Annotated in this window: 50 protein-coding genes and 1 tRNA gene (2 of these 51 only partly in view); 20 read left to right on the forward strand and 31 right to left on the reverse strand. The window is 72.3% G+C overall.

The features are described from left to right. Positions 1-906: the 5' portion of a hypothetical protein gene (locus tag ACQ143_RS03350; RefSeq protein WP_449569289.1), read on the reverse strand. Its footprint begins 654 nt before the window's first position; only the first 906 of its 1560 coding nucleotides appear in the window; its start codon is at positions 904-906; the stop codon falls past the left edge of the window. Beyond that, positions 882-2324 (reverse strand): ABC transporter ATP-binding protein, encoded by a 1443-nt coding sequence (locus ACQ143_RS03355; RefSeq protein WP_449569290.1) that lies wholly within the window; start codon positions 2322-2324, stop codon positions 882-884. Before ACQ143_RS03355 ends, ACQ143_RS03350 begins: the two co-directional genes overlap by 25 nt. A 197-nt stretch (positions 2325-2521) precedes the next feature. On the opposite strand from ACQ143_RS03355, the gene ACQ143_RS03360 reads away from it, so the two are divergent. The 3 genes from ACQ143_RS03360 to ACQ143_RS03370 are packed head-to-tail and all read left to right on the forward strand — an operon-like array spanning position 2522 to position 4460. Beyond that, complete coding sequence (locus ACQ143_RS03360; protein ID WP_449569291.1) at positions 2522-3214, forward strand: phosphocholine cytidylyltransferase family protein; 693 nt, start codon at positions 2522-2524, stop codon at positions 3212-3214. Between the two features lie 35 nt (positions 3215-3249). Beyond that, positions 3250-4215: a hypothetical protein gene (locus tag ACQ143_RS03365; protein WP_449569292.1), complete on the forward strand. Its 966-nt coding sequence runs from the start codon at positions 3250-3252 to the stop codon at positions 4213-4215. A gap of 38 nt (positions 4216-4253) precedes the next feature. Then, positions 4254-4460, forward strand: coding sequence for a hypothetical protein (locus tag ACQ143_RS03370; RefSeq protein WP_449569293.1), 207 nt, complete (start codon positions 4254-4256; stop codon positions 4458-4460). 26 nt (positions 4461-4486) lie between these two features. On the opposite strand, the gene ACQ143_RS03375 is transcribed toward ACQ143_RS03370, so the two are convergent. Then, a complete protein-coding gene (locus ACQ143_RS03375; RefSeq protein WP_449569294.1) occupies positions 4487-5764 on the reverse strand; it encodes a CDP-glycerol glycerophosphotransferase family protein in 1278 nt (425 codons plus the stop codon). Between the two features lie 53 nt (positions 5765-5817). On the opposite strand from ACQ143_RS03375, the gene ACQ143_RS03380 reads away from it, so the two are divergent. Next, complete coding sequence (locus tag ACQ143_RS03380; protein WP_449569295.1) at positions 5818-6909, forward strand: glycosyltransferase family 2 protein; 1092 nt, start codon at positions 5818-5820, stop codon at positions 6907-6909. A gap of 18 nt (positions 6910-6927) precedes the next feature. Here ACQ143_RS03380 and ACQ143_RS03385 read toward each other — a convergent pair whose 3' ends face one another. The 3 genes from ACQ143_RS03385 to ACQ143_RS03395 are packed head-to-tail and all read right to left on the reverse strand — an operon-like array spanning position 6928 to position 10984. Next, entirely contained in the window at positions 6928-8379 is a 1452-nt protein-coding gene (locus tag ACQ143_RS03385; RefSeq protein WP_449569296.1) for a CDP-glycerol glycerophosphotransferase family protein, read from the reverse strand. Continuing rightward, positions 8376-9638, reverse strand: a complete 1263-nt coding sequence (locus ACQ143_RS03390; protein ID WP_449569297.1) for a CDP-glycerol glycerophosphotransferase family protein — start codon at positions 9636-9638, stop codon at positions 8376-8378. Before ACQ143_RS03390 ends, ACQ143_RS03385 begins: the two co-directional genes overlap by 4 nt. Before the next feature lie 41 nt (positions 9639-9679). Continuing rightward, the gene (locus ACQ143_RS03395) at positions 9680-10984 is read right to left on the reverse strand and encodes a S1C family serine protease (RefSeq protein WP_449569298.1); all 1305 of its coding nucleotides are present in this window, start codon (positions 10982-10984) and stop codon (positions 9680-9682) included. A gap of 98 nt (positions 10985-11082) precedes the next feature. On the opposite strand from ACQ143_RS03395, the gene ACQ143_RS03400 reads away from it, so the two are divergent. Next, on the forward strand, positions 11083-12279 hold the full coding sequence (locus tag ACQ143_RS03400) for an aminotransferase class I/II-fold pyridoxal phosphate-dependent enzyme (protein ID WP_449569299.1): 1197 nt from the start codon (positions 11083-11085) through the stop codon (positions 12277-12279). A 4-nt stretch (positions 12280-12283) separates the two neighbouring features. Here ACQ143_RS03400 and ACQ143_RS03405 read toward each other — a convergent pair whose 3' ends face one another. Both ACQ143_RS03405 and ACQ143_RS03410 read right to left on the reverse strand, forming a co-directional pair. Continuing rightward, positions 12284-13087, reverse strand: coding sequence for a carbon-nitrogen hydrolase family protein (locus ACQ143_RS03405; protein WP_449569300.1), 804 nt, complete (start codon positions 13085-13087; stop codon positions 12284-12286). Beyond that, complete coding sequence (locus tag ACQ143_RS03410; RefSeq protein ID WP_449569301.1) at positions 13084-13584, reverse strand: DUF6328 family protein; 501 nt, start codon at positions 13582-13584, stop codon at positions 13084-13086. The genes ACQ143_RS03405 and ACQ143_RS03410 overlap by 4 nt, the downstream gene beginning before the upstream one ends. Positions 13585-13666: 82 nt before the next feature. Here ACQ143_RS03410 and ACQ143_RS03415 point away from each other — a divergent pair. Beyond that, positions 13667-13743, forward strand: a tRNA-Met gene (locus ACQ143_RS03415). Between the two features lie 196 nt (positions 13744-13939). Here the strand turns inward: ACQ143_RS03415 and ACQ143_RS03420 are convergent. After that, positions 13940-16846: a UPF0182 family membrane protein gene (locus ACQ143_RS03420; protein WP_449569302.1), complete on the reverse strand. Its 2907-nt coding sequence runs from the start codon at positions 16844-16846 to the stop codon at positions 13940-13942. A gap of 63 nt (positions 16847-16909) precedes the next feature. Further along, the gene (locus ACQ143_RS03425) at positions 16910-18031 is read right to left on the reverse strand and encodes a YlbL family protein (protein WP_449569303.1); all 1122 of its coding nucleotides are present in this window, start codon (positions 18029-18031) and stop codon (positions 16910-16912) included. A gap of 124 nt (positions 18032-18155) precedes the next feature. Between ACQ143_RS03425 and ACQ143_RS03430 the strand changes: the two genes are divergently transcribed. Beyond that, entirely contained in the window at positions 18156-19580 is a 1425-nt protein-coding gene (locus ACQ143_RS03430; RefSeq protein WP_449569304.1) for a zinc-dependent metalloprotease, read from the forward strand. A gap of 796 nt (positions 19581-20376) precedes the next feature. On the opposite strand, the gene ACQ143_RS03435 is transcribed toward ACQ143_RS03430, so the two are convergent. Both ACQ143_RS03435 and nudC read right to left on the reverse strand, forming a co-directional pair. Then, entirely contained in the window at positions 20377-22089 is a 1713-nt protein-coding gene (locus tag ACQ143_RS03435) for an ATP-dependent helicase (protein WP_449569305.1), read from the reverse strand. Beyond that, positions 22086-22991: an NAD(+) diphosphatase gene (nudC, locus tag ACQ143_RS03440; RefSeq protein ID WP_449569306.1), complete on the reverse strand. Its 906-nt coding sequence runs from the start codon at positions 22989-22991 to the stop codon at positions 22086-22088. Before nudC ends, ACQ143_RS03435 begins: the two co-directional genes overlap by 4 nt. 64 nt (positions 22992-23055) lie before the next feature. Between nudC and ACQ143_RS03445 the strand changes: the two genes are divergently transcribed. Beyond that, positions 23056-24294, forward strand: a complete 1239-nt coding sequence (locus ACQ143_RS03445) for a phosphotransferase (protein ID WP_449569307.1) — start codon at positions 23056-23058, stop codon at positions 24292-24294. 1 nt (position 24295) lies between these two features. Here the strand turns inward: ACQ143_RS03445 and ACQ143_RS03450 are convergent, their stop codons facing one another. Both ACQ143_RS03450 and ACQ143_RS03455 read right to left on the reverse strand, forming a co-directional pair. Next, entirely contained in the window at positions 24296-27556 is a 3261-nt protein-coding gene (locus ACQ143_RS03450; protein ID WP_449569308.1) for an ATP-dependent DNA helicase, read from the reverse strand. Continuing rightward, positions 27553-30675 (reverse strand): ATP-dependent helicase, encoded by a 3123-nt coding sequence (locus ACQ143_RS03455; RefSeq protein ID WP_449569309.1) that lies wholly within the window; start codon positions 30673-30675, stop codon positions 27553-27555. The genes ACQ143_RS03450 and ACQ143_RS03455 overlap by 4 nt, the downstream gene beginning before the upstream one ends. An 88-nt stretch (positions 30676-30763) precedes the next feature. On the opposite strand from ACQ143_RS03455, the gene ACQ143_RS03460 reads away from it, so the two are divergent. Next, the gene (locus ACQ143_RS03460) at positions 30764-30988 is read left to right on the forward strand and encodes a DUF3107 domain-containing protein (protein ID WP_449569310.1); all 225 of its coding nucleotides are present in this window, start codon (positions 30764-30766) and stop codon (positions 30986-30988) included. A gap of 1 nt (position 30989) precedes the next feature. Beyond that, positions 30990-31280, forward strand: coding sequence for a GlsB/YeaQ/YmgE family stress response membrane protein (locus ACQ143_RS03465; RefSeq protein ID WP_449569311.1), 291 nt, complete (start codon positions 30990-30992; stop codon positions 31278-31280). A gap of 36 nt (positions 31281-31316) precedes the next feature. Here ACQ143_RS03465 and ACQ143_RS03470 read toward each other — a convergent pair whose 3' ends face one another. Beyond that, positions 31317-32033, reverse strand: coding sequence for a ferritin-like fold-containing protein (locus ACQ143_RS03470; protein WP_449569312.1), 717 nt, complete (start codon positions 32031-32033; stop codon positions 31317-31319). A gap of 146 nt (positions 32034-32179) precedes the next feature. On the opposite strand from ACQ143_RS03470, the gene ACQ143_RS03475 reads away from it, so the two are divergent. Further along, a complete protein-coding gene (locus tag ACQ143_RS03475) occupies positions 32180-33697 on the forward strand; it encodes a DEAD/DEAH box helicase (protein WP_449569313.1) in 1518 nt (505 codons plus the stop codon). A 44-nt stretch (positions 33698-33741) separates the two neighbouring features. On the opposite strand, the gene ACQ143_RS03480 is transcribed toward ACQ143_RS03475, so the two are convergent. Further along, entirely contained in the window at positions 33742-34635 is an 894-nt protein-coding gene (locus ACQ143_RS03480) for a PHP domain-containing protein (protein WP_449569314.1), read from the reverse strand. A gap of 78 nt (positions 34636-34713) precedes the next feature. Here ACQ143_RS03480 and ACQ143_RS03485 point away from each other — a divergent pair, with 78 nt between their 5' ends. From ACQ143_RS03485 to ACQ143_RS03495, 3 genes are read left to right on the forward strand one after another with little or no spacing between them, the layout of a single operon-like run. Further along, positions 34714-35745 (forward strand): endonuclease/exonuclease/phosphatase family protein, encoded by a 1032-nt coding sequence (locus ACQ143_RS03485; protein WP_449569315.1) that lies wholly within the window; start codon positions 34714-34716, stop codon positions 35743-35745. 24 nt (positions 35746-35769) lie between these two features. After that, positions 35770-37179, forward strand: coding sequence for an aminopeptidase P family protein (locus ACQ143_RS03490; RefSeq protein WP_449569316.1), 1410 nt, complete (start codon positions 35770-35772; stop codon positions 37177-37179). Between the two features lie 4 nt (positions 37180-37183). Next, on the forward strand, positions 37184-38968 hold the full coding sequence (locus tag ACQ143_RS03495; RefSeq protein WP_449569317.1) for a gamma-glutamyltransferase family protein: 1785 nt from the start codon (positions 37184-37186) through the stop codon (positions 38966-38968). On the opposite strand, the gene ACQ143_RS03500 is transcribed toward ACQ143_RS03495, so the two are convergent. Beyond that, entirely contained in the window at positions 38950-39630 is a 681-nt protein-coding gene (locus ACQ143_RS03500; protein WP_449569318.1) for an alpha/beta hydrolase family protein, read from the reverse strand. The genes ACQ143_RS03495 and ACQ143_RS03500 overlap by 19 nt on opposite strands. Positions 39631-39635: 5 nt before the next feature. Further along, entirely contained in the window at positions 39636-40313 is a 678-nt protein-coding gene (locus ACQ143_RS03505) for a general stress protein (protein WP_449569319.1), read from the reverse strand. A gap of 61 nt (positions 40314-40374) precedes the next feature. Here ACQ143_RS03505 and ACQ143_RS03510 point away from each other — a divergent pair, with 61 nt between their 5' ends. From ACQ143_RS03510 to ACQ143_RS03520, 3 genes are read left to right on the forward strand one after another with little or no spacing between them, the layout of a single operon-like run. Then, positions 40375-41643: a magnesium transporter MgtE N-terminal domain-containing protein gene (locus ACQ143_RS03510; RefSeq protein WP_449569320.1), complete on the forward strand. Its 1269-nt coding sequence runs from the start codon at positions 40375-40377 to the stop codon at positions 41641-41643. 53 nt (positions 41644-41696) lie between these two features. After that, positions 41697-42191, forward strand: coding sequence for a DUF1003 domain-containing protein (locus tag ACQ143_RS03515; protein WP_449569577.1), 495 nt, complete (start codon positions 41697-41699; stop codon positions 42189-42191). A gap of 41 nt (positions 42192-42232) precedes the next feature. After that, a complete protein-coding gene (locus tag ACQ143_RS03520) occupies positions 42233-43333 on the forward strand; it encodes an Mrp/NBP35 family ATP-binding protein (protein WP_449569578.1) in 1101 nt (366 codons plus the stop codon). A gap of 6 nt (positions 43334-43339) precedes the next feature. Here ACQ143_RS03520 and ACQ143_RS03525 read toward each other — a convergent pair whose 3' ends face one another. Continuing rightward, complete coding sequence (locus ACQ143_RS03525; RefSeq protein ID WP_449569321.1) at positions 43340-43717, reverse strand: Sec-independent protein translocase TatB; 378 nt, start codon at positions 43715-43717, stop codon at positions 43340-43342. Positions 43718-43778: 61 nt separating this feature from the next. Here ACQ143_RS03525 and ACQ143_RS03530 point away from each other — a divergent pair, with 61 nt between their 5' ends. Then, positions 43779-44420, forward strand: a complete 642-nt coding sequence (locus ACQ143_RS03530) for an O-methyltransferase (protein WP_449569322.1) — start codon at positions 43779-43781, stop codon at positions 44418-44420. Positions 44421-44478: 58 nt separating this feature from the next. On the opposite strand, the gene ACQ143_RS03535 is transcribed toward ACQ143_RS03530, so the two are convergent. The 3 genes from ACQ143_RS03535 to dapE form a co-directional block, all read right to left on the reverse strand. After that, a complete protein-coding gene (locus ACQ143_RS03535) occupies positions 44479-44652 on the reverse strand; it encodes a DUF3117 domain-containing protein (protein ID WP_076690416.1) in 174 nt (57 codons plus the stop codon). A 106-nt stretch (positions 44653-44758) separates the two neighbouring features. Then, on the reverse strand, positions 44759-45976 hold the full coding sequence (locus ACQ143_RS03540; RefSeq protein WP_449569323.1) for a hypothetical protein: 1218 nt from the start codon (positions 45974-45976) through the stop codon (positions 44759-44761). Continuing rightward, on the reverse strand, positions 45958-47028 hold the full coding sequence (gene dapE, locus ACQ143_RS03545) for a succinyl-diaminopimelate desuccinylase (RefSeq protein WP_449569324.1): 1071 nt from the start codon (positions 47026-47028) through the stop codon (positions 45958-45960). Before dapE ends, ACQ143_RS03540 begins: the two co-directional genes overlap by 19 nt. Before the next feature lie 56 nt (positions 47029-47084). Here dapE and dapD point away from each other — a divergent pair, with 56 nt between their 5' ends. Beyond that, entirely contained in the window at positions 47085-48029 is a 945-nt protein-coding gene (gene dapD, locus ACQ143_RS03550) for a 2,3,4,5-tetrahydropyridine-2,6-dicarboxylate N-succinyltransferase (RefSeq protein ID WP_449569325.1), read from the forward strand. 24 nt (positions 48030-48053) lie between these two features. Here the strand turns inward: dapD and ACQ143_RS03555 are convergent, their stop codons facing one another. The 9 genes from ACQ143_RS03555 to ACQ143_RS03595 form a co-directional block, all read right to left on the reverse strand. Next, on the reverse strand, positions 48054-48437 hold the full coding sequence (locus ACQ143_RS03555; protein WP_449569326.1) for an SHOCT domain-containing protein: 384 nt from the start codon (positions 48435-48437) through the stop codon (positions 48054-48056). A gap of 17 nt (positions 48438-48454) precedes the next feature. Further along, on the reverse strand, positions 48455-49750 hold the full coding sequence (locus ACQ143_RS03560; RefSeq protein ID WP_449569327.1) for a citrate synthase: 1296 nt from the start codon (positions 49748-49750) through the stop codon (positions 48455-48457). 100 nt (positions 49751-49850) lie between these two features. Further along, complete coding sequence (gene dapC / locus ACQ143_RS03565; RefSeq protein ID WP_449569328.1) at positions 49851-50957, reverse strand: succinyldiaminopimelate transaminase; 1107 nt, start codon at positions 50955-50957, stop codon at positions 49851-49853. Next, on the reverse strand, positions 50958-51278 hold the full coding sequence (fdxA, locus tag ACQ143_RS03570; RefSeq protein WP_449569329.1) for a ferredoxin: 321 nt from the start codon (positions 51276-51278) through the stop codon (positions 50958-50960). Between the two features lie 10 nt (positions 51279-51288). Then, a complete protein-coding gene (locus ACQ143_RS03575) occupies positions 51289-51690 on the reverse strand; it encodes a DUF6113 family protein (protein WP_449569330.1) in 402 nt (133 codons plus the stop codon). Positions 51691-51733: 43 nt separating this feature from the next. After that, a complete protein-coding gene (locus ACQ143_RS03580; RefSeq protein ID WP_449569331.1) occupies positions 51734-52048 on the reverse strand; it encodes an AzlD domain-containing protein in 315 nt (104 codons plus the stop codon). After that, a complete protein-coding gene (locus ACQ143_RS03585; protein WP_449569332.1) occupies positions 52045-52782 on the reverse strand; it encodes an AzlC family ABC transporter permease in 738 nt (245 codons plus the stop codon). Before ACQ143_RS03585 ends, ACQ143_RS03580 begins: the two co-directional genes overlap by 4 nt. A gap of 124 nt (positions 52783-52906) precedes the next feature. Continuing rightward, the gene (gene typA / locus ACQ143_RS03590) at positions 52907-54817 is read right to left on the reverse strand and encodes a translational GTPase TypA (protein ID WP_449569333.1); all 1911 of its coding nucleotides are present in this window, start codon (positions 54815-54817) and stop codon (positions 52907-52909) included. Positions 54818-54951: 134 nt separating this feature from the next. Beyond that, positions 54952-56712 carry an ABC transporter ATP-binding protein gene (locus ACQ143_RS03595; protein ID WP_449569334.1) on the reverse strand — a complete coding sequence of 587 codons (1761 nt, stop codon included), beginning with the start codon at positions 56710-56712 and terminating at the stop codon, positions 54952-54954. Positions 56713-56750: 38 nt separating this feature from the next. Between ACQ143_RS03595 and ACQ143_RS03600 the strand changes: the two genes are divergently transcribed. Beyond that, a protein-coding gene (locus ACQ143_RS03600; protein ID WP_449569335.1) for a PH domain-containing protein crosses the window boundary here: on the forward strand, positions 56751-56877 show its beginning. The gene runs 479 nt beyond the window's last position; only the first 127 of its 606 coding nucleotides appear in the window; the start codon lies at positions 56751-56753; its stop codon lies beyond the right edge, outside the window.

Here is a 56877-nt window from a genome sequence, read left to right on the forward strand (position 1 = left end):
GGCGAGGTACCGGGAGTCGCGCAGCCAGTAGGTGAGGCTGCGCGCGGCGATGGCGCCGCCGGCGGTGCTCGGGGTCACCGTAAACCAGCCGAGGCCGCCGCGCGAGCGTGCGGTCAGGGGCCGTTCGGTGGTGCTGATCAGGCGCGTCGCCAGCAGCGCCCACAGCCCGATCAGCCCCACGATCGTCGCGACGGCGACCACGACCGAGGCCACCGGCGACTCCCCCACCGCGATGCGCGCGGGGATGGCTGCGGCGGCGCCCAGCGGAGTGACGGCGAGGACGTCGCCGACGGCGCGCAGCTCAGCGGGGACCTCATCATCCCACCGGACGGAGACCGCGAACACCACGGCGGGGACCAGGAGGACCAGGATGCCGACGACCGACAGTCCGGTCAGCTCGCGCGAGCGGCGCGGGCGCAGCACGAGGGCGGCGAAGGCGGTCGCGGTCTTCGAGGCCAGAAGGCAGGTGAGCCCGAACAGCACACCGCCGGTGATGGCCGCCAGGCTCGGCACGCCGTGGCGTGTCCACATGACGGCGAGACACACCGCGACGGCGGTGAGGGCCAGGGCGGCGGCACTGACCAGCGCCGCCGGCAGCAGCGTGAGCAGGAGCCGCCCGGTGTCCGGCCCGAACACCCGGAACCGGCGGGGGTCGAGCGGGTCGTCCCCGCCGGCGACCAGCGGCGCCACGAGGAAGCCGGCCGCCACACCCGCGGCGGCGCAGACCGTCACGACGGCGGCGACCTCGACAGTGACCTCGGCGAGGGCGAGTACGCCGGCACCGACAGCGCCCACCACGAGCAGCAGCACGCAGAACGCCGCCGCGCGCCGGACCACCTCGGCGGGGCGGCCCCGCAGGGCTCCGACGAACAGGTCGAATCTCAGTCGGAGAACGTGTGCAGCCACTCCAGGCCCTCCACGTCGCTGAGGCCGCCGGCGAGCTCGACGAAGCGCTGTTCGAGGGTCAGCTCACCGCGGACCTGGTCGACCGAGCCCTCGGCCAGCACCTGCCCGGCGACGATGACCGCGACGCCGGAGCACACCCGCTCGACGAGCTCCATGCCGTGGCTGGACAGCAGGACCGTGCCGCCGTGATCCACGTAGGCGCGGAGGATGTCGATGATCACCGCACTGGAGACGGGGTCGACGGATTCGAAGGGCTCGTCGAGCACGAGCAGCCGCGGCGAGTGGATCATGGCTCCGGCGAGCATGACCTTCTTGGTCATGCCGGCCGAGTAGTCGGCGACCGGGCGGCCCAGCGCGTCGGTCAGGTCGAACGCGCGGGCCAGGTCGGCGGTGCGGCTGTCGATGACGGCGCCGCGCAGTCCGCGGAGGGCGCCGTAGTAGTAGAGCAGCTGGCGGCCGGTGAGCCGGTCGAACGTGCGCAGCCGGTCGGGCAGGATGCCCATCATCTTCTTGGCGCGCCGCGGCTCGCGGCCCAGGTCGACGCCGTTGATCTCGATCGTGCCGGCGTCCGGTCTCAGCAGGCCGGCGGCCATCGACAGGGTGGTGGTCTTGCCCGCGCCGTTCGGTCCGACGATGCCGTAGAACGTGCCGGCGGGGATGTCCAGATCGATCGCGTCGACCGCGCGGGTCTGCCCGAACGACTTCGTCAGACCGCGCAGACGCAGTGCCGGCACGTCGGTCGCCGGGGCGATGAGGGGTGCGGCGGGCGATTCGGCGACGGTCGGCGCGGAGTCCGCCGATTCACGCTCTGCCGGTTCAAGCTCTGCCGGTTCAAGCTCTGCCGGCTCGAGTTCCACCGGTTCGAGGCCCGCGGGATCGAGATCCACCGGTTTGAGGTCCACCGGCTCGGGTTCCGCCGCAGGTGCCGGCTCCTCCTCGGGTTCCGGCTCCGATTCCGGTTCTCCCTCCGGTTCCGGTTCCGGCTCTGCCTCGGGTTCCGGCTCCACCTCCGGTTCCGGTTCGGGTTCCGGGTCTCCCTCTGGTTCCGGCTCCACAGGCTCCGCGTCGACGGACAGGGGCAGCTCCCGCGCCATGCCGGGAGTGGCCGTGCGCGATTCCGGCGCGAACGGCGAGATCGGCGGCGGGGGCAGCTCGTCCGCCCCACCGTCGGCCGCCGGGTCGGGCAGCGGAGGCAGCGGGGGCAGCGGCGGAACGGCGAAGACGGTCGGCGGCCGAGGCCGCGTCCGCTCCACATCGTCGTCCGGGTCCTCGTGCGGGCGTCCGGCTCCCGCGGCGGCCCGCTGGGCGAACTCCACCGCGGCGGCGGCGGCCGGCACCGTCGGCAGCGGCGGCGGCGTGACACCGTCGGGCGGCCCGGATTCCGGGTCCTCCTGTGGCAGCGGCAACGACGGGGTCACGCTCACCAACCTAGCAAGCGCGGCCGCCGCGACCACGGAGACCGAAGGGTTCGCACGAAACGTTGCGATTGTCACGAATCGACAACGGGACCGCCGCTTTCTGCCCCCTTTCAGGTGCTTTCGCTACGATTGGCGGCGGCACGAAGGAGTGTCTTCCCGTCGAACAGACGGTGAACGCCTTCCCTCCAGGAGTACTTGTGACCCTTCAGACCGTCATCCTGGCCGCCGGCATGGGCTCGCGCCTGGGTCGCAGCCTGCCCAAGCCCCTGACCGAGCTGAGCGACGGCCGGTCGATCATGCAGCAGCAGCACCAGAACATCCGCGCCGCGTTCGGCCGCGACGCGCGCATCACCACCGTCGTCGGCTACCGGGCCGAGACGATCGTCGAGGCCTTCCCCGACGCGCAGTACGTCTACAACGACCGCTACGACCAGACCAACACGTCCAAGAGCCTGCTCCGGGCGCTGAAGGCGACCGGCAAGGGCGGCGTGCTGTGGATGAACGGCGACGTCGTCTTCGACCCCCGCGTGCTCGGCCGCGCCGTCGCCCTGATCGAGCGCGACCAGTCGTTCGTCACGGTCAACACGGCCAAGGTGAGCGATGAAGAGGTCAAGTACACGGTGGATGCCGAGGGCTTCATCAAGGAGCTGTCCAAGACCGTGGTCGGCGGCATCGGCGAAGCCGTCGGCATCAACTACATCTCACGTGCCGACAAGCCCACCTTCATCGCGCAGCTGTCGCGCGTCGACGACCAGGACTACTTCGAGCGCGGCCTCGAGCTGGCGATCATCGAGAACGGCCTGCGGCTGGAGCCCATGGACATCTCCGACCTGTACGCGGTCGAGGTGGACTTCGCCGAGGACCTCGAGCGCGCGAACCTGTTCGTCTGATCTTTCGCCCAGCGTCGCCGGCTATCGTCGCTGACATGGCCGAGGTGCACCGCATCCACTCCCTGCCCGACGACGCCCCGTGGTCGGGTGGACTGCCGCCGGTGGGCTCGCCCGAGCATCCGCGTGCCATCCGGGCGCTCGACCGCGTGCTCGCCGTGCAGCGCCCCGTCGTCATCGCGCATCTGCGCAGCATCCGTCTGCGGCATCCGGATGCCGGCAATGCCCAGATCGTGCGGATGCTCGAACGGCGCTACCTCGCGGCCGTGACCACCGGCGGCGCCGCGGTGGGCGCAACGGCCGTGGTGCCCGGCATCGGCACAGGCGTCACCCTGGCGCTGTCCGGCGTCGAGACGGTGGGCTTCCTCGAGGCGACGACCCTGTTCGCCCAGTCGCTGGCGGAGCTGCACGGCATCCCGGTCGACGACCCGGACCGGGCCCGCGCACTCGTGCTGACGCTCATGCTCGGCAAGGAAGGCGTGGACCTGGTGGGTCAGCTCGCCCGGCAGGCCGCCGGCACCGGCATCCCCCGCGACAAGTACTGGGGCGACCTGGTCACCAAGTCGCTGCCGCGCGCCGCCGTCGGGCCGCTGGTCGACCGCCTCAAGTCCCTGTTCATCAAGCAGTTCGCGGCCAAGGGCGGCGCGTCCGTCATCGGCAAGGCGCTGCCGTTCGGCATCGGCGCCGCCGTCGGCGGTGCCGGCAACCACGTCCTCGGACGTCGTGTGCTCGTCGGCGCTCGCCGTGCGTTCGGTGTGCCGCCCGAGCGGTTCCCCGTCGAGCTCGAGCCCCGCCCGGGAAGCATCCGCCTGGAACACTCCGCCGTCCGCGCCGTGCGGCGCGCCGGCGGCTACGCGGCCGGCGCCGGAAAGAGCGTCGTCGACGCCGGTCGCGGTGTGCGCGGCGCCATCGCCGGCCGGATCACCCGGCGCGGCGCCCGCGACACCGGCGAGACGCCCGCGCGTCTGGACGCACCCGACGCCGACACGTCCGATCGGCGGTGACCGGCCCCGCGTGACGCGCAGTGCGTCACAATGGAGCCATGGGCCTGTTCCAGCAACGTCCTGAAGAGCCGACCGCGTGGGCCGGTCTCCCCGCCGAGCCGCATGAGCCCGCCTCGCCTGTCGAACGTCTCGGCGACGCGCCGCCGGTCGACATCCCGCTGCTGGGCCCCCTGACCGCGACCGAGACCGTCGCGATCACGATCGAACCGGTCTCGGTGGACACGGTCGACGCCGACGGCGAGTAGCCCCGAGCCCGCAGGCCGAGTGGCGATCACTCGTCGTCGAACTCCGCCTCGTCGGCGTCTTCCCCGTCGTCCCCCTCGCTCAGCGCCGAGGAGTGCCACTGCTCCCACTTGTGCATGAGCGTGCCGATCGCGTCGTGGAACCGGGCGGTGGCCGCACCGGGCGTCGTGTCGCCGAAGTAGTGCCGCACCCATCCTTCGAGCCGGGACACCGCGTCCGGGTCCGAGAGCACGCGCTCCACCGCCGCGACGATGTCGCCGGCATCCCCGGCATCCAGCCACTCGGCGTCGGAGAGATACCCGTGCGTGTCGACCACGGCGGCCGCGTCCACGGGGCGGGTGACCATGAGGGGCTTGTCGGCCGCGAGCCGGTCGTAGACCATCGCCGAGATGTCGACGATGGCCGCATCCGCGGCGGAGAGCTGCCAGCCGAGCTCGGGACCGTCGTCGTACACATGCATCGCCCGCGGGTCGGCCGCGTTCGCAGCCGCGATGGCCGCGACGATGCGGCGGTGCGCGGCGCCGTACTCGGCGTCCACGACACCGGAGCGCGGGTGCGGGCGGTAGATGAGCCGGTGGCGCGGTGACGCGAGGAGGGCGGCGGTCAGCGCCTCGCCGTGGGTGCGGATCGACCCGTAGTGCGCGGACGGGCGGTCGCCCTCCCAGGTGGGGGCGTACAGGACGACGGTCCTGTCATCGGGCTCGTACGGCAGCTCGCCCGAGTAGTGGTCGGCCTGGGGGCGGCCGATCGCGATGGTCCGCGCATCCAGGTCGTAGTCCCACAGCACGCGGCTGAGACGCGCCCGGGCCGCGTCGCCGGCGATCAGGGCGTAGTCGTACGCCTTGAACTGGTTGGTCGTCATGTACATCTTGTCGGACTCGCCGTGGTTGATGAACACGTGCCAGCGGCGCCCGTACCGGAACATCTGGAAGTTACGGGTGTTCTGGTTGACGTACAGCACGACCCGGATGTCCTGCCCGGGCAGATAGCGTTCCAGGTCGCGGACGGTCGGGACGAACGCCACCGGCAGTGCCCCGTCGTCGAGGATCGCGCGGGCGCCGTTGGGGTTGCGGCTGAGCACCACCACCGGCCAGGTGCGCGCCAGGTCGGCCAGCGGCTTGTACCACTGGCGGATCTGGTACATGTTGACGTCGCTGTCGGCGAAGTAGACCGCGACCCGGAAATGGTCGGCGGGATGCGGCGGGCTCTGTGCGAGCCTCCGACGCACGTCGCGGACGGCCAGCCGATTGGCGACGGCCTTCCTGACGAGCCCGATCGCTTTCCTGCCATCGGCCAGCGCACCCATCCCTCCAGCCTACCCACCGCACTGCGGGCCTCCGCGCGTGGGATGATCGACGGATGCATGAGGTGGCACCGGCTGTGGGCGATGCGCCCGTCCCGCCCGACGGCTCCGGCGTCACGTTCGTCATGCCGGTGCTCAACGAGGCCGCCTACCTCGAACGGGCCGTCGCCTCGGTGCTCACGCAGGAGCACGACGGGCCGTCCGAGGTGATCCTCGCGCTGGGGCCCTCGTCCGACGGCACCACCCAGCTGGCGCAGCAGCTGGCGGCCACGGATCCACGGGTACGACTGGTGGACAATCCGGCCGCCGACATCCCGATCGGCCTGAACCTGGCCATTCGCGCCGGCCGCCACCCGACGATCGTGCGGGTCGACGCCCACTCGGAGCTCGAGCCCGGCTACACCGCGCGGGCGCTGGCCACGCTGGCGCGCACCCGCGCGGCCAACGTCGGCGGTGTCATGCGTGCGGACGGGCGCACCCCGTTCCAGCGGGCGGTGGCCGCCGCCTACAACTCCCCCATCGGCCTCGGCGGCGGTGCCTACCATTCGGGTGGTGAGGAGGGCCCGGCCGAGTCGGCCTACCTCGGCGTGATGCGGCGCGCGGTGCTGGCGGAGGTCGGCTATTTCGACGAGTCGATCCGCCGCGGCGAGGACTGGGAGCTCAATCTGCGCATCCGCCGTGCGGGCTATCGCGTGTGGTTCGATCCCGCGCTGTCGGTCACCTACTGGCCGCGGGAGAGCTGGCTGCGCCTGGCACAGCAGTTCCAGTCGACGGGCACCTGGCGCGGCGAGCTGGTGCGCCGCTACGGCAGGCGCAACTCGCTGCGCTTCTTCGCACCCCCGTTGCTGGTGGTCGCCGTGGTCGCGGCGGTCGTGGCCACCGTGCTGCTGGTGACCGGGGTCGCATCGGGGCTGGCGGCCGTGGTCGCCGCCGCGGCCACGGTGCCGACACTCGCCTATGTCGCCCTGGTCATCGCCGTCGCCGTGCGCCCGCGTCCCCGGCGCGGGCTGCGCGAACGGCTGTGGACCCTCGCGGTGCTGCCCACGATGCACCTGGCCTGGGGCGTCGGGTTCCTCCGGGGCGTCATGCACGGGGCGCGGGAGAACGTCGACACCTCGCGACTGGACCGCAACACGCCGCTGCCGTGAGCGGCGCCGACGGCCCCGTCACGCCCGGTCGATGAACCGCTGGTCGAGGATGCGGGCGACGACGCGCTCGGCGGCATGACCGTCGTCGTGCGTGTTGAACAGCGCCTGCCACTGCGCATACCGGTCGGCGAAGCGCTCGGCCGTCGCCGGGTCGGCCAGCGCCGCCTCCAGCTCGTCCTGGGTCGACGTCATGGGCCCGGGGCCGCGCGCGGCCAGGTCGAAGTAGAACCCGCGCAGATCGCCCCGGTAGTGCTCGACGTCCGGGGTGAAGAAGAACACCGGCTTGCCGGTGACCGTGAAGTCGAACATCACCGACGAGTAGTCGGTGATCAGCGCGTCGGCGGCGAGCAGCAACTGGGCGGTGTCCGGGTAGGTCGACACGTCGATCACCCGCGGACCGGCCGCATCCCGCCCGGTGGCGAGGGTGCGGGAGTGCCCGCGCACGAGCACCACGGCGCCGGTGTGCGCCGCCAGCCGGTCGAGGTCGAGGAAGTCGACGATCAGCTCACGGTCGTCGCGCCAGGTGGGTGCATACAGCAGCACCTTCTCGTCCGGGCCGATGCCGAGGGTGGTGCGGATGCCGGCACCGTCACCGTGGGTGAGCACATCGTTGCGCGGGTACCCCTCGACCCACACCGGCCGGCGCCCCAGGGCGTAGGCCTTGCGCAGCACCCGCTCCCCGTACGCGCTCTGCGCGAGCAGCACATCCCAGCGCCGCCCCTCCCGCACGACCGCGACGGCGCGCCGCGGATCGAAGCCGGGGCGGTGCAGCGCGAGGCGCTTCAGCGGCGTGCCGTGCCAGGTCTGCAGCACCACCTGGCCCGGGCGCCGCGAGAACCGTCGGCGCAGCCAGTCGTTGACCACGAGCAGCCGCGCCGAGCCGCGGGCCCGCCACCACTCCGGGCTGCCGTCGACGACTGCGATCGCGCCGTCCGGCACGGGGACCGACAGGTCGACCACGCTCCAGTAGCGGGTCACGCTCGGCGCAACGCGCGCCACCTCGCGATCGATCGCCAACGGGTTGCAACTCGCATTGCGGCCGTAGAAGCTCTCGAAGAACACGGCGTTCTCCAGCGCACCTCGCCGGGTGGCGTAGCGTCGCTCGAGCGCCGCCTGACCTTCACCGGAGTCGTAGGCGGGGTCGATCGGCGGGCCCACCGTGAGAGTCTTCCCGGCCAGTGCGACGCGCAGCGTCGGCAGCATGGTCAGCGCGATGTGCGCGTCGACCGTCACGGCCGCGCCGCCGGCATCCTGCACCGTGAGCGCGTACTCACCGGTGGGCAGCGGCAGGGCCGGGCCGCCCCAGCGCGCGGCGCGCAGCGGCAGCACCGCCCGCCAGGTGCGGCCGCGTCCGGTCAGGCGCCCGGTCACGCGTGCGCGCGGACCGATCAGCTCGGCGGACGCGGGGCGCGCGCCGGTGCCGGTCACCACCAGCGTCTGCGCGCCGAGGTCGAAGTGTGCCTGCATCATTCCTTCCCGTCGCGGGGCGGCCGGGCCCCGCGGTGCCGTCGTGTCTGGATCTCGCGATACACCCGTGCGGTGTTGCCTCCGTCGGCGAACCGGTGCACACGCTCGCTCAGGGCGCGCGCCACCGCCGTGCGGCGCCGCTGCTCGTCGGGGTCGCCGAGCACCCGGTCGAGGTCGTCAATGACGCCGTCCCAGTCGCGGGCGAAGTCCGGCCCGGCGACCTGCTCGTACGTGCCGTAGAAGCCGCGTGCCCGCGCGTAGTCCGCCAGGTCGGGCGCGAAGAACACGGTCGGCACCGGCACCAGGGCCGCGTCGAAGGCGAGGGAGGAGTAGTCGGTGACCAGCACGTCGATCGCCGGCAGCAGCGGGGTGACGTCGGCGACGACGGCGCTGTCGAGCGCCTGCACGCGGGGATGGGCGGCCTGCGACGACCGGCTGCCCAGGTGGTGGGAGCGCAGCAGCAGCATCGCGTCCTGGGTCTCGAGCAGGGCGGTCAGCCGCGCCCACTGTGCCGAGGTCGGGCCGGCCGGGTCGGCCGCGCCGTCCCGCCAGGTCGGGGCGTACAGCACGAGCCGCGTCGCGGGGGCCGCAACGGCCACCCGTGCCTCGATCGCGCCGCGCGCCGCCGCGCGGCGGGTGTCCGGGGTGCCCTGCGAGAGCACGTCGACCCGCGGCTCGCCGGTGACGGGGACGCGGTCGAACGGCAGCGCGAACGCCGACTCGAGGCGTCCGCGCACCAGGGCGGATGCCGCGGGGATCAGCCCGATGCGCCGCTGCGTCGCCCGGTACGACACCCGCAGCAGTGCGCTGACCAACCGGGCCCCCACGCGGACGGGGCTGCGGGTGGTCACCGGGGTGTCCAGTCCGATGCGCTTGAGCGGGATGCCGTGCCAGAGCTGCACCAGCAGCGCGCCCGAGGTCGCATAGCGATTGACATCGCCGAACCCGTGCGTGACGACGATCACGCCGGCGCGCGCGGTGCGCCAGAACCCGCGGAGCGACCGCTTGTCCACGGCGGGGATGCCGCGGGCGGCGGCCTCGGCGGCGTCGGCGGCCGAACCGGTCAGCCAGAGCGCCTTCTCCCCGCGTGCGGCGGCATGCTCCCACAGCGCCAGCGCCCCGTCGGCGACGCCGATCGCGCACCCGAACACCCACTCGTCCCTCGACCGCGGGATCACCGCCGTCGCCAGGCGCCCGGCGGCATACAGGGGCAGTCGCAGGAGCGCCGCGGCATTGCCCGCGCCGAACGAGAAGGACGCCACCCCGCGAGCCTATCGCGGGGTGGCGTCCATGCCCGGAGCGACTACTGCTCGAGTTCGCCGAGGGTGACCTCGGTCGACCGCGTCTCGCCGTCGCGGACGAACACGATCGTGGTCGTCGTGCCGCCGGCGACCGCGCGCACCTGCGCGGTCAGGTCGGTGGCGTCGGTGATGGGCAGCTCGTTGAACGAGGTCACGACGTCACCGGGGCGCAGGCCTGCCGTGGCGGCGGCGCCGCCGGGGGTGACCTCGCTGATGTACGCGCCGGCCGTGGTGGCGTCTTCACGGGCGGCCGCGTCGCCGACCATCGCTCCCAGCAGGCCGTGGCTGGCCTCGCCGTCGGCGATGAGCTCGTCGCTGATGCGCTTGACGATGTCGGACGGGATGGAGAAGCCCACACCGATGGACCCCGCCTCGGTCGAGTTGCCGCCCGCGGTGGCGATCGCCACGTTGATGCCGATGAGCTTGCCCTCGCCGTCCACAAGCGCACCCCCGGAGTTGCCGGGGTTGATGGCGGCGTCGGTCTGGATCACCGCGATGGAGATGGAACCGGACGCGCGGCGGTTCTCGTCGCCCGGGCCGAAGTCGAACTGGAACGGCGACTCCTGGCCCTCACTCTCGGCCGGTGTCTCCGGCGCCGCGGACGACGCGATGCTGATGGAGCGGTTCAGCGCACTGACGATGCCGGTGGTGACGGTGTTGGCCAGGCCCAGGGGGGCGCCGACGGCGACCGTCTGGTCCCCCACGTTGAGCTTGCTGGACTCGGCGAACTCGATGGGGGTGAGCCCCTCGGCGTCGGTCAGTTTGATGACGGCGAGGTCGTACAGCGGGTCGGTGCCGACGATGGTCGCGCGGTACACGGTGCCGTCCGAGGCAGTCACCTTCAGGCTCGGGTCGGCGGTGGCGCCGTCGAGGGTGACCACGTGGGTGTTGGTCACGACGTAGCCGTCCTCGGTGAGGATGACTCCCGATCCGGTGCCGCCCGACGAGCCGGACGATGCGGCGATCGTCACGACGCTGGGCAGGGTCTTGGCGGCGATGGCGGTGGTGGCGTTGACCTCGTCGGGGTTGTTCACCGTCACCGTGGACGGTCCGGCGGTGACCACCGTCTGCGGAGCGCCGAACGTTCCGGCGGCGGCCGCGACGCCGAGGCCCGCGGCACCGCCGACCAGCGCGGCCGCGACCATGATCGCGACGATCTTCCCGGCGCCGACCTTGCCGTCGCCGTTCGCGGCGGGGGTGGATGCCGGGGCGGGCGCGGGGGCCGGCCCGTACGGCTCGGTGGGCAGGGTGGGATGCATGCGGGCCGGGCCGGGCAGCGGGGGCCGCGGGGGAATCGTGTCGCTCATGGGTGCTCCTTCATGCGGTTCTCCACCAGAATGCTCCGGCCTGCTGTGCAGATCCAATGATCGCGCCGCTACGAGCCTATGCGTGTAGCCTGAGCGCGATGGACGAGGTACCCGGCGCCTGGCGCCGCACCGCCGCCGGTGCGGGCCTGCTCGATGCCGCCGGCCGTGCGGTCCCCACCATTTTCGCTGAGATGACCGCGCTGGCGATGCGCACCGGTGCGATCAACCTCGGTCAGGGCTTTCCCGACGAGAGCGGGCCGACCGAGGTGCTGGACGCGGCCCGCGCTGCGATCGCCGCGGGCGTGAACCAGTATCCGCCCGGGCGCGGTGACGCCGGGCTGCGCGAGGCGGTGTGCGCCCACCAGCTGCGCTTCTACGGTCTCGCCGTCGATCCGGAGCGGGAAGTGCTCATCACCGCGGGAGCCACGGAGGCCCTCGCGGCGGCGCTGCTGGCGCTCATCGACTCCCCCGACGACGAGGTCGTCGTGTTCGAGCCGTACTACGACGCGTACGCCGCGTGCATCGCGCTGGCGGGGGCGCGCCTGGTCCCGGTCCCGCTGCACCGCCCGGACTTCACCCCCGACATCGACCGCCTGCGCGCGGCCGTGACCGACCGTACCCGCATCATCCTCGTCAACGATCCGCACAACCCGACCGGCACGGTGCTGTCCGACCGGGTGCGCGCCGAGATCGTCCGGCTCGCCGACCGCCACGATGCGGTCATCGTCACCGACGAGGTGTACGAGCACCTCGTCTTCGACGGCGGGCACACCCCCATCGCGACGCTGCCCGGCGCGGCCGAGCGGACGCTCACGATCTCCTCGGCCGGGAAGACCTTCGCCGTCACGGGCTGGAAGGTCGGCTGGGTCAGCGGGCCTGCCGCCCTCGTCGACGCGGTGCTGGCCGTGAAGCAGTACCTGACGTACTCCGGGGGCGCTCCGTTCCAGCCCGCCGTCGCGGTGGGTCTGGGCCTGCCCGATGCGCACTTCACCGCGCTGGCGGCCGACCTGGCGCACAAGGCCGAGGTGCTCGGCGCGGGCCTGACCGCCGCCGGGTTCGCGGTCTCGCCCCCGCGCGCGTCCTATTTCACGGTCGCCGACGCCGCGCCGCTGGGGGCGACGGACGCCGCAGAGTTCTGTCGCACGCTGCCGGAGCGCGCGGGCGTCGTGGCGGTGCCGCTGACCGCGTTCGTGACCCCGGAGCACCGGCACGAGTACGCGACGCTCGTGCGGTTCGCCGCCTGCAAGCGCATCGGTGTGATCGACGAGGCCGCGCGGCGACTCGCGGCCTTCTGACCGGTCACTCGCGCGGCTCGACCCGGAACCGCCGCAGCCGCAGCGCGGGGTTGACCCGGCGCACCCGCTCGATGTCCCCGGCATCCACCCAGGCCACGGCCACGTCACTGTCGGTGCCGACCGCGGCCCGTTCGACGCCGGTCGGGTCGACGATCATCGACGCGCCCACCCCCAGCGGCGGCGGGTGGTCGGCGGCGGCGACGAACACCGTGTTCTCGATCGCCCGGGCGTGCAGCAGTGTGCGCCAGTGGTGCTCCTTCAACGGGCCGCGCACCCACTGCGCGGGGACCAGCAGCGCGTGGGCTCCGGTGTCGACCAGCAGCCGCGCGACCTCCGGGAACCGCAGGTCGTAGCAGGTCATCAGCGCGAAGCGCACTCCGGCGGCCTCGAACGTCTCGGGGGCGGCGATGGCGCCCGGCTCGACCCAGTCGGACTCGCGCTGGCCGAACGCGTCGTACAGATGCAGCTTGCGGTAGGTCGCCTGCACACCGCCGCCGTCCACGGCCACGACGGTGTTGCGCACCCGTCCCGCGGCGCCGCGTTCGACCAGTCCGGCCACCAGATGCACGTCGTGGGCGGCCGCCAGCCGCGTCAGCTCGGCAACGAACGGCCCGTCGAGGTCTTCGGCGTGGGCGGCGAGGCTGTCGTCGAACGGGTCGACGAAGTAGCTGGAGTATTCGGGGAAGACGACGACACCGGCGCCGCGGTCCACGGCGATCTCGGTCAGCTCGGCGATGCGGGCGAGGTTGGCGGAGCGGTCGGCGGTCGGCGCGAACTGCGCTACGGCGACGGCGAGCTGCGCGGTCATGCGGCCTCCTGTCGCTGCCGCCGCAGCACGACCGGGATCGCGGCCCACAGCGTCGCGATGAGCACCCCCAGGGCGATGCCGGCGATCCAGGCGGCCGCTGTGCCCACCACGACGAGGAACACGAAGGCCACGACGCCCACCAGCAGCAGGGACACGGTACCCAGCGCCGTGACCAGGGCGGCGTGGCCATAGGCGACCACGGTCGGCTTGGCATGCTGGCGGAACACCGTGCGGTGGAACGCCACCGGCGCCAGCGCCACGATCGCGCTCAGCGCGGCGAGCACGACGAGGATGAGGTAGAAGAGCCGCTCGGCGGCGTCGAGGTCGGCGAAACCGGGCTGGAAGGCGAGGGCCAGCAGGAATCCGGTGAGGATCTGGGTGCCGGTCTGCAGCACCCGCAGCTCCTGCAGCACCTCGCTCCAGTTGCGGTCGGCGCGCTCGTCGACGGTCTCATCGCGGCCGTCGTCGGGATGCGGCGCGGTGGCGTGCGGATCCATGCCCTCATCCTCCCGTCCCCGCCGCCTCGACGGCAACCGTGGTCGGGACCAGTGCCGAAGCATGGTAAAGTAGAGGACGTGCCGCGGGGTGGAGCAGCTCGGTAGCTCGCTGGGCTCATAACCCAGAGGTCGTAGGTTCAAATCCTGCCCCCGCAACCAGATGAAGAAGGCGTCCCGGATGGGGCGCCTTCTTCGTTTCCCGTGCGCGTGACTCGGCTACGCACCGCGCTGCCGGCCCGAACGTGCCGATCCAGCGGCCAGGCGCCCGCACCGATCCCGGAAACGCCGATGCCGCGCCGGCACCCAGGGTGCGCGACGCGGCATCCGGTCGGATCAGGCCGCCTCGGCGGCCCGCTCACTCCCCTTCGAGGGCGAGCAGCTGCTCGATGGCTTCGGTGAGCCGTGCGTCGGCCTCGCCGTACGCGGCCCAGTCGCCGGCGGCCAGTGCCTCCTGACGCTCGAGCATGGCCTGGCGGGCCGTCTCCAGCGCCTGCTCGAAGGCGTCGGCCGGGATGTCCGGCGTCGAGGGCGTGGGCTCGTCCGGCTGTTCGGGCTCGCCCTCGTCGGGCTCGGTCGGCGTGACCTCGTCATCACCGGCGCTCGCGCCGGCGTCACCGCCGAACAGCGAGTCCAGGGCCTCCTGCAGCGTGTCCTCGAACGCCACCTCGTCACCGAAGGCCACCAGGATCTTGCGCAGGGTCGGCAGCTGCGTGCCGCCGGAGGCCTGCACGAACACCGGCTGCACGTAGAGCAGGCCGCCGCCGACCGGGAGCGTCAGCAGGTTGCCGTTGAGCACCTCCGAGGCACCCTGACGCAGCAGGTTCATCTGCGACGAGATCGTCTCATCCGAGTCGAACGTGTTCTGCACCTGACCGGGACCGGGCACGCTCACATCGGCGCTGATCTCCAGCATCCGCAGTTTGCCGTAGCCCTCGGCCTTCACACCGTCCTGATTCCCGGCGTTGGCGTCCACCGCCAGGTACCCCATCAGCACGTTACGGGCGTTCTGGCCCTCCGAGGCGGGGATGAACGAGGTGAACATCGAGTAACTCGGCTCGTCCTGACCCGGCATCTGCATCGTCAGGTAGTACGGCGGCTGCAGGCCCTTGGCCGGCTCCACCGGGTCGTCCGGGGTCTTCCACGCGTTGTCCCGCGAGTAGAACGACGCGGCGTCGTCGACGTGGTAGGTGCCCAGCATCATGCGCTGGACCTTGAACAGGTCGGTCGGGTAGCGCACGTGGCTCATGAGGTCGCCCGACATCTCGCTGATCGGCTTGATCGTGTTCGGGTAGACCTTCTGCCACGCCTGCAGCAGCGGGTCCTCCTCGTCCCACGCGTAGAGGGTGACCGAGCCGTCGTACGCGTCGACGGTGGCCTTGACCGAGTTGCGGATGTAGTTGATGTCGTCCAGGGCCACGCGCGGGGCGAGGTTGGTCGTGTCGCTGATCGCGTCGCGCAGGCTCACGATGGACGAGTACGGGTAGTTCGCGCTCAGCGTGTAGCCGTCGACGATCCACACGATCCGGCCGTCGACCACCGACGGGTACGGGTCGTTGTCGAGCTCGAGGTACGGCGCCGCCTTCTGCACGCGGGTCAGCGGGTGACGGTCGTAGAGGATCTGCGACTCGGCGTTGATGGCATCCGAGAACAGGATGTCGGTGGACTGGAACTTCAGCGAGTAGATCAGCCGGCGGAACGGGTCGCCGATCTCGGGGCCGCCGTCGCCGGAGAACGTCGTGGTGGTCTGCGCCGCGCCGTCCTCACCGCGCGGATAGTCCAGCTCGATGTCGGGCTCGCCCTCCGGGGCGCCCACGATCGAGTACAGCGGCGAGGACTCGCCGAAGTAGATGCGCGGCTCGTACTTCTCGCCGGTGGTCAGCTCGCCGGCGGTCGGGATGCCGCGTTCGAGGAACACCGGGTTGCCGTCGCTGGTGCGGGCGTTGCCCTTGGCGGCCACCATGCCGTAGCCGTGCGTGTACACCAGCGTCGTGTTGTACCAGGAGGCGGCCGAGCCCAGTTCGGTCATGTCGAGCTCACGCACCGAGACCACGGTGTCCTGCGAGGCGCCGTCGATCTCGTAGCGGTCGACGTCCATCGGGTCGGTGAACTTGTAGTAGCCGCGGTACTGCTCGAGCTGGCGGATCGTGGGGCCGATGATGGCGGGGTCCATGATGCGGATGGATGCCGTGGTCTCGGCGTCCGCGCGCAGCTGACCGCTCTCGACCTGGGTCTCGGCCTCGAAGTCGGTCTTCTCCAGGCCGTCGATGCCGTAGGCGAACTTGGTCGCCTCGAGGTTGCGCTCGTAGTACTCCGCCTCGAGCGTGCGCTGGTTCGGGACGACCTGCACCTGGTTGATCACCCACGGATAGGCGACCCCCACGATGAGGGAGGTCACGATCAGCAGGGCGGTACCGATGAGCGGGAAGCGCCAGCGGCCGATGACGGCGGTGACGAAGAACAGCACGGCCACGATGGCGGCGGCGATCGAGAGGATCGTGAGACCGGGGATGATCGCGTTGACGTCGACGTATCCGGCACCGGTGATGCGGTCGCCCTCGTTCAGCAGCGTCTTGTAGCGGTCGAGCCACAGGCTCGCGCCCTGCGTGAGCAGGTAGAGACCGGCGATGACGGCGAGTTGGATGCGGGCCGACTTCGAGATGCGCAGCTCACGCTGCCCGACCCGCACCGAGCCGTACAGGTAGGCCACAAGGGCCGTCACCAGCAGCGACACGAGCAGCACGGCCGAGACGAAGCCGAGCACGCTGCTCAGCAGCGGCAGTTCGAACAGGTAGAAGCCGGTGTCGAGGCCGAACTCCGGGTCGGTCTGCCCCGTGGACACGCGGTTCATCCACAGCCACACCGTCTCCCACTGGGCCGATGCGGCGAACCCGGCGAAGAACCCGAAGAACACCGGGATCCCCCACATGGCCAGGCGGCGCAGCGGCTCCACGACCTCCTGGTAGTGATCCAGCTGCGAGCTCAGCCGCGCATAGACAGGGCGCAGCCGATAGGCGAGCTGGATGGCCACGAACACCGGCACGCCCATGCCGAGGAAGCCGACCACGAACATGATGACCCGCGCCGTCCACTGCGTGACCAGCACCCCGTCGAAGCCGAGCTGGTCGTACCAGAGCCAGTCGGCGAACAGGCTCGCGAAGACGAAGAAGGCCACGACCACGGCGGCGATCACGGCGAGCGTGATGCCGATGGCGCGGCGGAGAGGGCTGGGCGTGGCCTGGTTCGGCGCTGACGTCGTGGTCACCCCTCCATCCTAGGTGGGGTGATTCTATGAGGACGCCGAGTCAGCCGACCGCGAACAGGCCGGTCATCGTGCGCAGGTGGCCAGCCCCCCGGTGTCCGCGTCGGTGCGGATCGCCTCGAGGACCGACAGCGCGTCGTCGAGGGTCTCCACCGCGAACACCTGGAGCCCGGCGGGCACATGTCCGGTCACGTCCTGGCAGTTGTCGGCGGGCACCAGGAACCATTCGGCCCCGGCATCCCTGGCCCCGTGGAGCTTCTGCTGCACGGCGCCGATCCGGCCGACTTTGCCGTCCGCATCGATCGTGCCGGTGCCGGCGACGTCGGCGCCGCCGTTGAGCTCGCCCGGGGTGAGCATGTCGATGATGCCGAGGGTGAACATCATCCCGGCGCTGGAGCCGCCCACCGCGTCGAGCTGGATGGTGACGTCGATCGGGAAGTCGAAGTCGCGCACGGTGGTGACGCCGATGAGCCAGGTCGGCTCGCCGTCGATCTCGCCCTGCGCGGGTGCCAGCGTCGCGGTCATCGTCTCGCCGTCGCGCTCGACGGTGAGGTCGACCGGGGCACCGTCACCGGCGTTGATCACGTCGCGCAGCGCGAGCGTCTCGGACACGGGGGTGCCGTCGGCGGCCCGGATGATGTCGTCCGGCTGCAGCACGCCCTGCGCGGGCGACTCGTCGCCGATCGCATACACCCGGATCATCGGGGAGACGTCGTAGCCCAGGTGCAGGAGCGCCGCCGCCGTGGCCTCCTTCTGCGAGTCGATCATGAGCAGCGCGCTCTGCTGCGTCCGCTCTTCGGCGGTCTGCCCCTCACTGAACACGGCCTCGATGGGCAGGATGGCGCGGGCCGGGTCGAACCAGGCAAGGGCCAGTTCGACCCATGACGGGGTGCGGCTCGGGTTGCCGAGGATCTCCGCCGTCAGCAGGTCGAGCGTGCCGCCGGTCGGGTAGGTCTGCGCACCGTCGATCTGGATGAGCGGCACCTCGTCGCCCTCGGCGCTGGGCGCCGTACCGAGGGTGTCGAACACGGGGCCGGGACGCTGGATCACGAACGAGGTGGGCAGCAGGGTCAGGGCCAGCAGCGCCAGCAGCGCCACCGCCAGGGCCCAGATCCCGACGGTCACGCTGCGGGCGACGCGTCGCCGCGGCGCGGGGGTGACCGTCACGGTCGGGTCGAACAGTGCCACGGCTGGCCTTCCTCATCGGTCGTTCGCGACCGGCGTAAGCGGGTCGCCCGAGCGCCGGGATCGGGGGTCGGACGTTGAACTAGCGTAGAGCGCGACGTCGTCACTTTGCTGAAAGGCTCCCGCCATGACCGATGAGGACCGCCCCGACAACGATGATTTCGAGGAGCTGCTCCGGGGGCTGCTCGGCGGTGCCGGCGGCATGCTCGGTCCCGAACAGCTCGAGCAGCTGCGCGGCCTGGGCGTGGACCCGGCGATGATGCAGCAGGTGCTGCGGCAGATGCAGGCGGCGTTCACGTCCGGCACGGAGGGCATCGACTGGGGCGCGGCCCGCACCCAGGCGCTGCACCTGGCCAACCGCGACGACCACGGCATCGGATCCGGTCAGCGCCAGGACTTCGATCAGGCGTTCGCACTGGCGACCCTGTGGTTGAGCGAGGCGACGACCGTGTCGGATCTGGGCACCCCGCCGCGGGCGGTCACCCGCGGACAGTGGGTGGATGCCACGCTGCCGGTGTGGCAGGAGCTCGCCGAGCCGGTGGCGACCTCCATCGCCGACGCGCTCACCGCGGCCATCGACGCGCAGACCCCCGAGGAGATGAAGGGGGCGATCGCCGGCGCCGGGAAGTTCATGCGCACCGTCGGCGGTTCGCTGTTCGCCGCGCAGCTGGGCGGCGTGATCGGGCGCCTGTCGCAAGAGGTGGTCTCCGGCGGCGACGTCGGCCTGCCCGTCATGCCCGACGGCGACGCCGCGATCCTGCCGCAGAACTTCCACGACTTCGGCCGCGACCTCGAGATCGAGCCCGACCAGCTCGCGCTGTACCTCGCCACGCGGGAGCTCGCCCACGCCCGGCTGTTCCGGCACGCGCGGTGGCTCCGGCTGCATGTCATCTCGCAGGTGACCGAGTTCGCCCGCGGCATCCACGTCGACATGTCGGCACTCGAAGACCTCGCCACCCGGTTCGACCCGTCCTCCCCCGACGAGCTGCGCGCCGCGATCGAGAGCGGCGCCCTGCTGCCGCAGCGCACCGAGACGCAGACCCGCGCGCTGCAGCGACTGGAGAACCTGCTGGCGACCGTCGAGGGCTGGGTCGACGTCGTCACCGCCGATGCGACCACACGCCTGCCCGCCTCCGACCGCATCGCCGAGGCGGTGCGCCGCCGCCGCGCGGTGGGGGGCCCTGCCGAGCAGGCCATGGGGTCGCTGGTCGGCCTCGAACTGCGCCCCCGCCGGCTGCGCGAGGCCGCGCAGATGTGGCGCGCGGTCACCGACGCGGTCGGCGTCGCCGAGCGCGACTCGCTGTGGGACTACCCCGACCTCATGCCCGGCCCGGACGACATCGACGACCCGTCCGGACTCATCACGCGCCTGCAGGCCCGCGGCCGCGGCGAGGCGCCGCCCCGCGACGCCATGGACGACGCGCTCGACGCGCTACTGAGGTCGGCGGCCGACGACGCCGCCGGAGCCGCCGCGGACCGGTCGGACGGTGCGTCCGACCCGGCCGACGGGTCGGACGACGGGGACCGACCGGACGACCCCCGGCCCGTCTGAGCTCCCTCCTCCCCAGCCAGCCACGCCGCCCGGTGACCACCATCGGCTGTGGATAACCCCGACACGCCGGAGGCCACCGGCGAGAATCGCTGCATGCTGCGTCTGGCCCCGTCCCATCCGCCTCTGTGGCGCACCGCATCGAGCCTCCGGCTCGGCACGGACGCCCGCACGCAGCTGGACGACGTCACCGTCTGGCAGGAGCAGCTGCTGGATGCGCTGGTCGACGGCATCCCCGACGCGGTGCTCGTGCCCCTCGCCACCGCGTACGGTGCCGATCCCGCCGAGGTGCCGGGGTTCATCGACCGGCTCGCCGACGCCCTCTGCCCGCAGCAGCCCGCCCCGTTGCGCGTGCGTGTCGAGGTGCCCGGCGACCTCGAGCCGGACGCCCGGGACGCACTGCTGGGCGCGCTGGAGAGCAGCGACATCGAGGTCGAGTCCGTCGCCGGGTGGGAGCCCGACACCCTCGACGCCGCGCTGCCGGTGGTCACCGTGGCCGCCCACCTGGTCGATCCCCGGCGGGCCGCCCGGCTCATGGCCGCCGACATCACCCACCTGCCGGTGCTGCTGGCCGGCGACCGGGTGACGGTCGGGCCGCTCGTGGTCCCGGGGCAGACCGCGTGCCTGGCCTGTCTGCACGCGCACCGCACCGACGACGACCCCGACTGGCCGCTCCTGGCCGCCCAGCTGCTGGCGCGGCCCACCGCCGATACGGCGCGGCCGCTGCTGATCGAGGCCGGACTTGTGGCGGCGCGGCTGCTGCGCGACACGGATGCCGCGCCCACCCGGTCGGTGCTCGTCAGCGCCGTGACCGGCCGGCGCCGGTGGCACGCGCATCGCGTGCATCCGCGATGTCCGTGCCGATCTCTTGAAGGAATCGCGACCGCTGACGGGGCCTTCCCCCGCTCGTCTGCGCCCACGACACCGACAGCGTCCGCGCCGCGCGGGTGACGCCGACGTAGGCGAGGCGCCGCTCCTCGTCGATGGCGTCGAAGGTCGTCGCGTAGGAGATGGGCAGCAGCCCCTCACTCATCCCCACGAGGTGCACGTGGTCCCATTCCAGACCCTTCGCGGCGTGCAGGGTCGCCAGGGTCACGGTCCGCAGGGTGGGCTCATGCTGATCCTTGGCACGCGCCATCAGGTCGTCGGTGAACGAGCGCAGCGTGGCGTCGGGCGGGGCCTCCTCGGCCAGCCGCATGAGCGCGGCGCGGGCCTCCCACGCGTCGCGCAGCGCGCCGCCGGCCGGCGGCGCCTCGTCGGTGAACCCGAGCGAGCGCAGCACGTCGCGGACGGTCGCCTGGAAGCTCGTCTCCAGCGGCGCCACGGCCGCGCCCCGCAACGCGAGCAGCGCCTGGCGCACTTCGGGCAGGTCGAAGAACCGCTTGCCGCCCAGCACCGTCGCCGCCACCCCGCGTGCGGCCAGCGCCGACAGCAGCGGCGCGGACTGCGCGTTGGCGCGATAGAGCACGGCGATGCGGCGCGGATCGACCCCCGCCGCCACGGCGTCCGCCACGCGCGCGGCCACTCCGGCCGCTTCGGCGGCGTCGTCCGCGAATGCGGTGACCGTGGGGGTGGGACCCGGGGGTTCGTCGGACACGAGTTCGAGCGCCCCGGGGCGGCCCCGCATCAGCGCGTTCGCGACGCGCAGCACGGCGGCGTCGGAGCGGTAGTTGCGTTCGAGGCGCACCACGCGCGCCTCGGGGTGGCGGGTCGGGAAGTCGAGCAGGTACCGGGGATCGGCCCCGGCGAACGAGTACACGGTCTGGCTGGCATCGCCCACGACGCAGACGTCGCCGCGCTCCCCCACCCACAGCTCCAGCAGACGGTGCTGGACCGGTGACACGTCCTGGAACTCGTCGACGGTGAAGTGGCGGTACTGCTCGCGGACGGCGGCCAGCACGCGCGGCTCGGACTCGAGCATGCCGGCGCACGCCAGGAGCACGTCCTCGAAGTCGAGCTGGCGCCGCTGATCTTTGACCTTCTCGTAGGCGCGCTGCAGGTCGACGAGGGCGGTGAGTTCGACCCCGGGCAGACCGTGCGGCCGCTGCGCGGCATCCGCTTCGATGGTCCGCATCGACACCTTCCGCGACTCGATCCGTCCGGCGACGTCGCGCAGCGTCGGCGCGTCCAGCCGCAGCCCCAGCGCATCGGCGGCCTGGCCGAGGAGCGCCACCTTGCTGTTCACGATGCTCGGCGCCGCGTCTCCGGCGACCTGCGGCCAGAAGAAGTTCAGCTGCGCCAGCGCCGCCGCGTGGAAGGTGCGGGCCGCCACGCCCGGCACACCCAGCGCCCGCAGCCGCCCGCGCATCTCCCCGGCCGCCTTGGTCGTGAAGGTGACCGCCATCACCCGCCCGGGCGAGTAGGCACCGGTGTCCACCCCGTGGGCGATGCGGTGCGTGATGACCCGTGTCTTGCCGGTGCCGGCGCCGGCGAGCACACACACCGGGCCGCGCAGCGCCGAGGCCGCCTCACGCTGCCGATCGTCGAGTCCGACGAGCGCGCGATCGATCATGCGTCCAGCCAGTTCCGGATCAGCGTGTGGGCGATCGACGAGGCGGCGGGCAACCGGAAGTCGGCCTCGCCGCGCAGGCCGGCGGCGATCTCCGCGCGCGTGAACCAGCGCGTGGCCACGATCTCCTCACCGTCCGGACGCACGGCATCCTCGTCGCGCGCGGTGGCGTAGAACCCGAGCATGAGCGACCGCGGATAGGGCCAGGACTGCGAACTCTGATACCGCAGGTCGGTGACCTCGACGCCGGCCTCTTCGAGCAGTTCGCGCACCAGTGCGGATTCGAGCGACTCCCCCGCCTCCACGAACCCGGCGAACGCGGAGAACATGTTGCGGTCCACCCACAGCGCGTTCTGTCCCAGCAGCAGGCGCTCCCCGTCGGCGCTGGTGATCGCCACGATGACGGCCGGATCGGTGCGGGGGAAGTGCTCGGCGACGCACACCTCGCACGTGCGCGACCAGCCGGCGTTGCGCACCTGCAGGCGCTGTCCGCACCCGGGGCAGAACGGGGCCTCGCGCAGCCAGCGCCCCAGGCACAGCGCCTCGACGAACAGCCCCGCCTCCACCGGCGCCAGGTCGCCTCCGACAGCACGCAGCGCCTCCCACCGCTCGGCCGCGATGGGCGGGTCCGCGAGGACATCGCACGCCGCCACCAAGACGCCGTCCCCTTCCGGCGTGCGGCCCAGGAACCCCCATTCGGCGTGCCCGGCGACGTCACCGGGCGCCACCGTGTGCAGCCGGCCGTCGGCCAGCAGCGGCGCGCGGTCGCCGTGCACGCACAGCACGCGCGTGGCGGGGTCGGCGCGCAGCCGCTCGACGAGCCGGGGGGTCGACCGCTCGCCGGCGGCACGGTCGATCCCGTCGCGCGCGAGGGCGGGCAGCGGGGATGCCGGTGTCGGCGTCATCGAGGACCTCTCTTGCCGGGCGTGGCGCGCGAACGCGGGGCATCGCCCGCCTACCCTGGGGGTCATGGCACGCTCACCCCTCACTTTAGCCGCGTCGGTGACCTCCGCCCTGCCCGATGCCCGGGTCGTGAGGGTCAGCCCACTGACGGAAGGATCGTCGGGTCGGTACGACAGTGCGATCGCGACCCTCGACGACGATCGACAGGTCGTGGTGCGCGTGCCGGTCGATGCGGAGGCCGAGGCCGAGCTGCGCGCCGAGATCCGCGCCCTGCGTGCCCTGTCGGCCGGAGTGCGGGGCGTGTTGCCGTTCACCGCCCCCGAGGTGCTCGGCGAAGCCACCGTCGGCGGCGTGCACGCCCTCGTGCAGTCGTTGCTTCCGGGGTACCGCGTCGACGCCGCGCACATCCCGCCGGGGCGGGGTGTGGCCACGACGGTCGGGGCGGCGCTCGCCCGCATCCACGATCTCTCGGTCGCGGTGGTCCGCGACGCGGGGCTGCCGGTGCTCACCGCCGGCCAGGTGCGCGACGAGGCCGAGCGACTGCTCGACCGGGCCGAGGCGACCGGGAAGCTGCCGTTCGGGCTGCTCCGACGCTGGAGCACCGCCGTCGGGTCGGAGTCGCTGTGGCGGTTCGAGACGACGGTCGTGCTGGGCGGTGTCGAGCCCGGGTCGTTCGTCCTCGCCGACGACGGGGACGGGGTGCCGACGGTGACAGGCCTCCTCACGTGGGGGGGTCTCAGCGCCGGCGACCCGGCGATCGATCTGCGCTGGCTGGCCACCGCCCCCGACGCGCGTGACGACGTGCTGGACGCCTACACCGCGGCGACCCACCGCGCACCGGACGCGCTGCTGGCCGAGCGCGCGCGGTTCCACGCCGAGCTCGAGTTCGCCCGCTGGCTCGTGCACGGCCACACCACCGGCGCGGACGACGTCGTCGCCGACGCGGTGTCGCTGCTGGAGGCGCTCGACGAGAACGTGCGTGACGAGCCGCCGATCGATGCCCGTCCGGTGACCGCCGACGACGCGTTCGCCGCCCGGGAGCGGGTGCGGGACACGACCGCCGAGGTCGACACGTCGATGCAGACCGACGCCTACCACCCCGACATGGGCGACCTGTTCACCGACGAGGAGCAGACCGGCGACGTCGAGACGGTGCCGATCGAACTGTCGGAGTGGTCGCCGCGGCCGTCGGCGGAACCGGCCGCTGCCGAGGTCGCCGAGGGTGCCGAGGAGTCGGGCCCCGACCGGGTCGAACTGGACGAGGCGGCCCGCAACGCGCTGCGCCGGTGGACCGGCACGGCGTGACTCAGCCGCGCAGCACGAGGTTGTCGGCCACGTAGAACAGCGCCACGTCGATCTGATCCAGCGGCACCCCGTGCTTGGCGTGGTACGCCCGCCGGTACAGATCGAGCTGGATCATCCGGTCGGCACGCTCGCGCTCCGTGCGCGGCGGGCGCCCGGTCTTCCAGTCCACGATCTCGATGCGCCCCGACGCCGTCCGGTACACGGCATCCAGTTTGCAGATGATCACGCGCGGAACGCCGTCGCCGAAGGCGTCCGGGTCGACGAAATCGATCTCGGTCTCGACCTCGAGCGGCTGGCGGTCGGCCCACTCCGAGGCCAGGAAGTTCTCGGTGAGCCGGGTGAGCGCATCGGCGTCCGCGGCGCTGAGGTGCCCGGAGTCGTCGTCCGCTTCCCACAGCCCGTCGTCGAGGGAGGCGCCCAGGCCCGTGAGCCCGGAGCGCTGCTCCACCCACGCGTGGAACAGCGTGCCGAGCCGTGTCTGCCGGTAGGGGCGCTCCGGCATCGGTCGTCCGGTGTCGGCGTCGGGGTCGGCGAGGTCCTTGAACCGTGAGGCGGGCACGCGTGTGGGCCTGAGCGGGCGCGGCGCGGGCTGGTCGCGCTCGGCCAGCAGCAGGGCCAGGTCGCGTGAGGGCGCCACCGGGGGCGCGTGCTGCGCGGTGCGCACCTGCTCGGCGGCCGCCATCACGACCTCCCGCCGCGCACCGAGCGGATCGATCGGCCACTGCAGCAGGCGCCGCTGCCCCTCGTAGGGGTTGTCTCCCGGGTCGGTGTCGGGCAGCTCCAGCCCCAGCGCGGCGGCGATCTCCCGCAGGAACGGGCTCGGCCCGCGCGGCTTCTTGGTGCCCGACCAGCTGGACCCGGTCAGCAGCAGGCGGTCGCGGGCCCGGGTCACCGCCACGTATGCGAGGCGGCGCTCCTCCTCCACCTGACGGGCTTTCACGTCGGCGGCGAACGTGTCGAACGCGGCCTTCAGGTCCTGCTGGGTGGGGGCTGCCGCCGCCTGCCAGTGCAGTTCGGGCAGCCACTGCCGGTCGCCGCGGAACTCGTACGGGAGGACGCCGAACCCCAGCCAGGCCTTGCTGTCCTGCGGACGTGCCGGCAGCTCGTCCTCGACGAAGCGCACCACCGCGACCGCATCCCATTCGAGCCCCTTCGAGCCGTGGACGGTCAGCAGCTGCACCACATCCTCCTCGGGCGGTTCGGTGCGCGGGGCGAACTCGTCGAGACGTTCGGCATGGTCGAGCCAGGCCAACAGGCTCGGCAGCGAGCCGCTGTCGTCGGTGGCCAGGAACCCGTGCAGCTCGTCGACGAAGGCGCGCAGCTGATCACCCGCGGTCCGTGCCGGCCCGCGGGCCTCGCTGGCGGCCAGTTCGATGTCCAGGCGCAGCTCGAGTTCGATGAGCCGGACGAGTTCGGGGATCGGCATGGTCGCCGACTGCCGCAGTCCGGCCAGCACCGCGCCGGCTTCCCGCAGCCGGTCCCGCCCCGCGGGGGTGAACCCGCTCAGCCAGCCGTGGTCGGCGCTCTGCCGGCGGAGGAAGTCGAGGGCGTCGATGAGGGACGCGTCATCGTCGTCGACCGAGGCCCGGCGCCGGGCCAGGACGTCCGGCGCCAGCGGCTGCAGGGCGGCGTCGTGTCGCCCGATGCGTCGGGCCAGCTCGGCCAGCGCCCGCAGGTCGGGCAGCCCGATCGCCCACCGCGGTCCCGCGAGCAGCCGCAGCAGTGACGACCCGGCTCGCGGGTCGCTGATCACGCGCAGGGCGGACACCACGTCGACCACTTCGGGCGTGCTGAGCAGACCGCCCAGACCCAGGATGCGGTGCGGCACCGCCCGGCGGCCGAGGGCGTCCGCGAACCGGACCATGTGCTTCTTGCTGCGGAACAGGACGGCCCCGGTCGTCCCCTGCCCGGCGGCGGCCCGTTGTGCGCGCACCTCGTGGAACCACGCGGCGACACGGTCCGCCTCCGCGTCGACGTCGGCCTCGAACGCGATCTCGACCTGCCCGTCGGGGGCACCGGGGCGAGGCAGAAGCTGCTCGACGGGGACGGGCGAGGTCGCCGCCAGCGGCGCGAGCACGGCTCCGGCGGCGTCGAGAACGCGGGTGGCGTTGCGCCAGCTCGTCATCAGCGAGAACCGTCCGGCGTCACCGGACGCGCTGAACGCGGCGGCGAATCCGCCGAGGTTGCCGGCGCTCGCGCCGCGCCAGCCGTAGATGGACTGGTGCGGGTCGCCGACGGCCATGACCGGGGTGACCTGGAAGGCGGTCGCCAGCAGGTCGGTCTGCACGACCGAGGTGTCCTGGTACTCGTCCAGCAGCACGACGCGGTACCGGTCGCGCAGATCGGCGCGCACGGCCGCGTGCCCGCGCACCACCTCGAGGGCCCCGGCGACCTGGTCGGAGAAGTCGATCACGCCCTGCCGGCGCTTGCGGGCGGCGTATTCGCGCGCCAGCTCGACGAGCACCTCCAAGCCGCCGACGGTGGTCACGGCCTTGCGGACGTCGGCGTACACGTCCACCCGGGAGGTCGTCGAGGGGCGCTCGGCGATGGCGGCGAAGCGCGCGGGGAAGGCGGCGAGCTCGTCCAGGTCGACGAGGTTGTCGGTGCTGTCGCGGGCGATGCGCAATGCGCCGTCGATGATCGACGACAGCGCCTCTTCGCGCACCTCGAGGCGTTCGTCGTCCGCGTCGAGCACGACGCGGCGCATGAGCAGCCAGGCGGCCGACTCGCTGAGCACGGCCGCTTCGGCGTCGCGCCCGACGCGGACCGCATGCTCCCGCACGATCGCATCGGCGAAGCTGTTGTAGGTGGCGACCTGGGGACGTTCGAGCAAAGCGTCGGCATCGCTGTCCCGGGCCGGGCCTCCAAGTGCGTCGAGCTCGGCACGCCGCGCCGACTCGGGTGCGCCCGCCTGTTCGAGGCGACCGAAGACCTCCAGGCGCCCGGCGCGATGCAGGGCGGGAAGGTCGGCCAGCAGGCCACGGCGTTCGAACTCGCTCAGCCGCAGCAGGCGACGCTGGATGCGCTCGGCGAGTTCACCGGCGGCCTTGCGGGTGAAGGTGAGCCCGAGCACCTGATCGCGTCGGACGAGGCCGTTGGCCACCAGCCAGACGACCCGCGCGGCCATCGTCTCGGTCTTGCCGCTGCCGGCGCCGGCGACCACGAGCGCCGGGCGCAGCGGGGCGGAGATGACCTGGGCCTGCGCGTCGGTCGGCGGGAACTGCCCGAGCGCGGCGGCGATCGCCTGGGGAGAGATCGTCACGACGCGCTCACGGCTCCGATCGTGTGCACGCGGCAGAGGCCGTAGCTGTGGTCATCGCGACAGTGCTCCTCGAACGGGGCGGTGAAGGTGGTTCCGGTCATGATGTCGACCGCGCGGCGCACCCGGTCGAGGAACGCGGCGCGCGTCTCGTCGTCGAAGGGCGGCTGGTGCGGTTCGGCGTAGTCCTTGGTGGCCGCCGACGGGCGCAGCACGAGCAGTTTGGCTCCCCCGCCGGGGTGGCCGGCGACCGCGGGGACGGCCCCCGACTCGAACGCCAGCTGGTACGCCGCCAGCTGCGGGTTGTCGGCGACCTTCGCGTCGGTCTGGGGTTCGCGCTTCCCGGTCTTGAGGTCGACGATGACGACCGAGCCGTCCGCCATCATCTCCACGCGGTCGATGTACCCCGACACGATCGCGCCGTGCGGGGCGCCGTCGATGGGCACCGGCACCTCGAAGTGCGGTTCCGCGCCCACGAGCCGGCCGCCGGCGGCGTGGAACCGCCGCAGGTACAGGGCGAGCCGACGCACCATGTCCCGGGCCCGCGCCCGTTCGGCGCGGTCGCGCCAGGGTGCTTCGAACTCGAGCTCGGACCAGCGTGCGGTCACCGCCGCCCACAGGGCGTCCTCATCGGCGCCGGTGGCGTGCTCCAGCGCCGCGTGCAGGATGGTCCCGAGACCGGCCACCGCCGTGCCACTGTCGCCGCCCAGGTCGCCGATGACCCAGTTGAGCTCGCACTCGTCCAGCGCTTGCAGCCGGGACGGCGAGATGCGCACGTCCTCGCGGGACAGGTCGCGCAGCGGCCCGATCGAGGTCGGCGGCAGGACGCCGAACCATTCGCCGGGGTCGGCACCGGGCACCTCGGCGGCGGCCAGCAGCGCGAGCTGGCCGGCGGCGTCCTGTCGGGCGGATGCCGGTGCGCGCGGATCGGTGAGGGCGCGACGATGCTGGGCGACCAGGCCCCGCAGCGACAGCGGATGCGCGGCCCAGGCGCCGACCGGCTCGGCGGGCGGCAGCAGCTCGAACAGGACGCTGGGTCCGGTGTCGTCGTCATCGACGGCGGTGACCACCAGCTGCCGGGTGGCCCGTGTCGCGGCGCGGACGAACAGCCGCAGTTCGTCGTGCAGGACGCCACGGCGCCGGTCGACGGCGTCGGCGCCGCCCGGGGAGGACAGCCGCCAGGTCTCCAGCAGGCTTCCGCGCGTGCGCAGGTTCGGCCAGACGCCGTCCTGCACCCCTGCGACGATCACCGTGTCGAACTCGGTGTCCAGGGCACCGGCGGGGGTCATCACCTGGACCACCCCGTCGGGGGCCGCGGCGGTCAGGCGGTCTTCAGCGACATCCGAATCGAGCACGCCGCGCAGGAACGCGAGCGCGGAGGTGCCGTCGGCGCGTTCGCCATGGCGCTTGGCGGACTGGAACAGCGCGACCACGGCGTCCAGCTCCCGCCCGGCCTGCTCGGCCAGCGGCCCGTGCCCGGCGGTGGCCGCCCGCCAGGCCCGGTCGCCGCCGAGCGCCTCCCAGGCCGTCCACAGCAGTTCGTGCGCGGTCGCCTGCTCCTCGATCTGGGTGCGCAGCGCCGCGATCGCGGTGCCGATGCGCGCCGCCCGCCGCGCCTCCCGCGTGTCGATGAGCTCGAACTCGAGCGGGTGCGCCACGGCGGAGGCGAGCAGCTCCCGGCCGGTCGGCGCGACCTCGCCGTCATCGAGATGCTGCAGCGAGGCGTGGCGCAGCGCCGTGCGCAGACGGCGCAGCTCCACCGGATCCAGTCCCGCACCGCGCAGCGCGTCGGCGAGCTCGTCGGCCGTCCATGTGTCCGGGTCGCGGGCGGCCAGCAGCACGAGCCGGAGCAGGTCGCGCACGGCGCGCGCGTCGGCCAGCGGCCTGGCCTGACCGGTGGCCCGCGTCGGCACTTCCCGGGCCGCCAGTTCGGCCTCCAGCGTGACGACCTGACGGGTGTCGTGCGCGATGACCACGCAGTCGTCCCACCGGACCCCGTCGTGGACATGGCGTTCGCGCAGCAGGCGCGCGATGAGGTCGTGCTCCTCGGACGACGACCGCGCGGTGAACGCGCGGATGCTCTCGTCGGGGACCGTCCCGGACGGCGGGCGCCGGTGCGCGACGATGCCCGCCGCGCCGATGCGTGAGGTCAGTTGCGCGGCGAGCTCCTGCTGCGCGGGGGTGCCGCGGTGGACGGTGGGCAGCACGTGCACGGGCACCTGTGCGGCCAGGCGGGCGAAGTTCTCCGGTGTGGCACCGCGGAACGCGCCCGCACTGATGTCGGGGTCACCGAACGCGAGCACCGCGATGCCGCGGGCCCGGCACGCCTCGAGCAGCTCGATGCCGCCGAGGGTGAGCTCCTGCGCGTCGTCCACCAGGAGCACCCGCAGTCTGCCGGCCACCTGCCACGCGGGGTCGCCGGGCGGGAGGGTGCGCGCCAGGCCCACGGCTTCGCGCACCAGCCCCGCCGCGTCGCGGTGCGCTCCGCGCATGGCGGCGCGCACGTCGTCGTACTCGCGCGTGAAGGACGCCAGTGCCCGCCAGGCGGGCAGGTCGTGCTCGTCGGCGAGCTGGGCGAGCCGGTCGGGTGACAGCCCCAGGGTCGTGCTCTCCGCGAGGAAGGCGCGCACCTCCGCGCGGAAGCCGTTCGTGGCGCGCACCGCCGCCGGCAGCCACTCCGGCCACCGCGACAGGCCGTCTGCCTCGTCCTCGGCGTCGCCGGCGAGCAGATCGGCGATGAGCTGGTCCTCGTCGGGACCGGTGAGCAGCTGCGGCGGCTCCTGGCCGGCGCGCACGGCGGCGGCACGGACCAGCTGATAGGCGAAGGCGGCGACCGACCGCGCCAGGGCACCGGTGGTGGCCGCCCCCACCGTCAGTGCCAGGCGGTCACGCAGCCGCGTCGCCGTCTGCCGGGTCGGGGTCAGCACGAGGATCTCGTCCGGCGAGAGCCCGGCATCCACCAGATGACGCACCCGCGCGAGCAGGCACGCGGTCTTGCCGCTGCCGGGCGCCCCGGCCACGACGCCGCTGGCCTCGACCGGGAGGGTGATGACCGCCTGTTGGGCGGCGTCCGCCCGGCCACGCGCAACGCCCACGGCAGGGTGCGGCATCGGTTCGGGCATGCCTTCACGGTACCCGCCGCCGCCGACACCGCCGGGTGTCGTAGCATCGAGGTGGCCCGTCGTCACCGGGCCGGAAAGGGAGTCACCCGTGGAGATCCGCATCGGCCTGGCCGACACCGCCCGCGAGCTCAACTTCGAGACCGACGACGCCCCCGAAGCGGTCAAGAAGACCGTCACCGACGCGCTCGAAGCCGGCACCGCGGTGGTCAGCTTCACCGACTCCCGGGGCAGCTCCTACATCATCCCGACCGCGCGGATCGCCTTCGTCGAGGTGGGCAGCGACCAGTCGCGTCGCGTCGGCTTCGTCGCCTGACATGCAGATCCTGCTGGCGCTCATCTTCGGCGCCTCCTACGGCGCGGTGCTGCACTACACGATGGCCGACCGGCCCTCGCGCGGGGCCGCGCTGGCCCCGATGGCGGGCGCCGTCCTGGGCGGGCTGACCTGGCTCGTGCTGACCTGGCTGGGTCTGGCGATCGACGCGCCGTGGATCTGGCTCATCTCAGCCGCCGTGCCCGCCGCTGTCCTCCCGGTCGCCTTGGTGGTGCTGCGCAGGATGCGCGCCGCCCATGATCAGCGCGAGCGCGAGCGGCTGCGCATCGCCTGACGGCCCCGCCGACCGGATGCCGGGGCCCGGCCCCGCTCAGGCGTCGAGCCCGAGCTGGGCCATGCGCCGTGAGTGCGCGCCGAGCAGATCCGTGAACACCGGGTCGACGCGCGCCTGATCGGCTTCGTCCAGGCTCTGCGAACGCAGGGCCGCGCGGGCGATCAGCAGGGTGTCGCCCACCAGCCGCCGGCCCCACAGGGCCAGCAGTGACGACCACTCGGGGTCGGAGTCGATGGCATCCTTCAGGATCGCGACGAGCGCTTCCCGATCGTCGTCGGTCTGCAGGATCGCGGCCACCCGCTGCCCCATCGCGCCGTAGCTGGCCGACAGCGCCAGGTAGAAGTCGTCGAGCATCCCGGCGGTGATGTGGACCGACAGCATGGTCTCCAGCGGCCGGGCCCCATGGGTCGCCCGCCGGAACTGGTCGAGCTGCTCGCGGAACGGGAGCATGAGACCCAGCGGGTCCTCGCCGTGTTCGCGCACCAGCGCCACCAGCGCACGGTGCTTCAGCAGCGCCGCACCGGCCGCCAGCGACAGCGACTCCTTGCGCGCCAGCTCCGGCGTGGGGGCGATCAGCTCGCTGAGGGTCTCGAAGAAGCCCAGCTGGAGGTAGGCCGCCTGGCCCAGATAGGTGTCGACATCGGGCGCCAGTTCGGCGAAGTCCACCCGCCGCACGTCACCGTAGTCGCCGCGCGAGCGCACACGCAGCGTCCGGGTCGATGGGCGCTTGCGCTGCCAGAACCAGTTCACCACGCCTATAGCCTACGGCGGCGCGGGGTCCACCCTCCGGTAGGCTGGTCGGGTCCCGGCATCGGATCGGGACCACCGCGCCTGTGGCTGAGTGAAGGGCGTGGACCTTTTACACCGGCGGCTTCTCACCGCCAGACAGGCATGGATTCATGACGACTTTCGCCGAGCTCGGAGTCGACCCCGACATCGTCGAGGCACTGGGCAGCAAGGGCATCACCGAGGCGTTCCCCATCCAGGAGCAGACGATCCCGCTGGGGCTTCCCGGTCAGGACATCATCGGCCAGGCCAAGACCGGCACCGGCAAGACCTTCGGCTTCGGCATCCCCGTGGTGCAGCGCCTGGGCCTCGACCCGGCACCGGGCGTGAAGGCGCTCATCGTCGTTCCCACCCGTGAGCTGGCCGTCCAGGTCTACGAGGACATGGACATGCTCACCTCGAACCGCTCCACGAGCGTCGTGGCCATCTACGGCGGCAAGGCGTATGAGGGACAGATCGACCAGCTGAAGGCGGGGGCACAGATCGTGGTCGGCACACCCGGCCGGCTCATCGACCTGAACAATCAGCGTCTGCTCGACCTGTCGAACGCGACCGAGGTCGTGCTCGACGAGGCCGACAAGATGCTCGACCTCGGGTTCCTGCCCGACATCGAGAAGATCTTCTCCAAGGTGCCCGCCGTCCGGCACACGCAGCTGTTCTCGGCGACCATGCCCGGACCGATCGTCGCCCTGGCGCGCCGGTTCATGTCCAACCCGATCCACATCCGGGCCAACGACCCCGACGAGGGGCTGACCCAGGCCAACATCAAGCACCTCGTCTACCGCGCCCACTCGCTGGACAAGGACGAGGTGATCGCGCGGATCCTGCAGGCCGAGGGCCGGGGCAAGACCGTCGTGTTCACCCGCACCAAGCGCGCCGCGCAGAAGCTCGTAGATGAGCTGAACGACCGCGGTTTCAATGCCGGGGCGGTCCACGGGGACATGAGCCAGGAGGCCCGGGAGCGCTCGATGGCCGCGTTCAAGGCCGGCAAGAAGGACGTGCTCATCGCCACCGACGTGGCCGCCCGCGGCATCGACGTCGACGATGTGACCCACGTCATCAACCACACGATCCCCGACGACGAGAAGACGTACCTGCACCGCGCCGGTCGCACCGGGCGAGCCGGGAAGACCGGCATCGCGGTGACGTTCGTCGACTGGGAGGACCTGCACAAGTGGGCCCTCATCAACCGGGCGCTGGACTTCGGTCAGCCCGAGCCGGTGGAGACGTACTCGTCCAGCCCGCACCTGTATGAGGACCTGGACATCCCCGCCGGCACGAAGGGTCGCATCGCCACCGCACCGAAGACCCAGTCGGTGCGGACGGCGAAACCCGCGCGCGCGGCGGATGCCGCAGGTGAGCGACCCGCCGGTTCCCGCCGCCGTCGTCGCCGCCGCGCCGGGGGCGAGCAGGTCGGCTCGACCTTCGTCGAGGGGCAGGATGCCGCAGCCCCCGCCGCCGCCGAGACCGGTGCGGACGACCGCGCGGCCGACGGCGCCGGCACCCACGACGGCGCCGGCAAGGAGCACCGCGACGGCAAGCCCGCTCCGGCCCGCCGGCGTCGGCGTCGCCGCGGCGGCGCGGGTGGCGCGGGCGGCGCCCAGGCACCCGCCGCCGGCGCCGGGGCCTAACCGGCGGCCGGTCCCGACCCCCGACCCTGGCCTCCGACGCGCCCTCAGGGGTGGACCGGCGCGCTGCCGGTACCGCGGGCGATGATGCGGGCCACCATGTCGTCGGCGGTCGTGCGCTCCCCCGGCAGGTTGGGTTTGCCCCGCCCGTGGTAGTCGCTGGACCCGGTCACGATCAGGTCGTGCTCGGCCACGATCCGCGACAGCGCCGCGACGCCGTCGGGATGGTTCTCGCGGTGGCCCAGCTCGAACCCGGCCAGTCCGGCCTCCAGCATCCGCGCGATCACCTTCCGGTCGACCACCCCGGCCCGCGCGGCCGGATGCGCGATGATCGGCACACCGCCGGCGTCCGCGATGGCCGCGACGGCGGTCACCGGGTCGGGCGCGTACAGGTCGACGTAGTACGCGCCGCCGGGGTGGAGGATGTCGGCGAAGGCCTCGGTGCGGTCGGCGACGATCCCCTTCGAGATGAGGGCGTCGGCGATGTGCGGGCGTCCCACGGAGGCGTCGGCGGCCGTCTGGGCGAGGATGTCGTCCCACGACACGTCGTAGTCGCGCGCGATGCGGTCGGCCATCGTCCGGATGCGGGTCAGCCGGGACTGCCGGATGCGGTCGGTCAGCTCCCGCAGCCGGGCGTCGTCGGGATCGAACAGATAGCCCAGCACATGGACGCTGCGCCATCCCTCCCGTGCCGACAGCTCGATGCCCGGCAGGAACGTCATCCCCAGCGAGGTGGCGGCCTCGGCGGCTTCGGCCCAGCCGGACGTCGTGTCGTGGTCGGTGAGCGCGACCGTGCGCAGGCCGTGGCGGTGCGCGGCCGCCATCACCTGGGCCGGCGGCTCGGTGCCGTCGGAATGCGCGGAGTGCAGGTGCAGATCGGCCGGCCCTTGCCACGGGCGCGCGGCACCGGCCGGTCCACCGTGCCCGCGCCCACTCGACATGGCATCGAGCGTACCGGCCTGCCGGAAAACGGCGGTGCGCGCAGGCTCCGCCCAGACTGCTGACATAGGCTCACCGTCGTGTGGCGGCTGCTCGGGATCCTGGTGACACTGATCATCGCGATGGGCGCCGCCGTCGCGACCTGGCCGCAGTTCTTCCGGCTCGAGCGGACCATGCCCTTCGCCCAGATCGTGGCGCTGCGCGGCGTCATGGTCCTCGCCTGTGCGGCCGTCGCGGTGCTCATGCTCCTGCTGTGCTTCGTCCGCCCGCTGCGCGCGTTCGCGGCATCCGTTCTGGTCGTCGCCGTCGCCGCCGGTGCCGTCAACAGCGCGATCATCGCGTCGCGGGGCGCGGGGCAGTCGTCGCTGCCGGCGCCCACCGCCGACAGCATCCGCGTCATGACCTGGAACACGGCCGGCGAGGCGACCGCGCCGGCCACCATCGCCAAGACCGCCGTGGCCATGCAGGCCGACATCGTGGCGCTCCCCGAGACGTCGATCGAGACCGGCACCGAGGTCGCCGTGCTCATGCGTGAGATGGGGCGGCCGATGTGGGCACACCACGAGGACTTCGGCGACCAGGAGGGCTACGCCGACTGGGACGCGAACTCGACCAGCGTGCTCATCTCCCCCGACCTGGGCGGCTACGCGGTCGTCGAATCCGACGCGTCCGGCACCTCGAACACGTCGCAGGTGCCGAGCGTCGTCGCGATGCCGGTCAGCGGCGACGGTCCGATCGTGGTGGCCGTGCACGCCGTGGCCCCGCGCACCGACCAGATGGCGGCCTGGCGCGGCGACCTGCAGTGGCTGGCCGACCAGTGCGCGGCCGAGGACGTCATCATGGCCGGCGACTTCAACGCGACCGTCGACCACATGGAGCGGCTCGGCACCGACGACGCCACCCTCGGCCGCTGCCATGACGCCGCCGCCACCACCGGGAACGGCGCGGTGGGCACCTGGTCCACCGAATGGCCCGCCATGCTGGGCGCGCCGATCGACCACGTGCTGGCGACCGAAGCCTGGACGGCGACCGGATCGGTGGTGCTGGACTCGATGGACGGCTCCGGCGGCGACCACCGACCCCTGGTGGTGCAGTTCGAACGAGCCGACTGAACCGGCCGGTGGGAGGATGGAACCATGAGCACGCATGATTCGACCGCGACGACCGATACGCGGACGGCGGAGACGACGAGCAACCGCAAGCAGCCGTTCCCTGCGGGCTTCCTGGAGACGATCCCCACCGGGTGGGCCGATCGGCCCGAGCAGTCCCCGCCCGAACGCCCGCAGGCGCCCTACGCCGCCGCGCGGCGTGCGGCCGTGTCCGCCGCCTTCCCCGGCCGCCGGCTGGTCGTCCCCGCCGGAACCTTGAAGCAGCGCTCCAACGACACCGATTACCCGTTCCGGCCCCACTCGGCCTTCGCCCACCTGACCGGATGGGGTGCCGACGCGGTGCCCGAGTCGGTGCTCGTGTTCGAGCCGACGGCATCCGGCCACGACGTGACCCTGTATCTGCGCGAGCGGGCCGACCGCACCACCGCCGAGTTCTACGGTGACGCGTCGATCGGCGAGTTCTGGATCGGTCCCCGCCCGTCGCTGCAGGCCGTGGCGACCGACCTGGGGCTCGCCACCGCGCACATCGACCGGTTCGCGCCGGTCGCCGGGGAACTCGTCGTCGACGTCGACCCCGAGCTGACACGGTTCGTCTCCGAGCTGCGGCTGGTCAAGGACGAGTACGAGCTGGCCCAGCTGCGCCTGGCCGTCGACGTGACCGCGCGCGGATTCGACGACATCGTCGCCGACCTCCCCCGCATCGTCGCCACCCCGCGCGGCGAGCGGGCCGTCGAGGGCGTGTTCCACCTGCGCGCCCGCACGGAGGGCAACGGCACCGGGTACGACACCATCGCCGCGTCGGGCCCGCACGCGTGCTATCTGCACTGGACCCGCAACGACGGCGCCGTCGTGCCCGGCGACCTCATCCTCGTCGACGCCGGGGTCGAGGTGGACAGCCTCTACACCGCGGACATCACCCGCACCCTGCCCGTGTCCGGGACCTTCACCCCCATCCAGCGCCGCATCTACGAGACCGTGCGCGAGGCGGCCGACGCCGCGTTCGCCGCCGCGCAGCCCGGCGTGCGGTTCCGCGCCGTGCACGACGCCGCCATGGCCGTCATCGCCGCGCGCGTCGCCGAGTGGGGGCTGCTGCCGGTCACCGCGCAGGAGGCGCTCGACGCCGATCGCGGCGGGCAGCACCGCCGCTACATGGTGCACGGCACGAGCCACCACCTGGGGCTGGATGTGCACGACTGTGCGCAGGCGCGGCGCGAGATGTACTATGACGGCATCCTCGAACCGGGGATGGTCTTCACGATCGAGCCCGGGCTGTACTTCCAGATCGACGACCTCACCGTGCCGGAGGAGTACCGCGGCATCGGGGTGCGCATCGAGGACGACATCGTCATGACCGCCGAGGGGCCCGTGAACCTGTCGGCGGACATCCCCCGCACCGCCGACGAGGTCGAGGCCTGGATCGCGCGGCTGTCCGGCTGACCCCGTGACGTTCACGCCTCCGCCGGAGTTCACGACCCGCCCGCAGCTGGTCGGTACGTTCGGCATGGCCGCCTCCACCCACACCACCGCGACCGCTGTCGCGCAGGCGGTGCTCGAGCGGGGCGGCAACGCGTTCGACGCGGTCGTGGCCGGCGGCTTCGTGCTGCACGTCGTCGAACCGCACCTGAACGGCCCGGGCGGCGACCTGGTCGGCATCTTCCACGCCGCGGGCGCCGACGCACCGGCTGTGCTCATGGGGCAGGGACCGGCGCCGGCGGGCGCCACGATCGCGCACTACCGCGGCGAGGGACTTGATCTGATTCCCGGGGCCGGCGGCCTGGCCGCAGCGGTGCCCGGCGCCGTCGACGCCTGGCTCGTGCTGCTGCGCGACCACGGCACGTGGGAGCTGTCCGACGTGCTGGCCTACGCCATCGGGTACGCCCGCGACGGCCATCCGCTGCTCGCCCAGGCGGCGGCCACCATCGCGCGGGTCGCCGATCTGTTCCGCGAGGCATGGCCGACCTCCGCCGCCCTGTGGATGCCGGACGGCGAGCCCCCGCGCGCGGGAGCCCTCGTGCGCAATCCCGCCTACGCCGCGGTGCTCGAGGGCCTGGTCGCGGCCGGATCAGGACTGCCCGACCGCGTCGCGCGCATCGAGGCCGCGCGAGCCGAATGGAAGCACGGTGCGGTGGCCACGGCCTCCAGCGCCTTCCTGGCGACCCCGCACCGGCACTCCGACGGGCGCGACCACGCCGCCGTCCTCACCCCGGACGACTTCGCCGCCTTCGACGCCGGCTACGAGACGCCCGTCACCGCCGTCTTCCGCGGTCACACGATCGCCAAGGCCGGCGGGTGGACGCAGGGCCCGGCGCTGCTGGCCGCACTGCGGATCCTCGACGGGTTCGCCGACGCGCAGATCGACCCCCAGACCGCCGCCGGGGCGCACACGATCGTCGAAGCCCTCAAGCTCGCCCTCGCCGACCGCGACGCCTACTTCGGCGACGGCGCGGCGCTCGATCCGCTGCTGTCCGAGGAGTACGCAGCTAAGCGGCGGGCGCAGATCGGTGCCGGCGCCGCCCGCACCTGGCGCCCCGGCGAGCTGCCCGGGCGGGTGGCGTTCCGACCTCCCCTGCGCACCCCGGACGAGGTGAGCGGCACTGCGGGCACCGGCGAGCCGACGGTCGACAAGACCGGGCGCACCCGGGGTGACACCTGCCACATCGACGTCGCCGACCGGTGGGGCAACATCGTCGCGGTGACCCCGTCCGGCGGGTGGCTGCAGTCTTCGCCCACGATCCCTGAGCTGGGGTTCTGCCTGGGAACGCGGCTGCAGATGATGTGGCTCGACGCGTCGGCGCCGAACGCGCTGCGCCCCGGAGCGCGGCCGCGCACGACGCTCACACCGACCCTCGTGCTGCAGGACGGACGCCCGGTCATGGCGCTGGGCACCCCCGGCGGTGACCAGCAGGAGCAGTGGCAGCTGCCGATGCTCGTGCGCATGCTCGCCGGCGGGTACACGGCCCAGCAGGCCATCGACGCGCCGACACTGCACACGACGGCACTCGTCGACTCGTTCTGGCCCCGCACGTGGACGCCGGCCGGTGTCGTCGTCGAGGCCCGGATGGGCGATGCGGTCATCGAGGGTCTGCGCGCACGTGGCCACGACGTCACGATCGCGGGCGACTGGGCGCTGGGGCGGCTGTCCGCCGTCGGTGCCTCCCCCGAAGACGGCACGGTCTGGGCCGCCGCGAACCCGCGCGGCATGCAGGGCTACGCCGCCGGGCGCTGACCCACCCGCTCCCGCAGCCACTCGGCCACCCGCGGCGCCAGCGCCGCACCGATCGCCGCGGCCGGCCGGCGGGCGCCCTTCACCTCGAACGAATGGCCCCCGCCGGTGATCCACGAGATCTCGGCGTCCGGACAGGAGGCGACGGCCTCTTCGAGCTGGGACAGCGGCTGGACGAACGGGTCGTTGGTGCCGGTCACGAACAGCTGGGGTGCCGTGATATGCGGCAGGTGCGCGGCGCGGGACGACTCGGGCTTGCCCGGCGGGTGCAGCGGATAGCCCAGGTAGACCAGCGCGGCGGGCGCCATGCCTGCCTCGGCGGTCGTCATCGACGCCATCCGGCCGCCGTACGACTTGCCGGCCGCCACCAGCGGGAGGCCGGGAGAACGCGCGGCCAGATCGGCGAACACCGCCCGCCAGGTGCGCAGCGCGTGCGCGGCGGGGCCGGGCATGCGCCGACCGGCGACCACGTACGGGAAGTCGAAGCGCAGCGTGGACACCCCGACGGCCCGAATCCCCTCGGCGAAGCCGACCAGGAAGGGGTGGTCCTTGCCGGCGCCGGCGCCGTGTGCCAGTGCGAGCGCGGCCCATGCGTCGTCGGCCGGTTCGTACGCCACCGGCACCGCGACCTCACCGGACGGCAGCTCGACCGCGACGGTGTCCATGGGTGTCAGCGTCCGGGTGCGTCGCCGGTGGCAGAACCGTCCTGCGGCGCCCGGCGATCGGTGTCGTCGGCGTCCTCGTCAGCGGCGGGCGCGGCGGGATCCGCGGCAGGCGGTGCCGGTGCCACCGTGCCGTCGGGTGCGGGCACGATCCGCTCGCCGTACCGCGGCGGCTCCTCGACGGCCGGTGCGGCGGGGGCGACCGGTGTCGCGGGGGGCGGTGCCACGGCGGCGCGGCCGACCACTTCGCGCGCCTTCTGGATGCTGCCCGGCAGCACGGTGACGTCGTAGTGGTCGGCGAGGAACTGCGTCATCGACGTGTAGGCGCGGCGGCGGCGCACGATCGAGTAGGTGAGGATGCTCATCAGCATCCCGACCGCGATACCGACGAGCATGACGCCGATGAACAGCTGGATGGCGGCGTTCGGCGTGCCCAGCACGAAGATCGCCGAGAAGACCAGGCCCAGCAGGATGCCGTTGATCGCACCGGTGCGGGCCGCCGTCGCGTAGCCGAGCCGGCCGGTGATCGTCTCGACCGACCGCAGCCCGCGGCCGACGATGGCGATGTCCTTGGCGGGGACCTCCGCCTCGATGAGGGCGGTGACCGCCTTCTGGGCCCCCTCATAGGTGGTGAACTCCGCGATCTTCTCGCCGTGTTCGCGTGGCACGCCGCCCATCATGCTCATCACCCCATTCTGACACGGACCGCTCCGGCGCCGCCGGTGCCCGGCGGGCTACGCTGGACGGGTGAGCACGCAGAGGGTTTTCGTGGCGCGCCTGACCGGCTGCGCGGTGTTCGACCCTGCCGGTGACCGCCTCGGCAAGGTGCGTGACGTGGTGGTGATCTTCCGCAAGAACGATCCGCCGCGCGTGGTCGGCCTGGTCGTCGAGATCCCCGGCCGGCGCCACGTGTTCCTGTCGATCGGACGGGTCACCTCCATCGCCACCGGCCAGGTGATCACGACCGGGCTCATCAACGTGCGCCGGTTCCAGCAGCGCGGCGGCGAGGTGCGGGTGATGGCCGAGCTGATCGGCCGCAAGGTCTTCTTCACCGACGGGTCCGGCCAGGCGGTCATCGAGGACGTCGCCATCGAGCGCAACCGTCAGGGCGACTGGGACATCGGCCAGCTGTTCCTGCGCAAGCCCAAGACCAGCGCGTCGCCCTTCGCGAAGGGCCCGACCACGTTCGCACAGTGGTCCGACGTGCGCGAGTCACAGGTGCCCGGCGAGGAGCAGTCGGCCGAGCACCTTGTGGCCAGCTACTCCGAGCTCAAACCCGCCGACCTGGCCAACAGCCTGCTCGACCTGCCCGCATCGCGGCTGCTGCAGGTGGTCGGCGAGCTCCCCGACAACCGTCTCGCCGATGCGCTCGAGGAGATGCCCGAGGAGGATCAGGTGCAGATCCTGGAGGCGCTCGGCGAGGAGCGTGCGGCCGACATCCTCGACCAGATGGAGCCCGACGACGCCGCCGACGTGCTCGCGCAGCTGTCGGAGGAGCAGCGCGAAGAGCTGCTCGAGCTGATGGAGCCGGAAGAGGCGCAGGACGTGCGCGCGCTGCTGAAGTACGGGCCGGACACCGCGGGCGGTCTCATGACCCCCGAGCCCATCGTCCTGTCGGCGGACGCGACCGTCGCCGAGGCGCTCGCGCTGATCCGCCGTCACGAGCTGCACCCGGCGCTGGCCGCGGCCGTGTTCGTGACCCTTCCGCCGTACGAGACGCCGACCGGGCGCCTGCTGGGCACCGTCCACTTCCAGCGCATGCTGCGCTATCCCCCGCACGAACGGCTGGGCGCCATCATCGACGACACGGTCGACCCCGTGCCGGCGACGGCGTCGGCGGCTGAGGTCGCCCGCCTGCTGGCCAGCTACGACCTGGTCTCGCTGCCGGTCGTCGACCCCGCACACCGCCTCGTCGGCGTCGTCAGCGTCGACGACGTGCTCGACTATCTCCTGCCCGATGACTGGCGCTCGCACGACACCGATCCGTCCGACGCGGCGACGGGAGCGGCACGGTGAGGGCGCGGCGGCCGGCGAACCCGCTCGAGGCGCCGCGCGGCCGGCGCGCGAACATGCTGCCGCGGGCCGGTGCCTCCGCCTCGTCGAGCGACCGGTTCGGTCGGTTCACGGAGTGGATCGCGCGGGCGATGGGCACGCCGATGTTCCTGCTGCTGCTCACCCTGTTCTGCGCGGGGTGGATCATCTGGAACACGACGGCCCCGCCCGCGCTGCGCTTCGACGACGCCGCCCTGGGCTTCACGGCGCTGACGCTCATGCTGTCGCTGCAGGCCTCCTACGCCGCGCCGCTCATCCTGCTCGCGCAGAACCGTCAGGATGACCGGGACCGCGTGCAGATCGAACAGGATCGGCAGCGCGCCGAGCGCAATCTCGCCGACACCGAGTACCTGGCGCGCGAGGTGGTGGCCCTGCGCATGGCCCTCAGCGACGTGTCGAACGAGGTCGTGACCCGCGACGTGCTCCGGCAGGAGCTGCGTGCCCTGCTCGACGAGCTCGACGAGCGCGCCCACCCCGCCGACGGCCCCGACGACGCGCCGGGCCGGCCGTGACGGCCGACGCCGCAGCCGTGCGGTCGGCGGTCGGCGCGGTCATGGACCCCGAGCTGCGGCGCCCGCTGGCCGAACTCGACATGGTCCGCGACGTGCGCGTGGATGCCGGGCACGCGCACGTGCAGATCGCGCTCACGATCGTGGGGTGCCCGGCCGCCGACCGGATCGAACGCGATGTGCGGCAGGCGGCGGCCTCGGTCCCCGGCATCGCCGATGTCGACATCGAGGTCGGCGTCATGACGCCCGCCGAACGCAACGCCCTCACCGAGCGGCTGCGCGGCGGACGCGCGCGACGGACGATGCCGTTCGGCCCCGACACGCTGACGCGCATCATCGCCGTCACCAGCGGCAAGGGCGGCGTCGGCAAGTCGTCCGTCACGGCGAATCTGGCGGTCGCGCTGGCACGCCGGGGGCTCGCGGTCGGGCTGATCGACGCGGACGTGCACGGGTTCTCCATCCCGGCGCTGCTGGGCCTGTTCGGCGCCGACGGGCTGCCGCCGCAGCCGACCCGCATCGACGACCTCATGCTGCCGCCGGTCGCCTACGACGTCAAGGCCATCTCGATCGGCATGTTCCTGCCGCGGGACGCCGCGGCGCCGGGTGCGGTCGCGTGGCGGGGGCCGATGCTGCACCGCACGGTGCAGCAGTTCCTCACCGACGTGTACTTCGGCGACCTGGACGTCCTGCTGATCGACATGCCGCCGGGCACCGGGGATGTCGCCATCTCGGTGGGGCAACTGCTCCCCCACGCCGATGTGCTCGTGGTCACGACCCCGCAGCAGGCGGCGTCGGAGGTGGCCGTGCGCAGCGGGCTGGTCGCGCGCCAGACCGGCCAGCGGGTCGTCGGCGTGGTGGAGAACATGGCGGCGTTCACGCTGCCCGACGGCACCGTGCTCGATCTGTTCGGCAGCGACGGCGGGGCCGACGTGGCTGCGGCGCTGACGACCGACGCCGAGCCGGTGCCGCTGCTGGGCTCGATCCCGCTGAGCCCGGCGCTGCGGCTCGGCGGCGACAGCGGGCATCCCATCGTCGTCGCGGCGCCCGACGATCCGGCCGCGCGCGCTCTCGAACAGGTCGCCGACCGGCTGCTGACGACGGGCCGGTCCCGCGCGGGACGGTCGCTGCCGGTCAGCCGCGCCTGAGTGCGGTCAGGTCGCCTCGGAGTCGAACGGCACCGGCCGGTCCGGGTCGAAGGACACCGCCGGGCTCGGAGTCGCCACGGTGGTGACGGTGGCCGCCGTCTCGGCGGCGCGGACGGTCGCGACGGGGGTGTCGTCCAGCAGCGCATCGCGGATGATGCGCCGCGGGTCGTACTGCCGGGGGTCGAGCTTGCGCCATTCGACGTCGTCGAAGTCCTCGCCCATCTCCTCTTTCACACGCCCCTTGGCGCCCTGCAGCCATTCCTTGGTGCGGACGGTGAACCGGGCGAGCAGCTCCGCGTAGCGCGGCAGGCGCTCGGGGCCGAGAAGGAGCGCGGCGACGAGCGCGATGAGGAGGAGCTTCTCCATGTCGAGCCCGAAGAACATGCGTCCAGGTTACCCGTGCGCCTCGCCGTCGACCGCCCGTGCGCGCCGTAGGCTGAAGGCTATGGCCGAACACGATGCGATCCGCAGGTTCGCGGACGAGGCGACGATCGAACCCGACGCGATCGGGCGGGCGCGCGCCCATGCGCTCGAGATCGGTGCCGACCCCATCAGCGCCGTCATCGGCGCGCAGTGCGCGGTGCTCGCCGCCGCCACGGGGGCGTTGAACATCGTCGAGATCGGCACCGGCGGTGGGGTTTCCGGGCTGTGGCTGCTGCACGGCTCACCCCGGGCGACGCTGACCACGATCGACAAGGAGCCCGAGCATCTGGCACTGGCCCGTGCCGCGTTCGCGGACGCGAAGGTGCCGCCCGCCCGGGCCCGGTTCATCACGGGACGGGCCGCCGATGTGCTGCCCCGCATGAACGAGGCCTCGTACGACATCGTGCTGGTCGACGCCGATCCCGACGGCGTCATCGAATACGTCGAGCACGGCCTGCGCCTGGTGCGCGCCGGCGGCACGGTGCTCGTCCCCCGGGTGCTGGCCGGCGGTGCGGTGGCCGACCCGGTCAAGCGGGACGCCCGTACGAGCGCGTACCGGTCCCTGATCCAGGAGACCCAGGCCTCTCCGGCGGTGCTGGGCGCGCTGTCGATCGCCGGCGAGGGGCTGCTGCAGCTGACGACCACCACGCCCGAGACGCGCTAGCACCGTCCCCGGAGACGACGAACGGCCGGTCCGAAGACCGGCCGTTCCTGTACGTATTTCAGGCTGCGCCGACGACTTCGCCCAGGACGCCGTGGAGCTCCTTGGCCTCCTCGTCGTTGACCGAGACCACGAGACGTCCGCCACCTTCCAGCGGAACACGCACGATGATCAGGCGCCCCTCCTTCACGGCCTCCATCGGTCCGTCTCCCGTTCGCGGCTTCATGGCTGCCATTGCGGCTCCTTTTCCTCGTAGGACTACCTGTCAAGTTTAGCGGGAACGGGGACGCGAAGACCGAAACGCCCTCCGGATGCCGGTGTGCGCGGCCCCCGGCATGCGGTCACGGGATATGGGTGTAGGTGTTCCCCAGGGCGAGCATGTTGTAGATCCACCACCATTGGCCAGCTAATCCCAGCACGAGCATCGCCCCGCGCCACCATGCCGATCGGGGCGCCGCGAGCGCGCCGTACGCGGGCGCCAGCGGCAGCAGCAGTCGGAAGGTGCTGGACTGCGGGAAGAACACCGCGAGCAGGTAGACGAGGTACGAGGCGGACCACAGGCGCAGCTCCACGCCGAGTCGGCGCACGTGCCGTTCGCGCAGCAGCAGCCACGCCACCGCCACCACGCACACCGCCAGCGCGACATAGCCGGCCGCCTCGGGCAGGCCCCACAGACCGAACCAGATGCCGGCGGCCTGCACGAACCCGGCGAAGGGCACGAAGCCGCCGGCCTCGTCTCCCACCCAGCCGCGGCGCCAGGACAGCTCGGTGTCGAGGTAGGCCGACATGTCGCCGGTGACGACCCCGGCGATCACCTGCCAGGAGAAGCCGACCACCACGCCGATGGCCCCCAGCGCCAGGACGTGGACGACGTGACGGCCCGGGAGCGGGTCGTCGCGGCGCCGCACCCAGCGCCAGATGCCGTACAGGCCCAGCAGCAGCGCGAAGGCGAGCACCCCCGGCCGGGTGTAGCCCATGAGCGGGATGAGCGGATACAGCCAGCCGAAGCGGCGGCGTTGCAGGCAGAGCAGCGCGAGGAACAGCCACAGCAGGAACAGCGATTCGGCGTACCCCATGTGGAACAGCGCGGCGAGCGGCCCCGCCGCGAACAGCACGACCGCCCACATGGCCGCCGTCGCATCGAGCCGGTCGCGCAGCAGCCGGTGCAGGACGAGGCAGGCGAGGTACCCGGCCACCAGCGGGATCAGCAGCGCCCCGGCCGGAAAGCCGCCGAACGGCAGCCCGACGATGCGGGCCAGCACCGGGTACAGCGGCATGAACGCCCACTGGTTCTGCTGCACAGCACCGGCCTCGTCGACGGGGATCTCGGTCGGGTAGCCGTGCTCGGCGATGAACCAGTACCACTGCGCGTCCCAGCCCATCAGCAGGTCGGTGACGGTCGCGTCGGCGCCGAACCGGGATGCCGGGCCCGACAGCGCCGCGGCCAGGATCAGGAACCCCCAGGTCACCAGGCGGGCCAGGAGGTAGACGATCGCGATGCGCAGGGCGACCGGCAGGGCGCCGGCGCGCCGGCGCAGCGTCACACCGCCGTCAGCCATGCGCGCAGACCGCGCTCGACGGCCGTGATCTGCGCGTGGGACACCCGCTCCTCGTCGTGGTGCGCGAGGCTCGGGTCGCCCGGCCCGTAGTTGACGGCCGGGACGCCCAGCGCCGAGAACCGCGCCACATCGGTCCAGCCGTACTTGGGCTGCGGCACCGCGCCGACCGCCTGCACGAACTCCCGCGCCAGGGGCGCGTCCAGGCCCGGCCGCGCCCCGGTGGCCAGGTCGACGACCTCGACCTCGAAGCCCTCGAACACGTTGCGCACGTGCGCCTCGGCTTCGGCCGCGGTGTGGCTGGGGGCGAACCGGTGGTTGACCTCGACCTCGCACAGGTCGGGGATCACGTTGCCGGCGACGCCGCCCCGAATGCGCACCGCGTTCAGCCCCTCCCGGTACACGAGGCCCTCGACCTCGATCTCCCGCGGCCGGTACTCGGCGAGGCGGGCCAGGATCGGCGCCGCCGCATGGATGGCGTTCTCGCCCATCCACGCCCGCGCACTGTGCGCCCGCACCCCGTGGGTGCGCACGATCGCCCGGAGGTTGCCGTTGCAGCCTCCCTCGACCTGGCCGTTGGACGGTTCGCCCAGAATCGCGAAGTCGCCGGCGAACAGGTCGGGGCGGTGGGCGGCCAAGCGGGTCAGCCCGTTGAGGTCGGCATCCACCTCTTCATGGTCGTACCACATCCACGTGATGTCGGCCCGTGGGGTGGTCAGCTCGGCGGCGAGCTTCAGCTGCACCGCGACCCCGGCCTTCATGTCGACGGTGCCGCGCCCCCACAGGTAGGGCTCGCCGTCGATCTCGATGTCGCGGACGGGCAGGTTGCGGTTGATCGGCACGGTGTCGATGTGCCCGGCGATCACCACGCGCTGCGCGCGGCCCAGCATCGTGCGCGCGACGATCGTGTCGCCGTCCCGGTGCACCTCCAGGTGCGGCAGCGCGGTCACGGCCGCGTGGATGGCGTCGGCGAGCACCTTCTCGTCGCCGGAGACGCTCGCGATGTCGCAGATGGTGCGGGTCAGATCGACGGACGATGCGGTGAGGTCGAGCATGCCGTCGAGTCTAGCGACGGCGCAGAGCGCCCCCGGTCGGCCGATAATCTGGACGGATGAGCGTAACGCGTCGGGTATGGGGTGTCGGCCTTGCCACAGTGACCGAGTCGGGGACGATGCTGGACACCTGGTACCCCGACCCCGTGCCGGGCGCCGCCCCCGACGACGTCGACACCTCGGCGTGGGAGGCGGAGACCGGACCCGACGAGCGGCGCGGTGTGACCGTGCAGACCGTGGTGACCGAGATCGACCTGGATGCCGCTCCGGCCGGCACCGCGGACGCCTACCTGCGGCTGCACGCGCTGTCGCACCGCCTCGTCGCCCCCAACCAGGTGAACCTCGACGGCATCTTCGGGCATCTGCCGATCGTGGCGTGGACCAGTGCCGGCCCGATGCATCCCGACGACCTGACGCGGCTGCGCCCGCGGTTGCAGCGCGCCGGCATCCAGGTGCACTCGCTGGACAAGTTCCCGCGGCTGACCGACTACGTCGTCCCGTCCGGGGTGCGCATCGCCGACGCGGCGCGCGTACGGCTGGGCGCGCACCTGGCGTCGGGCACGACCGTCATGCACGAGGGCTTCGTCAACTTCAACGCCGGCACCCTCGGCGCCTCGATGGTCGAAGGACGCATCTCGCAGGGCGTGGTCGTCGGTGACGGCAGCGACATCGGCGGGGGCGCATCGATCATGGGGACCCTGTCCGGCGGCGGGTCGCACCGGGTGTCGATCGGGGCGCGGACGCTGCTGGGCGCCAACGCGGGCATCGGCATCTCGCTCGGCGACGACTGCATCGTCGAGGCGGGGCTGTATGTCACGGCGGGCACCAAGATCGTGCTGGCCGACGCCGAGCCGCGCCACGACGGCTCCCGGCCGGTCGTGAAGGGCGCCGAGCTGTCCGGCCGTGACGGCCTGCTGCTGCGCCGCAACTCGCTCACCGGCGCGGTCGAAGCCGTGCGCCGCGCCGGCATCGGCGTCACCCTCAACGAGGCCCTGCACGCCTGACCCGCCCGCGCGGGCGCGCGGCGGTCAGCCGGCGAGGATCGCGGCGCGAGCGGCGGCGCGCTCGTCGGCGGAGATGACACCGCGCGTGTGCAGGTCGTCGATCTCGGCCAGGCGCTCCTCGACCGTGCGCGGGAGTGCCGGGTCCGCCGGCGCGGTGCCCGCCCGCGGCAGCTCGCTGTCGAGGATCTTGGCCGCGATGGCGGCATCCACGGTCAGCGGATCATGACCGGCACGACGCAGCAGCCGATACTTGCGCACGTTGATCACGACCCCCACCACACCGCCGGCGATCACGAGCACGACGATGAACGCGAACAGCGCGGCGAAGCCCGGGGGCATGCCCATCCCGACGCTCGGGTCGAGGCCGACCGGGTCGACCGGGAAGGGCTCGATCACGTCGATGTGCATGACGTGACTGTATAGCGTCAGACGGCTCCGGGGTAGTTGCGCTCGCCCGCGCCGATGTACAGCTGCTGCGGGCGGCCGATCTTCGTCTGCGGGTCGTACTGCATCTCACGCCAGTGCGCGAGCCAGCCGGGCAGGCGTCCGATCGCGAACAGCACCGTGAACATGCGCGTCGGGAAGCCCATGGCCTTGTAGATGACGCCGGTGTAGAAGTCGACGTTGGGGTAGAGCCGGCGCTCCTTGAAGTAGTCGTCCGAGAGGGCGACCTGTTCGAGCTCCTGCGCCAGGTCGAGCAGCGGGTCGTGCACGCCGAGCTCGCGCAGCACCTCGTCGGCCGACTCCTTGACGAGCTTGGCGCGCGGGTCGTAGTTCTTGTAGACGCGGTGCCCGAAGCCCATGAGCTTCACGCCGTCTTCCTTGTTCTTGACGCGCTCGACGAAGCGCTCGACGCTCTCACCCGAGTCGCGGATGCGCGCGAGCATGTCGAGGACGGCCTCGTTGGCCCCGCCGTGCAGCGGACCGTACAGCGCGTTGATGCCGGCCGAGATCGACGAGAACTGGTTGGCGCCGGTGGAGCCGACCAGTCGCACGGTCGAGGTGGAGGCGTTCTGCTCGTGGTCTTCGTGCAGGATCAGCAGCCGCTCGAGCGCCCGCGACATGACGGGGTTGATCTCGTACGGCTCGCTGTGCACGCCGAAGTTGAGCTTGAGGAAGTTGTCGACGAAGCTCAGCGAGTTGTCGGGGTACAGGAACGCGTGTCCGACGCTCTTCTTGTGCGCGTAGGCCGCGATGACCGGGAGCTTCGCGAGCAGGCGGATGGTGTTCAGCTCGACGTGCTCGGGGTTGCCGGGGTCGGACTGGTTCTCGTAATAGGTCGACAGCGCGGCGGTGGCGCTGGAGAGCACCGACATCGGGTGCGCGGTGTGCGGCAGGGCCGAGAAGAAGTGCTTGAGGTCTTCGTGCAACAGCGTGTGCCGGCGGATGCGGTCGTCGAACTCGGCCAGCTCGTCGGCGGTGGGCAGCTCACCGTACAGCAGCAGCCACGCCACCTCGAGGTAGGTGCTGTTCTTGGCGAGCTGCTCGATCGGGTACCCGCGGTAGCGGAGGATGCCCTCATCGCCGTCGATGTAGGTGATCTTCGACTTCGTCGAGGACGTGTTCACGAACCCATAGTCCAGCGCGGTGTGCCCGGTCTGCTTGGTGAAGGTCGAGAAGTCCACGCTCGGCACGCCCTCGGTGCCGGCCAGGATCGGCAGCTGCGCTGTCGCCCCACCGATGGTGACGGTGGCGGTCTGAGGGATGTCGGGGTTGCTCACGAAGCCTCCTTGCCGTGCGGTACGCGCTCGATACAGCCTATCCGCCGATGAGGCCTACTCCTGACCCCGCCAAAGGATCCGCGAATCCGTAGTGGGTGTCCTACGAATCGCGCAGGCGTCGGGCGGCCTCGCCGATCCGCTCATCGGTCGCGGTGAGCGAGAAGCGCACGTGCTGCGGGAAGTGCGCGCCGTAGAAGTGGCCGGGACCGGCGAGGATGCCGAGATCGGCCATCCGGTCCATGGTCATCCACGCGTCCTCTCCGGCCGTCGCCCACAGGTACAGGCCGCCCTCGCTGTGGTCGATGCGCAGCCCGGCGGCCTCCAGCGCGGGACGCAGCACCTCCCGGCGGGCGCGGTAGCGCTCCTTCTGCACCCGCACATGCTCGTCATCGCCCAGCGCGACGATCATGGCCGCCTGCACGGGAGCGGGAAGCATGAGCCCGAGGTGCTTCCGCGCGGTCAGCAGCCGCGCCACGAGGGCCCGGTCCCCCGCGAGGAACGCGGCACGGTACCCCGCGAGGTTCGACTGCTTGCTCAGCGAGTACACCGAGAGGATGCCGGTGTCGTCACCGCCGGTGACACGAGGGTCGAGCAGGCTGGGCACTGCCGCATCCGCCCACGGACCGTCCCACCCCAGCTCGGCGTAGCATTCGTCTCCGGCGATCACGGCGCCGAGCTCGCGCGCCCGGGCCACGGCGGCGCGCAGTTCGTCCACACCGAGCACGCGCCCATCGGGGTTTCCGGGTGAGTTCAGCCACACCAGGCGGGTACCCGCCGGCCACTGCGCCGGGTCGTCCGCGGCCAGAGGGGTGGCCCCGACCAGCCGCGCCCCCACCTCGTAGGTCGGGTAGGCGGCACGGGGGTGCACGACGGTGTCGCCGGCGCCGATGTCCAGCAGCAGCGGCAGGAGTGCGACGAGCTCTTTCGACCCGACGGTCGGCAGGACCTGGTCGACGCCCAGTCCGGGCACGCCGCGGCGCCGGGCGTACCAGCCGGCGATGGCCTCGCGCAGCGCGGGGGTGCCGGCCGTCTGCGGGTAGGAGTGCGCGTCGGTGGCCTCACGCAGCGCGGCGGCGATCAGCTCCGGGGTCGGGTCGACGGGCGAGCCGATCGACAGGTCGACGATGCCGCCGGGGTGGCTGCGCGCCTTCTGCGCGTACGGGGCGACGGCGTCCCACGGGTAGTCGGCCAGATCGCGGACGGGCATCTACGGGGCCTGCGGCGGGAGGGCGGCGATGACCGGGTGGTCCTTCTTGATGACGCCGATCTTGGCCGCGCCGCCGGGCGAGCCCAGGTCGTCGAAGAACTCGACGTTGGCGGTGTAGTAGTCCTGCCACTCGTCGGGCAGGTCGTCCTCGTAGTAAATGGCCTCGACGGGACACACCGGCTCGCACGCGCCGCAGTCGACGCATTCGTCCGGGTGGATGTAGAGCGATCGCTCCCCCTCGTAGATGCAGTCCACGGGGCATTCGTCGACGCAGGCGCGGTCCTTCACGTCGACGCACGGCAGGGCGATCACATACGTCACAGCGTCAAGTCTAGTTCGTGGCGAAGGCGTCGGACGCGACCGGCCGCGCCGTGGCCGAAGGCCACGTCACGATCAGCGCCACGATCACCGGCAGCGCGAGGGTCCAGACCAGGCCCGTCGACACCTCGCCGTCGGCCGGCGCGGGCACGAGCACCGAACCGCCGGGCCCCTCGCCGGAGAAGACCAGACTCGTGATCACGGCGCCGGCGCCGGTGGCCAGCGCGGCCCAGCGATCCGCGGTCAGCAGGCGCACCGCGAGCACGAGCGCCGCAGCCCCGATCACGGCGATGATCAGCCCGACGGGGAACCACCCCCAGCGCGCGCTCTGCCCGATGGTGCCGGCGACGCCGAACACCGCGCCGATGACGGCGGCGACCACCCAGGTCGCCACCCGCGCCCATGTGAACTTCACCCCGCAAGTCTAGGCCGGACCCTGAGTCGCACGGGCTCCCGGGTCAGGCGGCCCAGCCCCACAGCCGCAGCAGGGCCGCGACCACCGCGGCGGCGACGACCACGACCAGGAACGGAGCCCGCAGCATCAGCAGGCCCGCCGCCGCCAGCAGGGCCGGCACCCGGGCATCCACCACGATCGCCTGCCCCACCCCGAGCGTCTGCACCGCGACCAGCGCGGCCAGCAGCGCGACGGTCAGCAGATCGGTGATGCGCGAGGGCGCCGGGGCCTCGAACCAGCGCGGCGGGATGAGGTAGCCCAGCGTCTTGAGCGCGACACACACCAGTGCCGCGACCAGGACGGCGTTCCACAGCGTCATGGCAGCCCTTCCCGTTCGGGGACGTCGTCGGGTTCTTCCGGCGCGGCGTCACGGTCGCCGAGCCAGTTCGTCCACCCCACCGCGATGGCCACGACCGCGGCCAGGAGCACCGGGATGCCGGGCATGAGCGACGGGGTCAGCACCGTGGCCACCACGGCCGCGGCGATGCCCACTGCGATCGCCTGGCGGCGGCGCAGGCGGGGCCACAGCAACGCGAGGAAGGCGGCGGCCGCGGCGGCGTCGAGTCCGTAGGCGCGCGGGTCGCCGAGCACGTCGCCCAGCAGCGCACCGGCGAGGGTCGACAGGTTCCAGCCCAGGTAGATGCCGATGCCGGTCACCCAGAACCCCGCCTGCCGCGCGCGCGGCGTCTGCTGGGCCAGCGACACCGCGGTGGACTCGTCGATCGTGAAGTGCGCGGCCGCCGCGCGCCGCCAGAATCCGCCGCCGATCACCGGGGACATCCGCAGCCCGTACGCCACGTTCCGCGCACCCAGAAGGCCCGCCGAGGCGATGGCCGCCGGCGCCGCGGGCAGGCCACCCGCGCCGATGACGCCGACGAACGCGAACTGCGAACCGCCGGTGAACATCAGCAGGCTCAGCACGCAGGTCTGCCAGACGTCGAGTCCCGAGGCGACCGCCAGCGCGCCGAACGACACGCCGTAGGCACTGGTGGCCACCGCGACACCGATGCCGTCCCGCCAGGCTCGGCGCACGTGTTCGCGTTCGTGACCCACCGCTCGATGCTATCCGTCGGTGGGCCTGTGCCGGCACGATAAGGATGCCGGTGCCCGGCACCCTGGCCCGTCACCGCCCCGGCATCCCGCCCGCCAGGCAGTCACCCGGGGTGCCGCAACGGGCTCAGGCGTTCGCGTCCTGGCGCTTCAGGCGGGCTGCCGCACGTCCCCGCTCGGTCGCGTCGAGGACGACCTTGCGGATGCGCACCTTCTCCGGCGTGACCTCGACGCATTCGTCGTCGCGCGCGAACTCGAGGCTCTCCTCGAGCGACAGCTGCCGCGGCGGGGTCATCGACTCGAACGTGTCGGCCGTGGAGGAGCGCATGTTGGTGAGCTTCTTCTCCTTGGTGATGTTCACGTCCATGTCGTCGCTGCGCGAGTTCTCACCGATGACCATGCCCTCGTAGACCTCTTCACCCGGCTGCACGAAGAAGCTCATGCGCTCCTGCAGCGCGATGATCGCGAACGGCGTCACCACCCCGGCCCGGTCGGCGACGATCGAGCCGTTCTGGCGGGTCATGATGTGCCCGGCCCACGGCTCGTAGCCGTGCGATATGGCGTTGGCGATGCCGGTGCCGCGGGTGGTGGTGAGGAACTCGGTGCGGAACCCGATGAGCCCGCGCGACGGGACGACGAACTCCATGCGCACCCAGCCGGTGCCGTGGTTGGTCATGGTCTCCATGCGGCCCTTGCGCGCCGCCAGCAGCTGGGTGATTGCGCCGAGGTACTCCTCGGGGGCGTCCACGGTCAGGTGCTCGAACGGCTCGTGTACCTTGCCGTCGATCTGCTTGGTGACCACCTGCGGCTTGCCGACGGTGAGCTCGAAGCCCTCGCGGCGCATGTTCTCGACGAGGATCGCGAGGGCCAGCTCGCCGCGCCCCTGCACCTCCCACGCGTCGGGACGGCCGATGTCGAGCACCTTGAGGGACACGTTGCCGATGAGTTCGCGGTCGAGGCGGTCCTTGACCATGCGCGCGGTCAGCTTGTGGCCCTTGACCTTGCCCACCAGCGGCGAGGTGTTCGTGCCGATGGTCATCGAGATCGCGGGGTCGTCGACGTGTATGGCCGGCAGCGGACGGATGTCGTCGGGGTCGGCGATCGTCTCGCCGATCGTGATCTCCTCGATGCCGGCGATGGCGACGATGTCGCCCGGGCCCGCCGACTCGGCCGGGTACCGCTCGAGCGCCCGGGTCTTGAGCAGCTCGGTGATGCGGGCGTTGGCGTGCGTGCCGTCGTGACGCACCCACGCGACGGTCTGCCCCTTCTTCAGGGTGCCGTTGAACACGCGCAGCAGCGCGAGGCGGCCCAGGAACGGGCTGGAGTCGAGGTTGGTCACCCACGCCTGCAGCGGGGCCTCGTCGTCGTACGACGGGGCGGGCACATGCTCGAGGATCGCGGCGAACAGCGGCTCGAGATCGTCGTTGTCGGGCAGCGAACCGTTCTCCGGGCGGTTCCGGCTGGCGGCGCCCGCACGGCCCGAGGCGTACACGACGGGGACGTCCAGGAGGGCGTCGACGTCGAGGTCGGGCACGTCGTCGACGAGGTCCGACGCCAGACCCAGCAGCAGGTCGTGGGCTTCTTCCTCGACCTCCGCGATGCGCGCGTCGGGACGGTCGGTCTTGTTCACCAGCAGGATGACGGGCAGCTTGGCCTCGAGCGCCTTGCGCAGCACGAAGCGCGTCTGCGGCAGCGGGCCCTCGCTGGAGTCGACCAGCAGCACCACACCGTCGACCATCGACAGGCCGCGCTCGACCTCACCGCCGAAGTCGGCGTGGCCCGGGGTGTCGATCACGTTGATCGTCACCGGGACGTCGGAGTGGATGCCGTTGTAGGTGATCGCCGTGTTCTTGGCGAGGATCGTGATGCCCTTTTCGCGCTCGAGGTCGTTCGAGTCCATCGCGCGCTCTTCGACGTGCGCGTGTTCGCCGAACGATCCGGTCTGCCGCAGCATGGCATCCACGAGCGTGGTCTTGCCGTGGTCGACGTGCGCGACGATCGCGACATTGCGGAGGTCCGGGCGGAGGGCGTGCGCCATGAAGGTGTCCTAAGTAGATGGGGTGCGCCGGGATGCCGACGTTCCATACTACAAGGGCGTGACTGGGTGCCCGCTTCACGCCCGCGTTCGACGGCGTCGTCGCTGTCAGGCGGACCCGGCGCTCCGTCTCCGGGTCAGGCGGACTCCTCGCGCAGCAGAGCGGCCCGCGCCTCGCGGCGCTGACGCTGCTCCTCGGGGTCGGGCACCGGGATGGCGGCGATGAGCCGCTTGGTGTACGCCTCGCTCGGCGCGCGCAGGATCTTCCCGGTCGCGCCCTGCTCGACGATGCGCCCCTTGCTCATCACGATGATGCGGTCGGCGAGCGAGTCGACGACGGCGAGGTCGTGGCTGACGAAAAGGCATGCGAAGCCGAGGTCGGCCTGCAGCTGTCGCAGCAGCTCGAGGACGGTGGCCTGCACCGAGACATCCAGCGCGGAGGTCGGCTCGTCGGCGATGAGCAGCTTCGGCTGCAGCGACAGGGCGCGCGCGATGCCCACGCGCTGCTTCTGGCCGCCGGACAGCTCGTGCGGGTAGCGGTTGCGGTACGCGCGCGGCAGTTCGACCGCGTCGAGGAGCTGCTCGACGCGTGTGTCGAGCTCCCGCCCCTTGGCGACCTTGGCCAGCAGCATCGGCTCGCCGATCGACTGGCCGATGGGCAGCCGCGGGTTCAGCGATGACGACGGGTCCTGGAACACGATGCCGACGTCCTTGTGCACGCGCCGCAGGGTCGCCCGGTTCGCGTTGGAGATGTCGATACCGACCACCTCGGCCGTGCCCTCCGCGATGGGCAGCAGCCCGATCGCAGCCCGGCCGACGGTCGTCTTGCCCGAGCCGGACTCGCCGACCAGACCCGTCACCTCGCCCGGGTAGATGCTGAACGACGCGTGCTCCACGGCCCGGAACGCCGGGACCCGTCCGCGCTTGGGGTATTCGATGGCGACATCGTCGAACCGCAGCACCGGGTCGCCCAGACCCTGTCGGCGCTGCTCGTCGCGTCGCGCCGCCACTTCGGCCAGACGGATCTCGGTCGTGTCGCCGGCCAGCGCGGCCGTCGTGTCGATAGTCTCCTCGGCGCCGTCACCGATGCGCGGCACCGCGCCCAGTAGCTCCTGCGTGTAGGGGTGCTGCGGGGATCCGAAGATGTCGTGCACGGAACCGCGCTCGACGATCTCGCCGCGGCGCATCACGACGATGTCGTCGGCGATGTCCGCGACCACACCCATGTCGTGGGTGATGATGAGGATCGCGGAGTCGAGGCGATGCCGCAGGTCGCGCATGAGGTCGAGGATCTCGGCCTGCACGGTGACGTCCAACGCGGTGGTGGGCTCATCGGCGATCAGCAGCTTCGGGTCGCACGAGATCGACTGCGCGATCATGGCGCGCTGCCGCTGGCCGCCCGACAGCTGGTGCGGGTAGGAGTCGAACGCCTTCTGGGGGTCGGGCAGCTCGACCATGCCGAGCAGCTCGAGAGCGCGTTCCTTGGCTTCGCTGGGGGACATGCCGAAGTGGGTGCGCAGCGTCTCGACGATCTGGAAGCCGATCGTCAGCACCGGGTTCAGTGCCGTCATCGGCTCCTGGAAGATCACCGCGATCTCGGCACCGCGGATGCGCCGCAGGCGGTCGGCGTCGGTGTGGAGGATCTCTTCGCCATCGAGCTTCACGCTGCCGCGCACGCGCGCGTTCTTGGGCAGCAGTCCCAGCATCGCCATCGAGCTGGCGCTCTTGCCCGATCCCGACTCCCCCACGATCGCGAGCGCCTTGCCGCGCTCGACCGTGTAGGCCAGTTGCTTGGCGGCCGGCACCCAGTAGTTGTCGACCGCGAAATCGACCGACAGGCCCTCGACCTGCAGGAGGGGTGCGGAGCCGGCCGTGCCGACGGTGTTGTGATCAGTCATCGAATCGTCCTGGTGTGCGTGCGCGAGAGAATGGAGTCATGAGCGAGCCGGTCCGTGTCACGTCCACTTTCAACCGTGTCATGGCTGTCGTGCTGTGGGTGGTCGCCGGCTGCACCGTGTTGGCGGCTCTGGTCGGCGGCGACGCGCGCCAACTGTGGCTGTATC

Source organism: Microbacterium pollutisoli, from assembly GCF_053586795.1.

Coding starts and splice junctions, on each gene's coding strand:
- dapD (WP_449569325.1), top strand. CDS start 47,085: ATGAGCGTAACGCGTCGGGTATGGGGTGTCGGCCTTGCCACAGTGACC.
- ACQ143_RS03365 (WP_449569292.1), top strand. CDS start 3,250: ATGGCCGAGGTGCACCGCATCCACTCCCTGCCCGACGACGCCCCGTGG.
- ACQ143_RS03400 (WP_449569299.1), top strand. CDS start 11,083: ATGGACGAGGTACCCGGCGCCTGGCGCCGCACCGCCGCCGGTGCGGGC.
- ACQ143_RS03410 (WP_449569301.1), bottom strand. CDS start 13,584: ATGGATCCGCACGCCACCGCGCCGCATCCCGACGACGGCCGCGATGAG.
- ACQ143_RS03520 (WP_449569578.1), top strand. CDS start 42,233: ATGGACCCCGAGCTGCGGCGCCCGCTGGCCGAACTCGACATGGTCCGC.
- ACQ143_RS03505 (WP_449569319.1), bottom strand. CDS start 40,313: ATGAGCATGATGGGCGGCGTGCCACGCGAACACGGCGAGAAGATCGCG.
- ACQ143_RS03430 (WP_449569304.1), top strand. CDS start 18,156: ATGACCGATGAGGACCGCCCCGACAACGATGATTTCGAGGAGCTGCTC.
- ACQ143_RS03555 (WP_449569326.1), bottom strand. CDS start 48,437: ATGCACATCGACGTGATCGAGCCCTTCCCGGTCGACCCGGTCGGCCTC.
- nudC (WP_449569306.1), bottom strand. CDS start 22,991: ATGACGCCGACACCGGCATCCCCGCTGCCCGCCCTCGCGCGCGACGGG.
- ACQ143_RS03445 (WP_449569307.1), top strand. CDS start 23,056: ATGGCACGCTCACCCCTCACTTTAGCCGCGTCGGTGACCTCCGCCCTG.
- ACQ143_RS03540 (WP_449569323.1), bottom strand. CDS start 45,976: ATGGCTGACGGCGGTGTGACGCTGCGCCGGCGCGCCGGCGCCCTGCCG.
- ACQ143_RS03395 (WP_449569298.1), bottom strand. CDS start 10,984: ATGAGCGACACGATTCCCCCGCGGCCCCCGCTGCCCGGCCCGGCCCGC.
- ACQ143_RS03375 (WP_449569294.1), bottom strand. CDS start 5,764: ATGGGTGCGCTGGCCGATGGCAGGAAAGCGATCGGGCTCGTCAGGAAG.
- ACQ143_RS03370 (WP_449569293.1), top strand. CDS start 4,254: ATGGGCCTGTTCCAGCAACGTCCTGAAGAGCCGACCGCGTGGGCCGGT.
- ACQ143_RS03515 (WP_449569577.1), top strand. CDS start 41,697: ATGCTGCCGCGGGCCGGTGCCTCCGCCTCGTCGAGCGACCGGTTCGGT.
- ACQ143_RS03465 (WP_449569311.1), top strand. CDS start 30,990: ATGCAGATCCTGCTGGCGCTCATCTTCGGCGCCTCCTACGGCGCGGTG.
- ACQ143_RS03595 (WP_449569334.1), bottom strand. CDS start 56,712: ATGACTGATCACAACACCGTCGGCACGGCCGGCTCCGCACCCCTCCTG.
- ACQ143_RS03500 (WP_449569318.1), bottom strand. CDS start 39,630: ATGGACACCGTCGCGGTCGAGCTGCCGTCCGGTGAGGTCGCGGTGCCG.
- ACQ143_RS03435 (WP_449569305.1), bottom strand. CDS start 22,089: ATGATCGATCGCGCGCTCGTCGGACTCGACGATCGGCAGCGTGAGGCG.
- ACQ143_RS03480 (WP_449569314.1), bottom strand. CDS start 34,635: ATGTCGAGTGGGCGCGGGCACGGTGGACCGGCCGGTGCCGCGCGCCCG.
- typA (WP_449569333.1), bottom strand. CDS start 54,817: ATGGCGCACGCCCTCCGCCCGGACCTCCGCAATGTCGCGATCGTCGCG.
- dapE (WP_449569324.1), bottom strand. CDS start 47,028: ATGCTCGACCTCACCGCATCGTCCGTCGATCTGACCCGCACCATCTGC.
- ACQ143_RS03455 (WP_449569309.1), bottom strand. CDS start 30,675: ATGCCCGAACCGATGCCGCACCCTGCCGTGGGCGTTGCGCGTGGCCGG.
- ACQ143_RS03525 (WP_449569321.1), bottom strand. CDS start 43,717: ATGTTCTTCGGGCTCGACATGGAGAAGCTCCTCCTCATCGCGCTCGTC.
- ACQ143_RS03580 (WP_449569331.1), bottom strand. CDS start 52,048: ATGACGCTGTGGAACGCCGTCCTGGTCGCGGCACTGGTGTGTGTCGCG.
- ACQ143_RS03490 (WP_449569316.1), top strand. CDS start 35,770: ATGAGCACGCATGATTCGACCGCGACGACCGATACGCGGACGGCGGAG.
- ACQ143_RS03380 (WP_449569295.1), top strand. CDS start 5,818: ATGCATGAGGTGGCACCGGCTGTGGGCGATGCGCCCGTCCCGCCCGAC.
- ACQ143_RS03530 (WP_449569322.1), top strand. CDS start 43,779: ATGGCCGAACACGATGCGATCCGCAGGTTCGCGGACGAGGCGACGATC.
- dapC (WP_449569328.1), bottom strand. CDS start 50,957: ATGCCCGTCCGCGATCTGGCCGACTACCCGTGGGACGCCGTCGCCCCG.
- ACQ143_RS03385 (WP_449569296.1), bottom strand. CDS start 8,379: ATGATGCAGGCACACTTCGACCTCGGCGCGCAGACGCTGGTGGTGACC.
- ACQ143_RS03405 (WP_449569300.1), bottom strand. CDS start 13,087: ATGACCGCGCAGCTCGCCGTCGCCGTAGCGCAGTTCGCGCCGACCGCC.
- ACQ143_RS03475 (WP_449569313.1), top strand. CDS start 32,180: ATGACGACTTTCGCCGAGCTCGGAGTCGACCCCGACATCGTCGAGGCA.
- ACQ143_RS03535 (WP_076690416.1), bottom strand. CDS start 44,652: ATGGCAGCCATGAAGCCGCGAACGGGAGACGGACCGATGGAGGCCGTG.